The sequence below is a fragment of the Solirubrobacter phytolaccae genome, assembly GCF_027587195.1.
Taxonomy (GTDB): Bacteria; Actinomycetota; Thermoleophilia; order Solirubrobacterales; family Solirubrobacteraceae; genus Solirubrobacter; species Solirubrobacter phytolaccae.
Window position 1 is genome coordinate 1 of record NZ_JAPDDP010000015.1, and the last position, 55,410, is coordinate 55,410.

The following is a 55,410-nucleotide window of genomic DNA, read 5'->3' on the forward strand; positions in this document are numbered from 1 at the left end:
CCGCGGGCGGCCACGCCGCGAGTCGCGGCGGCGCGCCGCGCCGCCGCGTCGGGGCGCGCTCCTCCCCTGGGCGGTGTCCGTGACCCTTCGCGCCCGCGTCGCCGCGGCCGCGGCGGCCGCGATCGCCCTTGCCGTCCTGCTGCTCGTCGTGGCGGTCCCGAAGCTCCTCTCGGACGACCTGCGCGGCGAGCTCGACGGGAGCCTGCGGCGCCAGGCGGCGGAGGTCGCCCGCCTGAACGCGACCGTCCCCGGGCAGCTCACCGAGGCCGGCGCGATCGAGGGCAGCGGACTGCTCGTGCAGGTCGTCGATCGCAGCGGCCGGATCGTGGCGAGGTCCTCCGCGCTCGGTGGGCGCGTGCTTCCCATCGATCAGGCCGTTCTTCGCGATCGCCAGCCGCGGCTCGCCGACGGGCGGCTCGGCACCGACCCGGTCCGGGTCTACACCGCCCCGTTGGGTGAGCTCGGAGCGGGCGAGGCGTCCGGTGGCGCGGTCGTGGTCGCGTCCGATCTCGCCACCGTGGACAGCACGGTCGACCGGGCGCGCGTGCTGATCGCGATCTGCGCGCTCGTCGCCGCGCTGCTCGCCGCCGCCTTCGCGACCTGGATCACCCGCCGTGCCCTGCTGCCACTGACCCGCCTGTCGGCCGGCGCCCGCGCGATCGGCCGTTCGGGCGACGCGTCCCAGCGGCTCCCGGAGCCACCGATCGCGGACGAGATCGGCGAGCTGGCGCACACGCTCAACGCCATGCTCGCTTCGCTCGAACGTGCGCAGGAGGCCGAGCACCGCTTCGTCGGCGACGCCTCGCACGAGCTGCGCACGCCGCTCACCGCGCTGCGCGGCAACGCCGCCTACCTCGCTAAGCATGGCCCCGACGAGGCGGTCGTCCAGGACATCGCCGACGGCGCCGAGCGCCTGACCGTCCTCCTCGACGACCTGCTCGCGCTGGCCCGCGAGGACGCCGCCGCGCCGCTCCAGGCCGAGCGCGTGCGCCTCGCGGACCTGGCGCCGGACGCGATCATCGAACAGGACGCCTGGGTCGAGGGCGAGCGCGACGCGCTCCAGCGCGCCGTCGACAACCTCGTCCGCAACGCCCACAAGCACGGCGCCGGGGCGGTCACGGTGACCGTCGGCGGCGACGGCACGCACGCGTTCGTGGCCGTCGAGGACGAGGGCGACGGTCCGTCCGATCCCGACCGCGTCTTTGAGCGCTTCCACCGTGGCCCGCAGGCCCAGGGCGAAGGCTCGGGCCTCGGCCTGGCGATCGTCAAGGCGATCGCGGAGCGCCACGGCGGCCGCGTCACCGTCGACGGCGCCCGATTCACGCTCGTGCTGGACGAGCGCTAGATCAGCGGCACGCCGAAGACGCGGCGGATGCCGTCCTCCTCGGAGACCTCGTCGTCGTCCAGCTCGTCGTAGTCGTCCGGGTGGACGAGGATCTCGACCGCGCGCTCGGTCATCTGCGCGTCGAGGTCCAGCGCCTCGGCGCGTTCGGGCGACAGGGAGACCGCGGCCACCGCGCCGGGCAGGGCGCTCTCGGTCACGCGGACGGACGCCACCGGCCGCTCGGCACGGCGCGCTTCATCGAGTTCGCGCCGGATGGCGTCGGCAACCTGGGTCATCGGGTGACATCCTGGTTCGTTGTCAAAGAACTCTCAAGGTCCGCCCGTAGAACTGGCCCACGATGAGACGACTCCGCACCGCATCCACCCGCCGCCTGCTGACGATCGTCGCTGTCCTCGTCGCCGCCGTCACCGGCGCCGGGATCGCCCAGGCCGCGCTCACCACGGGTGAGAAGCCCGCTCCCAAGCCGCTGGACCGCGCGCTCTTCGACGCCGCCAACGCCAAGCCCGTCGAGGGCGTGACCGCGCGCATCAAGTTCTCCAACAACCTGCTCCCGTCCGGGTCGCTGCCGCAGGGCACCGCCTCCCCGGTGCTCACGGGCGCGACCGGCCGTCTGTGGCTGTCCGACGACGGCAAGCTGCGGCTCGAGCTGCAGTCGGAGAACGGCGACGCGCAGATCGTCGCCGACGGCAAGCGCTACCTGATCTACGACGCGGCCACGAAGACCGCGATCACGGGCAAGCTGCACACCGCTGACAAGACGCCGCAGACCCAGAAGCAGCCAGGCCTGTCGGGCATCCAGGCCGCGCTCGACCAGCTCGGCCAGGCGTGGACGTTCTCCGGCGCGCAGCCGTCGAACACCGCCGGGCAGCCGAGCTACACCGTGCGGATCGCCCCCAAGGACGACGGCGGCCTCCTTGGCGCTGCCGAGCTGGCCTGGGACGCGGCCCGCGGGGTCCCGCTGCGCGCCGCGATCTACGCGCAGGGCGACGCGAACCCCGTGCTCGAGCTCGAGGCGACCGACGTCAGCTACGGCGAGATCCCGGCCGCCAAGGTCTCCACCACGCCGCCCGCCGGCGCGCGCGTGACGGAGATCGACCCGGCGCTGCGGATGGACGCGCAGGGCAAGCCGACCGCCGTCGAGGGCGTCGAGGCCGTGCAGCGGGAGCTGGACTTCCCGCTCGCCGCGCCCGCCGAGCTGGCCGGCCTGCCGCGCCGGGCCGTGCGGTTGATCAAGTCGGGCGACCAGACCGGCGCGATCAGCACCTACGGCCAGGGCCTGGGCCAGATCCTGGTGTTCCAGTCCAAGGCCCAGCCGGGCAAGAACTCGGCGCTGGCGCCCGGTGGGCTCACGCTCCCGCAGGTCAACATCGACGGCGCGACGGGCTCCGAGCTCGCGACCGCCCTCGGCACGCTGCTGACCTTCACGCGCGAAGGCGTGCAGTACATCGTGCTCGGCTCGGTGCCGCCGATCGCGGCCGAGAACGCCGCACGGGACCTGAAGTGACCGCAGCGATCGAGGCTCGCGGCCTCGTCAAGCGCTACGGCGAGCTGACGGCAGTCGACCACGTCGACCTGACCGTCCGCTCCGGCGACGTCTACGGCTACCTCGGGCCGAACGGCGCCGGGAAGACGACGTCGCTGCGGATGCTGCTCGGCCTGATCCGGCCGGATGAGGGCAGCGCGAAGCTGTTCGGCCATGACCCGCTCGTCGAGGGCGCCCGCGCCCTCGACGGCGTGGCCGGGTTCGTGGAGGCGCCGCGCTTCTACCCGTACCTGTCCGCGCGCAAGAACCTCGAGCTCGTCGCCGCCCTCGACGGCGGCGACGCGAAGGACCGCATCGAGGACGCGCTCGAGACGGTCGACCTGACCGGCCGCCAGCACGACAAGGTCCGCGGCTATTCGCACGGCATGAAGCAGCGCCTCGGGATCGCCGGGGCGCTGCTGCGCGACCCGAGGCTGCTGCTGCTCGACGAGCCGACCACCGGCCTCGACCCCGCGGGCATGCGCGACATGCGCGCGCTCGTGCACCGCCTCGCCGAGGACGGCCTGACGGTCCTGCTCTCCAGCCACCTGATGAGCGAGGTCGAGGACCTGTGCGACCGGGTCGCGATCGTCACCCGCGGGCGCGTCGTCTACGAGGGCGCGCTGGACGAGCTAATCGCCACGACCGCCGGCCGCTACGACGTCCGCACCACCGACGACGCCGAGGCGGCGCTGATCGCCCGCCGCGCGCGCGGCATCCGCGGCGTGACCGTCTCCCGCGCCGGCCTCTCGCTCGAGGGCGACGAGACCGCCGTCGCGCACCTGACGCTGGACCTCGCCCAGGCCGGCATCGGCCTGCGCGCGCTCGTCCCCCGCACCGCCACGCTCGAGGAGCTGTTCTTCCGCATGACCGAAGGCTCGGCGGACGCCGAGGCCCCCGCGCTGGTGCCTGCATGAGTGCCGCGGCGGTCCACACGCGCACGATCTACACGTGGGAGGTCCGCAAGCTCGCGGCCCAGAAGCGCACCTACATCGGGCTGGCCTGCGCGCTGCTCGTCCCGCTGATCTTCATCGTCTCGCTGCTCGCCGACGATGGGAGCCCAGAAGGCGTCCCGTTCGCCGACACCGTGCGCGAGACCGGCCTCACGATCCCGCTCGTCGGCCTGTTCTTCGGCGCGTTCTGGTTCTTCCCGCTCGTCACCGCGCTCGTCGCGGGCGACATCGTCGCGGCCGAGGACGGCCACGGCACGCTGAAGACGATCCTCACCCGCTCCGCCGACCGCTGGCAGATCTTCGTCGCCAAAGTCCTCGCGGCGCTCACGTACTCGTTCGGCGCCCTCGTGCTGTTCGTGCTCGTCAGCACGGTGCTCGGCGGGATCTTCTGGGGCTTCGACCCGCTCGTCTCGCTGTCCGGCACCGAGATCTCGATGGGCCGCTCGCTGCTGCTCGTCGGCGGAGCGACGCTCGCCTACGCCCTCCCCATCTTCGCCGTCACCTCGATCGCGATCCTGCTGTCCACTACGACCAAGAACAGCGCCGCGGCCGTCGTCACGACCCTGATGCTGTCGCTGATCATGCAGCTGCTCGGGATCGTCTCGGCGCTGGACTTCCTCCGCCCCTACCTCCTCCCCCAGCAGTTCAACGCCTGGCAAGGCCTGCTGCGCGAGCCGATCGACTGGGGCCCGATCGTCCGCGCCGCCTGGGTTTCCGCCCTCTACGGCATCCCGTGCCTGGCCTGGGCGTTCGCGCACTTCCTCCGCCGCGACGTGACGGGTGGGTGAGCCGCAGCGGTAAGCGTCCGCCCCGCTATACACGAAGCCCTGAGCGCTGTGCTCAGAATAGCGCCATGAAACTTCCTGCGTTGAACTGGCTCGCGCGGCTCATCTGCTCCCTCCGGTTGACGCGCCTCGCGAGCTTTGGCCTCGTAGGCGCGATCCTCATCGCTGGACTCGGGCACGCCGGCGTCGACGAGGGCTGGGGCGTTCGCAGTCCGTGGGTCGGGATCGCGATCACGGTCACCGGCCTGTCGGCTGCAGCTGCGGCCGGTTCGCGAAACCGCGGGACTGTTGACCGCGACCGGCGCGACGAGGCGTTCGCGACCCTTGTTCTGGTGGTTCTCGCCTTGGCGGCGGTGTGCGTGAGCCGAGAGCAACTTCCGCCTCGTCCCATCATCTTCCTGGTCCTTGGCGTGCTCGCCGTGGCGGGCGCGATCATCGGGTGCAACCAGCGCACACCGGCCGCGTGCAAGCGCGAGGAGAACTCGACCCTGAGCCACTGGGCGGCGTCGTGGGAAGTCGTCAAACGCCCGCTGGTGTGGCGCGGGCTCACGCTGCTCGGCGTGATGCTCGCGGCGTCCGCCCAGATCTTCGAGAGCAGTGACCGCGACAGCGCGCGGCAAGCGATTGCGAACGTGTGCGAAGGACTCGACACGCGCCCGAGTGGCGGATGCGACGCGCTCGCGCTCCGTGCGCTCCCGAAGGCACCGGGTGAACAATGATCGGTGAGCGGCTCTGAAACCGCTGATCGCGGGTATATCCTCGCCCCATGAGTTTCATCGAGGCCTCATCTACCGGCGTCCGCGAGCGCAGCGTCGCCACGATCATGGGTCAGGTCCTGACCCTCGTCGCCGCCGCGATCGGCCTGTTCGCGTTCGCGACCTACCTCGGCCGTGACCTGACGTTCGAGACGGCGCGGATCTTCTCCATCGTCGGCCTGGTCATGCTCGTCGCGACCTGGTTCGTCTCCGCCCTGCGCGTCGGCTCGCTGGGCATCTTCTGGCTGATGGCGATCGCGTCCGCGATCGGCTTCGGGTTCGCTCCCGTGCTGGCCTTCTACGCGGAGGCCAACCCGAGCTCGGTGACGAGCGCCGCCGCCATCACCACGCTCACCGTGCTCGGCATGGCCGCCGCGGGCTTCGTCACGAGCAAGGACCTCGTCGGCTGGATGAAGCCGCTGTCGTTCATCGTGCTCGGCGCGGTCGTCGTCTCCCTCGGCGCGCTGATCTTCGGCGGCCTGGGCACGCTGTCGCCGTTCATCTCGATCGTGATCCTGCTCGCCTCGGCGCTGCTGATCCTGGTCGACTTCAACTACGTGCGCAAGCACGCCACCGAGGACGACGTCGTGTGGCTCGCGACGGGCATCTTCGTCTCGATCATCAACATCTTCATGAGCCTGTTGAACCTGTTCAACCGGTGACGTTGATCCGCCGCGTGACGACCCTCGGCGAGGTGTCGGTGGTCGTGGCGGTGACCTGAACGTCCGCGGTCAGCGCGCGCTTGCCCTTGAGCGCGCGCGCCAGCGACCGCACGCCGGCCTGGCTCAGCCGCGGCCGCACCGTCACCGTGTTGCCCGCCGGCAGCGTCTGCGGCGTGAAGGCGAGCTTGACGGCCGGCTTCTTCTTGCCCCGAGGTGTGAGCGTGACCACCGCGGTGATGCGGCAGCGCACGTCGCAACGCACCCGCAGCGGGAACTGGCGGACGCCGAGGATGCCGCTCGTGCGCGTCGGCTCGAGGAAGACCTCCGGCGGGACCGGGTCCGGCTGGGTCGCGAGGATCGGGTTCGGCGGCGGCGTGATCGCCGGCAGCGAGGCGCACGCGCCCGTCGGCGGGACCTGGAACTGCTGCAGGCGGTTGTTGTCGGCCTCGGCCACGGTCACGGTCCCGTTGCAGGAGACGGAGATGCCGGTCGGCTCGATGAACTGGCCCGGGCCGGTGCCGCGCGTGCCGAACGCGGCCAGCGCCACGCCGTCGGGCGAGTAGGAGACCACGCGGTCGTTGCCGCGGTCGGCCACCCACACGTTGCCCGCGCCGTCGAGCGTGACTTCCGCCGGGGACTTGAGCTCGCCGACGCCGATCTCGGCCAGGTCGCCGCCCGAACCCGTCATCACGGAGATGCGATTCGTGCCGGCGTCGCTGGCGTAGACGCGGCTGCCGTCAGCGGATACGGCGACACCCCGGAGGGCGCGGAAGCGGCCGATCGAGCCGATGTGCGTGCCGCTCGTCCGGAAGCGCACGATCCGCCCGTTGCCGGTGTCGGCGACGTAGACGACGCCCTGCGGGGAGACGGCGACCGCGCTCGGCGCGAGCAGCTGCCCGGCCTTGGTGCCGCGTGAGCCGATCGTGCGGATGATCTTGCCCCCGCGGTCGAAGACGAGCACGCGCGAGCGCTGCTGATCGAGCACGTACAGCATTCCGCTCGCGTCAAAAGCGACGGACACCGGATCCGGGAGCAGCGTCGGCCCGGGTGCCGGCGCGCCGAACGCGGCGACGACGCCGCCGTCCGGGCGCAGCAGCTGGACGCGGCCGTTGACCGAGTCGGCGACGGCCCGCACACCGCTCGCGTCGGCCGCGACCCCGAGCGGGCGGATGAACTGCCCGGTCACGCGGCCGCTCGAGCCGAGCCAGCCCTTCGGCGCGCCACCCACGTCGAAGACGTCGATCCGGTTGCCGCCCGGGTCGGCCACGTACGTGTTGCCGGTGTTGTCGACGCTCAGCCCGCGCGGGTACTGCAGCTGCCCGAGCTTGGAGCCGTAGGAGCCCCAGCGGCCGCGGTAGGTGTAGTTCGGCGCGGGGCCGTAGCGGACGACGCGGTGGTTGATGTTGTCGGCCACGAAGACGCGCCCGAGCGGGTCGATCGCGACGTCGTACGGGAAGCTCAGCTGCTCGGGCTTGGGGCCGGGCCCGGAGCCGAACGTCGTGAGCTGGTTGCCGTTGTAGTCGAAGACCACCATCCGGTGGCCGTTGTCGTCGGCCACGATCAGCCGTCCGCCGCGCGCGGCCAGCCCCTGCGGGCGCTTGACCGTGCCCTTCGGGACGATCACGCTCGGGTTGCTGCCGTCCAGCGCCATCCGCTGGATCCGGTCGTTGCGCGTGTCGGCGACGAAGAGGTAGCCGTCCGCGATCGCGAGCCCGCCGCCCGCGCCGGAGTCGTTGCCACCGCCGGCCCCGAACCGGAACGAGATCGGCGAGTCCGGGCCGCCCCACTCCCCCAGGAGCGTCCCGTCGGCGGCGAAGCGCACGATCCGGTCGTTGCCGTCCGCGATGTAGACCGAGCTGTCCGGGCCGACGACGACCGCGCCGACCGAGCTCAGCTGGTCCGGGCCGCCCAGCTCACGCGCGAACTTGCCGTCCGGGCCGAAGACCTGGATGGCGTGCGAGTACTGGTCGGCGACGTACACCGAGCCGTCGGGGCCGACGGCGGACGCCTGCGGGAAGCGCAGGACGCCACCCGTGCGGTTGCCGACGACCGAGGACGCGGAGTACGGGCAGGGATCGGCGCCCGGGCAGGGCGCGGCGGTGGCGGTCGCGGGCACGACCATGAGCGCAGCGAGAATCACGACGACGAGTCGAAGCATCAAGGGCTCCCAACCCGAGGAAGGCGTGGAAGTCGCGCTTGCCGCGCTTATTGCTTCAAACGGCGCAGCGAAGCCGCGATCTCGATCATGCGCGTGTTCGAGACCTTGCGCCCGATCGTGTTCGCGATCCAGTACGCGGCACGCGGCGTGCGCCAGGCCACCATGCGGATCTTCGAGCCGTCGTAGTAGACCATCAGCTCGCGCCCGCTCGCCGTCTTGCGGATGCGATCCGGGTTCTCGAGGATCGGCGGGTTGCGCCAGGTCATGCCCTGGACGCCCCAGTACTCGCCGGACTCGCCGATCGAGGCGACCATCCGGTAGGCGCGGTGCAGCTTGCCCTCCTCGTCGCGCAGCGAGTAGATCCGCGGCGTCTCATTGACGTACTGCGAGCGGTTCGTGATCTTGCCGGGGAAGTAGAACGGCAGCTTCTTCAGACGCGGCGCGGCGACCACGGCGAGGTCCTCGCCGAGGCGCTTGGCGTCGACGAGCCCACTGGTCGTCGCGACCTTGCCCTTCTTCTTGGGCGCCTTCGACGGCTGGTCGTCGCGCTCGGGGTTCTTCGCGCCGCCCTCGCCCGTCATGAAGGACTCGTACGCCTTCGTGATGTTGTCGTTGGACAGGTACAGGCGCGTGTCGGCCGTCGGGTCCTCGGACTCCATGACGCCGGTCAGCGCGACCTGGTTGACGACGGTGTCGTTCATCGCGAGGTTGACCGCGGTCTTGATCAAGCCCGCGAGGTTCTTACGGCCGAGGAACTTCTTGTCGAACCGGAAGTACTCCTGGAGGATCGCGAACAGGTCGTTGGCCTCGCCGATGCTCTTCATCTCGCGCACGCTCTTCTGCGCGGTCGCCATGCGGAGGAAGTCCTGCTGGCGGGCGTTGCGGAACAGATCGGAGTCCGTGTGGCGGTAGCGCACGTAGTCGAGCGCGTCCGAGCCGACGAGCCGCTGGTAGCCGGCCTCGATGTCGATCGAGGCGAAGCCCGTGCCCTCGGGGTTGTAGTACTTGCGGTCGACGTCGACGTAGACGCCGCCGACGTGGTTGACAGCGCGCTGGAAGCCGTCGAAGTTGACGTCGATGACGCCGTTGATGTTGAACTTCTTGGCCGTCGCCGTCTCGAAGAAGGCCTTGACCGTCTTCGTCGTGAGCCCGGCGCCGCCCTCGTCGTAGGCCTGGTTGATCTTCGTGTTGTCGGCGTATCCGGGGATCGTCACCGCGAGATCGCGCGGGAGCGACAGCACCGCGACGCGATGGCGCTTCGGGTCGAGGCGGATCAGCACGATCGTGTCCGAGTGCGGAGTCTCGCGCTGGCCCAGCTGGGCGTCCTTGGACAGCTTCGAGCGGCGGTCGGAGCCGAGCACGAGGATCGTGCGCGGACCGCCGGGCTCGGGCGGCACGATGATCTCCGCGAGCTCGGGATCCTTCTCGTCGATCGGCGGCTGGACCGGTCCGATGGGCTTCGGCGGCGCGATCATCAGGTAGCCCGCGATCGCCACCCCCGCGCCGGTCGACAGGAACACGAGGAACACGCCGATGAAGGCCTTCGCCAACACGGCCGAGCCCACGCGCGGCGGGCGCTCCTCGTTCCTATAACGCCGGCGCATGAGTCGGAAAGCGTAACCATCGCACCGGAACTTCCGACCGCCACTGCGGTTTGGTGCCGGTGATGAGAGGACGTTGCGTGCTGTCCCTTACGGCCTGCATGGCCGGACTCCTGGTTCCTGCGAGCGCTGATGCAGCGCGCAAACGGCCCCCTGAGCTGACGCGGATCCGGTGCGTCCCGGCCGCGTCGGCGACCTGCAAGGCGGGCATCAAGGTCACCGTGGGCCGTCAGCTGCAGCTCAGCGGCAAGCGGGTCACGAAGGGCATGCGGGTCTCGTTCCGCTGGACGGGCGGCGCGCTGGCCACCAAGCTGGACCGCTCGCGCGTCGGCTACGTCGCCCGGGTTCCCGCCGGCACGCGCGCCGGCGCCGTGAACGTGACCGTGTCCGACCGTGCGGGCCGGCGCTCGAACGCGATCAAGATCACCGTCACCGCGCCGCCGCGGGTCGCCCCCACGCCCGCCCCGCAGCCCGGCGCGCTGCCCGAGATCTTCCGTGGCAACGGGATGTGGATCTGGGAGCTCAACCGCTCCGATGGCGGTGACCTCAACGCGATCGTCGCGCGCGCCCGCGCCGCCGGCATCTCCACCGTCTTCGTCAAGAGCTCCGACGGCGCCGGCAGCCGCTGGGCGCAGTTCTCGCCCGAGCTCGTGACCGCGCTCAAGGCCCAGGGTCTGCGCGTGTGCGCGTGGCAGTTCGTGTACGGCAACGACCCGGCCGGCGAGGCCGCGCTCGGCGCCGACGCGGTCGCCGCCGGCGCCGACTGCCTGGTCGTGGACGCCGAGAGCGCGTACGAGAACAAGTACTCGCAGGCCACGCAGTACATGGGCGCGCTCCGTGCCGCGGTCGGCCCGACGTACCCGATCGGCTTCACGAGCTTCCCGTACGTCGATTACCACAGCCGGATCCCGTACTCGGTGTTCCTCGCCCCGGGCGCGGCCAACGCGAACCTCCCGCAGATCTACTGGAAGGACATCGGCGGGACGGTCGACGCGGTCTCCGGCCGCACGCTCGCCCACAACCGCATCTACGGCACGCCGATCGCGCCGATCGGGCAGACCTACGGCAGCGTCCCGCCTGAGGACATCGGCCGCTTCCGCGCGCTGTGGGCGGCGTACGGCAGCGCCGGCCTGTCCTGGTGGTCGTGGCAGGCGACGACCGAGCCGGGCTGGGCGGCGCTCGCGCAGCCGGTCGGCGGCCTCGCACTCCCGCCCTCGGACCCGGGCTGGCCCGCGTTGGCCAAGGGCAACAAGGGCGACCAGGTGCTGTGGCTCCAGCGCCACCTGCAGTCCGCGTACCCGAGCGTGTCCCCCACGAGCACGTTCGACGCCGCCACCGACGCCGCCCTGCGTGAGCTCCAGACTGCCCGCTCGCTCCCGGTCACGGGCACCACGGACGCGCTGACGTGGCAAGCCGTGCTCGCGCTTCCCCTCGCTCCGGCGTAGGACTTTATGTCAATCTCGAATTGATCGGAACGGGCCTCGAGCCCGCCCCGACAGCACGGCCAGCGCGCGGCCACGCACCCACGGCAGCCGCGCGACCGGGCCCATCAGCGCGTCGCGCGGCCACGCCATCACGTCCCAGTCGCTCTGGAAGACCGCGTTCAGCCCGCGGGCGCTGAACGCGTAGAAGCGCGCCTGCGCCCGCCGGGCGGCCTCGAACGCCTCCAGCGACGACGCGTCGGCCAGCGCCGCCGCGTCCATCAGCGCGAGGTTCGCGCCCTGCCCCAGCTGTGGGCTGAGCGCGTGCGCGGCGTCCCCGAGCAGCACGAGCCGACCCGAGTGCCAGCGCGGCAGCGACACCTGGCGGTACGAGGCGGGCAGCAGCGTGTCCATCGACTCGATCCGCAGCCGCGCGGCGGGCGGCGCCAGCGCACAGAGCTCACGCCGGAACGCGTCGATCCCCGCGGCCCGCACGGCCGGGATCCGGTCCAGCCGGACCGACCAGAACAGCGACACCGCGCCGCTGCCCGTCGGCAGGAAGCCCGCCATTCGCGACGCGCCGTCGAAGTACTGGTCGAGCACGCCGCCGAAGGCGCCGTCCGGGTCGTCGAACACGCCCCACAGCGCGCCCCAGCGGTGCTCGTGGATGCGCGCCTTCACGTCCAGGAACCGGCGCAGCGTCGAGCGCGCGCCGTCCGCGCCGACGACGAGGTCGTACGGGCCGTAGGACGCGCCGCCCGCGTCGGTCAGCACGCCGTCGCGGTAGTCGACGATCTCCGCGCCCGGCCGCAGCACCGCGCCGGCCTCCACCGCCGCGTCGCGCAGCGCCGCGAAGAGCGCCCCGCGGTGCACGCCGAGCCCGTGCTCCCCCGCGTAGCCGAGATCCATGAACCGCTTGCCGCCCACGGTCGTGCCGACCACCCGCGCGATCGGCGAGGCGCCCGCCTCCACCCGCTCGAGCACGCCCAACCGACGCAGCACGGCCATTCCCGTCGGCTGGAGCAGCAGGCCCGCGCCGACCGGCCCGGGGTTCGGCGCGCGCTCGAGGACATCGACCTTCGCGCCTGCGCGAGCGAAGAAGGCAGCGGCTGCGAGCCCGGCGGTCCCCGCCCCGACCACGCCCACCCTGGGCAAAGTTGACAAACCGGACGACAAACCTCACGTCGCCTTTATGAGAGGACGATGTAAGCCGACGGACAAGGGTATGACCGCGATCCGCAATCTGCCACTCGCCGCGCGCCTCGGAGGCGCCTTCGGCGTCCTGTGCCTGGCGTTGGCAATTGTCGCCTTCGCGGGCATCAACTCAATGAACAACCTGCGCGACAAGGCCGACGAGCTCGGCGAGCGCCATATCGAAGCCGCGCAGCATCTGGGCTACATGCAGGAGCGCGCGAAGGACAACGTCTCACTCATCACCCAGCATCTTTACGTGCGTGACGGCGACCTCGCCGCCGAGGACAAGATCCTCAAGGAGATCGAGGCCAACTGGGCCGCCAGCAAGAAGGACGGCGCCGTCATCGCCAAGCTCTTCGAGGGCACGCCCGCGCAGGAGGAGCTCGACACGTTCGTCAACGTCCGCGCCGAGATCCTCGAGGTGCAGAAGTCGGTGCTCTCGAGCTCGCGCGACGAGACCGCCCGCAACGCCGAGGACCGCAGCGGCTCGCGCACCGAGTTCGAGACGAAGCTGCTCGCGCTCGACGCCGAGCTCGAGGCGGCCGGCGACGGCCTCGCCGAGGCCACCAACACGTTCGCCGCGGAGGGCGTCGAGGCCGCGCACGCCGCCGACACCACCGGCAAGCGCTTCATCCTCCTGGTCGCGATCTTCGCCATCCTCGCGGCGATCGGCCTGGCCGTCTGGGTCACGCGCTCGGTCGTCCGCCCCGTCCGTCAGCTCAGCGACCGCCTCACCAGCCTCAACGACCACTGCCTCAACGACCTCTCGATCGCGATGGAGCGTATGTCGGAGGGCGACCTGACGTTCCCGATCGAGCCGGTCACCACCCCGATCGAGGTCACCGCGACCGACGAGCTCGGCCGCCTCTCCACCACCTTCAACACGATGCTCGGCAAGGCCCAGCACTCGATCGCCGGCTACGAGGCGATGCGCAGCTCGCTCGGCGAGGTCATCGCCGAGGTCGCCGCGGGCGCCGGCACCGTCGCCTCCGCTTCGCAGGAGATGGCCGCCACGTCCGACGAGGCCGGCCGCGCCGTCGGTGAGATCGCCGCCGCCGTGACCGACGTCGCCCAGGGCGCCGAGCGCCAGGTGCGCATGGTCGAGTCCACCCGTGAGGCCGTCCAGGAGGCCGCCCGCGCCGCGACGGCCAGCGCCGAGACCGCCACGGCCACGGCCGACGCCGCCAAGGAGGCCCGCACGGTCGCCGAGCAGGGCGTCGCCTCCGCGGCGCACGCCACGGACGCGATCCGCCAGGTCGCCGAGTCCTCCGCCAACGTCGGCACCGCGATGGAGGGTCTCGCCGAGAAGTCCGCGCAGATCGGCGGGATCGTGACCACGATCACCGGCCTGGCCGAGCAGACCAACCTGCTCGCGCTCAACGCCGCGATCGAGGCCGCCCGCGCCGGCGAGCAGGGCAAGGGCTTCGCCGTCGTCGCCGAGGAAGTGCGCAAGCTCGCCGAGGAGTCCCAGACCGCCGCGGGCCAGATCTCGTCGCTGATCGGTGAGATCCAGTCCGAGACGCAGAACGTCGTCGGCGTGGTCGCCGAGGGCGGCCGTCGCACGGCGGACGGCGTCGCGACCGTCGAGCAGACCCGTGAGGCCTTCGAGGCCATCGGGCACGCCGTCGAGGACGTCACCGGCCGCGTGAGCGAGATCGCCACGGCCGTGCACCAGATCTCCGCCGAGGCGACGCGCGCCGAGACGGACATCGCCGAGGTCGCCGCGGTGGCCGAGCAGTCGTCCGCGTCCGCCGAGCAGGTGTCGGCGTCCACGCAGCAGACGAGCGCCTCCACGCAGGAGATCGCCGCGTCCGCCCAGACGCTCGCCGCCACGGCCGAGACGCTCAACGGCCTGGTTGGCCGATTCAAGCTGACCGTGTAGCCTCTGTCGGGATGAAGCCGTTCGCCACACCTCGCGTGACGAACGGCTTCGCCTGCATCGCCATCATTATTCGCTAGGCCCGCGGCCGTCATACCGCGGGCCTTTGTCGTTCCTTGGGGAACGTCTGGCGAATCGGCGGGCGCGCAAACCGGGGAACGAGAAAGGTCTGAGTTCCCCCATGCTGCTCCTTCCCCCCGGCGTCGCCCCTTCGTCCGTCACCCGGCTCTCCGTCCAGGTGCTCGACCAGCCCGGCGTGCTGCTGCGCGTGCTCGGCATCTGCCAGCGGCGCGGCGCACGAGTCCTTGCAATGACGTATGCGGCGGACCGGATCGAGCTCGCCGTGAGCGCCGACGAGCGTCATCTGAACCTGCTCCGAGGCCGTTTGGAGGGCGCAGTCGACGTCCTCGGGGTGGTGGCCCGTTGAGAGGTCTCCGCGACTTCTCACTTGGCGCGGCGGCGTGAACGGGTTACGAATGCGGTGTGTTGGTCGCGGAAGGGGCCAGGCCACGCTGCGTGCGGGTCCTGGTGGTCGAAGGTCATGAGGTGCTGGGCAACGGGTTGCGCTGGCTGCTGACGCGCGTGCCGTGGATCGAGCGATGCACGCTCGCCCACGAGCCGCAGGGCGGTTACGACCTGGCGCTGGTCGACGTCGGTCTCGGCTTGCCGATGTGCGAGCGCGTGGCCGCGACGGGCGCCCGCACCGCGCTGCTCACGTCCCGCTGGGACGACGTCTCGCTGCGCACCGCCCGGTCCGCCGGCGCGTTCGGCGTGATCTCCCGCGACCTCCCGGCCCGCGACCTCCTCGCCGCCGTGCGCACGCTCGCCCGCGGCGGGATGCCCGAGCCGCGCCCCGTCGCCGCCGGCGGCGGCACCCGCTTCACGCCACGCGAGCGCGAGATCCTGCGCCTGGTCGGCGCCGGCCTGACCAACGCCGAGATCGGCGCGGAGATGTTCCTCGCGCCCGGCACCGTCAAGCACCACATGCTCGGCATCTACGACAAGCTCGGCGCCCGCAACCGCGCCGGCGCCGTCCACGCCGCGCGCCGCCTGGGCATCGTCGCCGACCGCCGCGAGCCGTTCACGCCGCCCCTGGACCCCTTGCGAGTACTCGTCGCCGACCCGGTGGACGTGCGCCGCGCCGGCGTCCTGCTCGCGCTGCACGGCCGCCCGTGGGTCGAGGCCTGCGCGGGCGCGCGGACCCTCGAAGACGCGCGTGCCATGGCCGAGCGTCTTGATCCGCAGCTGGTCCTGGCCGGCACCCCTGACCTGCGCCTGCCCGGCATCCCGACGCTCGCCCTGCGTGAGGACGGGACGATTGAGCAGCGCGTCGAGAGCGACACGGGCTCGGTCTCCCCGCGTGAACGGGACGTGCTGTTCGCGTTCGCGGCGGGCGCGACGAACCCGGTCATCGCCACGCAGCTGGGCCTCTCACCGAACACGGTGAAGCAGCACGCTTCCTCGATCTTCCGCAAGCTCGGTGTGCGGAATCGCGCTGAAGCGGTGCGCCGGGCCGATGAGCTCGGCCTTTTGGCCGCGTAGTTCGCACGAACAACGGCCATCGAGGGGGAAGGGAGCTGCAGCGCCGCCCGCGCTGGCTTCGGTGGGCGCTCGCTCGGGCTCCGCGCGGTTCTTCCCTCGTGCCCGCGTGCCGGGATACCGTCAAGTTACGGGCACCGGAGATCGCGAGGAGCGGTTGTGGTTGCTTTCGTCCGCTACACGTCCGGTCGACCAAGGTCGCGCACGACCGCGCTCCGAACAAAGGGGTGTGGTCACAAACTCCCGCATAGCGGGAGTTTCCGACCACACCCCCTCCCCGCGCCCGTTCGTCGACCGGAAATCGATCACGCCGAGCCCAAGCGGGACGGCCGAGGGACGATCTTCGATGACCGTAACTTGACGGTAGGCCTGCACGGCGATTCTTCCCCGCCGCGCGGAGCCCGAGGGGCGATGTTCACCGCAGCGCGAGTGGCGCTGCCGCTCCCTTCCCCCCTCGATGGCCGTTGTTCGTCCCTTAGAAGCGAACCCTAGTTGTCCGTTCGCACCGGCAGCTCGATCGCGTCCTGACCGATGCCGCCGAACGAGCCCACGGCGTGCGCGAGCACGTCCGCGAAGTTGTCCATGCCGAACTCGCTCAGGTTGAAGATCGTGTCGCACCACTCGTGGTAGCAAGGATCGGCCTGGATGCCGACCTGGCCGCCGTACTTGGCGACGTGGTCCGCGGTCTTGACCGTCTCGGCGCCCGTGTAGAGGCCGGTCGCCGGGATGCCGCGGGTGCGGAAGCCCGCGTAGTCGGAGCGGTTGTCGAAGATGTACGGCGTCGAGTCGATGCCGAACTTCTGCTTGAGGTAGTCGATGTGGAGGCCGCCGAGGATGGTCTCGGCGCTGGGCACCGTGGCGCCGTCGGTGTAGACGAACGGGATGTAGTTCGTCGAGGCGATCATGTCGTAGTCGAGCATGCCCGCGAACTTGGACGTCTCCAGCGTGTTGAGCTGGTTGGCGTAGAACTGGGAGCCGTAGAGGCCCTGCTCCTCGCCGGAGAACCAGCCGAAGCGGATCCGGTACTTGGTCTGGATTCCGAGCTTCTTGAGCTGGCTGGCGATCGTGAGGTTCATCGCCGTGCCGGAGCCGTCGTCGTTGATGCCCGGGCCGGCGGCGACGCCGTCGATGTGGGCGCCGACCATCAGGATCCGGTTCGGGTCACCGGTGGTGGTCTCGGTGATGATGTCGTAGTCGATCCGCTGGTTGATGTTGTTGTCGGTCTTGAAGTGGACCGTCAGCGGGGTGCCGGCCTGGGCGGCGTCGTAGAACTCCTTGCCGGTGGCGTAGGAGAGCGTCGCGGCCATCAGGCCCGGGTAGGTCTGGCCGACGACGCGCGTGAACGTCGTGCCGTTGGTGGTCGTGCCCGGCGCGGTGCGCAGCGGGGCCTGGCCCTCGTTCATGATGAAGACGGCCTTGGCGCCGTTGGCGCGGGCGTTGATCGCCTTCTCCAGGAACGTGCAGCCGCCGCGCTGGACCAGCGCGATGTTGTCCTTCACAGCCGCCGGGAAGTCGCTCATCGCGCAGCCGGCGCGGGTGCCGTCAGCCGTGCCGACCGGCGGGACCGTGATCCGGTTGGCCGGGATCACCTGGGCGGTGAGGTCACCGGTGTGGCCCCAGGTCATCTGGGAGAAGTCGCCCGTCAGGTTGAGGGCGTTCACGTAGGTCTTGGTGGTGCCGTCGGCCAGGGTCCGCTCGAGCACCGGCGGGGTGCGCTCGGCCCAGGTGTTCGGCGACGCCGTGTTCGCATAGGGCGTCAGCGTCGGGTTGTAGCCGAGGTCGCGCAGCTCGGAGATGACGTAGTCGATGCTCTCGAGGTTGCCGGCCGAAGCGGTCAGGCGATTGTTCTCGTTCGCCAGGCCGATCGACTGCAGGCGCTGCGCGTAACGGAGGATCTCGCCACGCGTGACGCCGTCTCTCAGCGCCGTGGTGTCCGGGTCTGCCGCGTGCGCCGTGGCTGGGGCTGTGGCCCCGAGCACGGCGACGGCGAGCACCGCAAGGGTGGTCTTTCGCACGTTCCTGTGTCTTTCATCCGATGTGAACTGGATGCGAGCTCGACGGGACGGGCGGTGCTCACAGACGACCCACGCTACCTACGCCCTGGCTCTCATGTGGTTCTCCAGACCGTTCGGGTTCCCCCGATGGTCCAGTTCTACGACGCTGCGTAGTACTAGACGCCATAGTTGGCGTGGGGACGGGCTGATCGGTCAGTGAATCAGCCCAAGAGAGGGATTCGGAGTGTTGAACACAAGACGACGGCGCGCGTTTGCCAGCGCCGGCGCAGCGGCTGCTGTGAGCGCGATGCTCGCGCCGGCAGCCTTCGCGGGAACCCTCGCCACCGGTGGGCCCGTGGACCTGCTCACCGAGGCGAACCTGCGCGTGGACGGCCTGGCCGCCAACGCCAAGCTGGGCGACAAGATCGCCTCCGCGGGAGACTTCAACGGCGACGGCATCAACGACGTCGCGCTGGCCGTGTGGATGGTCAACGGCGACAGCCCGACCCGCACGCAGGGCGGCGCCGTGTACGTGGTGTACGGCAAGGCCTCCCCCACCAACGTGAACCTCGGCGCGCTCGGCGCCAACGGCGTCCGCATCGAGGGTGCGCTCGCCGGTGACCACCTCGGCTGGTCACTCGCGCCCGCGGGTGACGTCAACAACGACGGCAAGGGCGACCTGCTGCTCGGCACGCCGTGGAGCGACCCCTCCTCGCGCATCAGCGCGGGCGGCGCGCACGTCGTCTACGGCCGCGCCTCCACGACCGAGATCGACCTCGCCAGCAACACGGCGGGCTTCCGGATCGACGGCGCCGCCGCGGGCGACCGCACGGGCTACTCCGTCGCCACCGGCGACGTCAACGGCGACGGCCGCCGCGACTACATCCTCGGCGCGATCGGCGCCCAGCCGGGCGCCAAGAAGGACGCGGGCGCGGCCTACGTCGTCTACGGCAAGGCCGACCAGGCCAACACCGACCTCGGCGGCAGCTACGACGGCTTCCGCCTCGACGGCGAGTCGGCCGGCGCGCGCACGGGCTGGTCGGTCGCCGCGGGCGACTTCGACGGCGACGGCAAGAGCGACGTCGCGGTCGGCGCGATCGGCGCCAAGGACGCCGCGGGCTCGACGTTCGTCGTCAAGGGCGGCACGACCGGCATCGCGTACCGCTTCGACGGTGACGCCGACGACCAGTCCGGCTGGTCGCTGGCCGCCGGCGACGTCGACGGCGACAAGAAGGCCGAGCTCGTGATCGGCGTCCCGTTCCACAACCCCGCGAGCGGCCTGATGGCCGGCTCGGCGTACGTGCTCAAGCCCGCCGCGAGCCACACGCTGGCCGCGCTGCCCGCCGGCTCGTACCGGATCGACGGCGCCAAGTCCCAGGACGGCGCCGGCTGGGCGGTCGCCACGAGCGGCGACCTCAACGGTGACGGCCTCGGCGAGATCATCCTCGGCGCGCCGGGCGCGGACCGCCCGGCGATCCCGCAGGAGTCGATCGGCGCGGCCTACGCCGTGTACGGCTCCAAGACGCCCGCCAACGTCGCGCTGGCCACGCTCGGCACGAAGGGCGCGACCATCAACGGCGGCGGCAGCTTCAAGTGGGGCGACCAGGCCGGCTGGAGCGTCGCCGGCCTCGGTGACATCACCGGCACGGGCGTGAACGTCGTCGCCGTCGGCGTCCCGGGGCTCGACACGGGCCCGACCACGGCCAACCGTGACCGCGGCGCGGGTCTCCTGCTCAACGGCGTCGTCGACCCGAACGCGCCGACGATCACGATCTCCACGCCGCTCGACGGCGCGAAGATCCCGGTCGGCACGCCGGCCACGGTCGCGTTCAGCTGCGACGACGACAACACGCTCGTCTCGTGCTTCGCGTCCGACAGCGGGCGTCCGATCCTCAATGGCGAGGCGCTGACGACCGGCCCCGACGCCATCGGCCCGCACACCATCGTCGTCACGGCGAAGGACGCGGCCGGCAACACGACCACGAAGTCGGTCACCTACAACGTGGTCGTCGTCGCGACCACCCCGGTCGGCGGCACCGTGCCGGCCGTGCTGTCGCTCTCGCTCGGCGCTCCCGCGACGTTCCCGACGTTCGTCCCGGGCGTGGCGCGCGAGTACTCGGCGATCACGAAGGCGACCGTGCTCACCACCGCCGGTGACGCCACGCTCTCCTACAGCGATCCCGGCCACCTGACCAACGGCGCGTTCTCCCTCGCGGAGCCGCTGCGCATCGAGCTGGCCAAGAGCGTGTGGACCGGCCCCGCCTCCAACGAGGACGTGAACATCACGTTCAAGCAGCTGATCAAGGCGACCGACCCGCTCCGGACCGGCACCTACAGCAAGACGGTGACGTTCACGCTGGCGACGAACAACCCGTAGTCAACCCAACCACACGAGCATGCTGATCACGATCGCGCCGAGCCCGAGCAGGGCTCCCGCGATCGCCAGCTGCTCGCCGTGGTAGCCGTGCAGGCGCGTGTCGTGCCAGGCCTGTCCGCCCATCAGCGCGGCGGACAGGCCCGCGGCGAGGACGAGCGCCGGGCCGAGGAAGATCGCCAGCGCCAGCGCGAGCACGCCCGCGACCAGCGCCGGGATGGCCAGCGGCGCGCGCTGCTCCGGCATGCCGAGAACCGTAGTCAGTTGCGGCTGAAGAACTCGAGCGCCTGGCGCGTCTTGGTCTGCTGCTCGCCCGAGGTGTCGATCCCGCAGCCGGCCAGGAACGCCCGCGTCTCCGCTACGACCGTGAACGCTTCTGGCGGTGCGCATTTGGTCGAGAGCTCGAGGATCCGCGTGCCGTCGGGGTAGAACCACACCTCGGTCACGAGCCGGCGGGCGAACTCGGGCGGCGTCATCCGCAGCTTGAGGACGAACACCGGGCCCATCATCGTCAGGTCGTCGAGCTCGAGCCCGTCGGGCGCGTGGTCGGCGAAGAACGCGCGCTGCTCCTTCGAAAACAGCTTGCGCGTGGCGCGCGCGCCGGCCTGCACGTCGCGGACGCACGCGCGGGGGATCGCGCGCTTCATCGTGCCCGAGCAGACGAACCCGCCCGGCATCGCGTCGACCTCGACGACGAAGCTCGGTGACTCGCGGACCTTGCGCGGCAGCTCGTCCGGCACGACCGGACGCAGCTTGACGACGCTGTCGTCGCCCTTGCCCTGCACGCGCCGGGCGCGCACCACCAGTCCCGCCTGGCTGAGCGCGAGGTCGGGGGTTTCGAAGAAGAAGACCTGGCGGATCTGCGCGTCGAGCGGGTCCAGGCGCAGGCCGTGGAGCGCCGACTGCTGGTGCGGCTCGTCGATCGTGAGCTTGAGCTCGACGCTGTCCGCCTGCTTGATCAGGTCGAGCAGCGTCGACAGCTGCTCGTCCGAGAGACGCGGCGCGATCGTGGACATGCCGCAGTGTCGGCACGAGACGGGTGAGCCCGCCTCATGCCGATCGGGTGAAGCGTCAGAGGTTGATCGCGACCATGCCGAGGATGCCGAGCGCCACCGCGCAGGCGCCGAGGATGATGCCCGCGACCGCGAACCCGTGGCCCTGGTAGCCGTGGCTCCTGGTGTCCGACCAGGCGATCCCGCCCATCATCGCGGCGCCGATCCCGGCGAGCATGCCGAACAGCGCGGAGAAGGTGAAGAGCAGCAGGATGGCGACGATCCCGACGACCAGCGACGGCAGGGCCAGCGGCGCGCGCGTCGTGATCTGCATTCGCATCGGAGGAGTGCTCATGACAGGTGAGTGCCCCGAAAGTGGTGTGTTCATTCCGCGTCCGGGTCGTCCGTCTCGGCCGCTTCGCGGTCGTCCTCGGACGGCTCCACCGGGTCGTCGTCGACGCGGTCGTCGTGGTCGCGCATGGCTTCTCGGACGCGGTTCATGTCGGGACGTGGGCGCTCCATGCCCTGTCCCTACCCCCGGCAGGCCGCTCCGAGACGGGCGGCGCCCTCGCGCAGCTCGTCCGGCGTGGCGGTGGCGAAGGAGACGCGCAACGTCCCGCGCGGCGCCTCGCCCGCGTAGAAGTACTTGCCGGGGACGAACGCCACGCCGCGGTCCAGCGCGCGCGGGAGGATCGCCTCGGCGTCGTGGCCGTCCGGCAGCTCGACCCAGATGAACAGGCCGCCCTCGGGCTCGGTCAGCTTCGAACCTTCCGGGAGGTGCGTGCGCAGCCCTTCCAGGAGCGCGTCGCGGCGCGGGCGGTAATGCGCGGCGAGCGCGGCGATGTGGTCGCTCAGGTCGTGGGTCGCCAGCCAGCGCTCCGCGGCGAGCTGATTGACCGTCGACGTGTGCAGGTCCGCCGCCTGCTTGGCCACGGCCAGCGGCCCGCGCAGCGCCCGGGGCGCCCGCACGTAGCCGATCCGCAGGCCCGGCGAGAGCACCTTCGACAGCGTCTGGATGACGATCGTGCGCTCCGGCGCGTGGGCGGCGAGCAGGTCCTGGTGCTCGCCCTCCAGGCGCAGCGCGCTGTACGGGTCGTCCTCCACCAGCCACAGCCCGGCCTGCGCGGCGGCCTCCGCGATCGCGGCGCGGCGCTCGGCGGGCATCGTCCGGCCGGTCGGGTTCTGGAAGGTCGGGATCAGGTAGGCGACCTTCGCGCCCTCGCGGCGCGCGATCTCCAGCAGCGCCTCCGGGTCCGGGCCATGCTCGTCCGACGGCACGGCGACCGCGCGTAAGTCGGCGAGCTGGAACGCCTGCAGCGCGGCCAGGTAGGTCGGGTCCTCGACGAGCACGACGTCGCCCTGGTTGAGCAGCGCGCTCGCGATCAGGCCGAGCGCCTGCTGGGAGCCGGTCGTGATCAGCAGGTCGTCGCCGGCGACCGGGAGCCCGCGCTTGGACATGAACGCCGCCAGGCGGTCGCGTAAGCCCGGGTCGCCCTCGGTGGTCGAGTACTGCAGCGCGCGGATCGCGTCCGGGCCGGAAAGAACCTCGTCGAACGCGGCGCGCAGGCCGGGCACGTCGAACGTGTCCGGCGCGGGCAGGCCGCCGGCGAGCGAGATGATCTCCGGCCGCATCGCGATCTGCAGCAGCTCGCGCACGGGCGAGGACTGCGTGGCGGCGAGACGGTCCGACAGGGGGGCGCCGACGAGCGGCGCGGGAGGCGAGATGGCCATGGTTCGTAGAGCTCCGGGAACGTGCTTGACGGGGACACCCGCCGCCCTCCCGGCATGTATGGCCAGGTCTTACAGGGCGACGGAGCGGGCTACTCGCCTCATCTGGATCAATGGTACGCGGTCCGTCAATCGGACTTCCACGTATGTGCCGCCCGGCGCTGGAGTCCGAGCCGCCAGGCGAGAACTCCTCACGAACGCGAGCCGCTAGGCGAGGGTTCGTCGTCCAATCCGAAGTACGTGAAGAGGTCTTCGTCCAGGAAGGCCACGGCGTCCGTGATGTGGCCGCGGGAGTCCAGCGTGATCACGTGGATCGCGTTGCGCTGCCACTCGCCGTCGATCAGCTTGTAGGTGCCGAACGCGGGCTGGCCGTTCGCGCGCGTCGGGACGAAGATGCGTGGGATCGACAGCGGGCCGGTCGGCAGGAACGCGCGGATAGGCTCGTGGCCGCGGAACCACTGGGTGAGCGGCGGCATGCTGAACGTGGCGTCCTCGGCGAGCATCGCGACGACGGCGTCGACGTCGCCGCGGTTCCAGGCCTCGACGTAGCGCTCGACGATGGCCGTGATCGCGTCGTCGCCCAGGGCCTGGAGCGTCGCCTGCTGGGATTGGCTCGGGAGCCGCTCGTCGACGGCCGCCCGCGCCCGCTGCATCGCGCTGTTCACGGACGCCGGCGTGGTGTCGCAGATCTCCGCGACCTCCTTCGCGCTGAAGCCGAGCACCTCGCGCAGGATCAGCACGGCGCGCTGCGTGGCCGGGAGGTGCTGGAGCGCGGCGATGAAGGCGAGCTCGACGCTCTCTCGTTGCTCGTAGGTCGCGTCCGGGGCGTCCGGGTACGGCTCGAGCCAGACCGTCTCGGTCAGCGGCGGCTCGTCCGGCCCGCGGTCGATCGGCAGCTCGCGCTTGCCCTTGCGGCGGGCGATCGCATCGAGGCACGTGTTGGTCGCGATCCGGTACAGCCACGTCTTCGGCTGCGCGCGACCCTCGAAGCGATCGAAGGCCTTCCAGGCGCGCAGCAACGCTTCTTGCAGCGCGTCCTCCGCGTCCTGCACGGAGCCCAGCATCCGGTAGCAGTGCGCGTGAAGCTCCCGCCGGTGCGGCTCGACGAGGCGCTGATACTCGGCCTCGTAGGCGGCGGTGCTCATCCGCTGAGGGTAAACGGTCCGGCCGACCCGCTAGAAAGGGACATGGTGGCCCGCCGTCGTCGACGTCGTTCAGGGGGACTCGGGTACTCGCCCCGAGCCGGTTCCCTGTTCCTGTCGCCGCCCAAGAGTGCCCGCCGCCGGCGCCGCCGCGGGCCGTCCTTGAGCATCCTCTTCGTGGCGCTGGTTGCAGTCGCCGCGGTCGGGTTCGGCGGGTACGCGCTGGTCCGCGCGCAGCTGGACAACGACGAGCGCCGGCCCGCGGTCGTCGCGTACGTGGAGGCGTGGAAGCGCGGCGACTACGAGGCGATGTACCGGCTCGTGGACGCCAAGAGCCAGGCCGCCAACCCGCGGATCTCGTTCCTCGCCGACTACAAGCGCGCCAACGAGGCCGCGACGACCGAGAAGATCGCCCCCGGCCGTGTCGGGCCGCTGCTCAGCGGCGGCAAGGTCCGGGTGCCGGTGACGGTGCAGACCGACGACTTCGGGCCGATCCGGGGCGAGATCGAGTTCTCCGCCTCCGAGGACAAGGAGGGCGTCGGCCACGTGGCCTGGACGCCCGCTTTGAGACTCCCCGGCCTGAAGGAGGGCGAGGACGTGACCCGCAAGTCCGGCGCCGCGCCGACCCGCGGGAACATCTACGCCGCGGGCGGCAAGCTGCTGGACTCGGATCCTCTGGGCGCCTCGATCGCGGGCACCGTGGGCGAGAAGCCGACCGGCCTGAACCGGATCTACGACGAGCGGCTGTCCGGCAAGCGCTCCTCGACGCTGCGCTTCGGCGACCGTGTGATCTCGCGCGTGAAGGGCACGAAGGGCAAGTCGGTCACCACGACGATCCGGCTCGGCCTGCAGCGGACCGCGAACGACGCGTTGGGCGAGTCGCTCGGCGGCATCGCCGTCATCAAGCCGTCCGACGGCTCGGTCCTGGCGCTGGCGGGGCTCGCGGTGTCCGCGCCCCAGCCGCCCGGTTCGTCCTTCAAGATCATCACCGCCGCCGCCGCGCTGCAGTACAAGAAGGCGACGATGGGGTCGAGCTACCCCGAGCGCACCTACGCGACCTTGAGCGGCGCCAAGCTCCGCAACGCGAGCGACGAGGTCTGCGGCGGCTCGCTCACCAACTCCTTCGCGCACTCCTGCAACAGCGTCTTCGGGCCTTTGGGCGCGAAGGTCGGCGCGAAGCGGATGTACGACATCGCCAAGAAGTTCGGCTTCATGGAGCAGCCCGACATCCCCGCCGCGAAGGTCTCCACGATCCCGACGGTCAAGGAGTTGAAGGACGCGATCGCCGTCGGCTCGGCCGCCATCGGCCAGAACACCGACAACGCGACGCCGCTCCAGATGGCCTCGGTCGCCGCCACGATCGCCAACAAGGGCGTCCGCGTGAAGCCCCACCTCTCCGGCACCAAGCGCGTCCGCAAGCGCGTCGTGAGCGCCAAGGTCGCCGGCCAGGTCCGCGACATGATGGTCGCCGTCGTCCAGTCCGGCACCGGCCGCGCCGCCGCCATCCCGGGCGTCACCGTCGCCGGCAAGACCGGCACGGCCGAGCTCGTCTCCACGGCCGACATCGCCCAGAACGCCGCCAACACCACGGCCTGGTTCGTCGCCTTCGCCCCGGCCTCGAACCCCAAGGTCGCGGTCGCCGTGATGCTCCCCAAGGCGGGCCAGGGCGGCACTTCAGCCGCCCCGATCGCCAAGCGCGTCCTGCAGGCCGCGCTCTAACAGGCCGTCTTCACGCCGGCCCGCGCGGCCTGGCTGCTTGCGCGCGTTCGCCCGCGTGCGCACCGCGGTCTTGTAGCTTTGCCGATAGGTCTTCGGCTTGCGCTTGACGAGCTTGCGGAAGCGCTTGACGGCCGCGTCGGCGAGCCTCATCGTCTTCTGGGCTTTCGCGAGTGTCGACTTCGCGGCCACGCACGGGTCGGGCCCGACGATGAACGTCGCCGAGGCCGTCGCCTCGGGTTCGAGGTCGTCCGAGTTCTCCTGCACGTACGCGCATAGGAGATAGCTGCCGGAAGTCGTCGTCGCGGTGCGCTCGACGGCAATGGTCCGGGTGCCTTGGACGTCGTCCCAGAAGACGTCGTCCGAGTTCGGAGCGTCGAGCGAGTACGCCGGTTCACAGCCGCGTCCGCCGGCCGGTTTGACCGTCAAGTAGACGCGTCTCGCGAGCTCAGCGGTGACCGGAAGGTTGATCCCGAATCGTTGGCCCGCCGAGACGTGTGGCGGCGTCGCGATGCCGACGCTCGCGTGCGCCTGCCGGATGTTGAGCGTCACCGGACCCGAGGCCGCAGAGGCCGACGGCGCGTCGTAGCGGGTCTGCAGATAGGCGCACAACGTGTGCGTTCCGGGCTCCTTGAACGTCTCTTCCTCGGTCGCTGTCCCGGTCGCGGCACCGTTGCCGGCGGTGAACATGATCCAGGTGCTCCCGGAGATCTCGAGGTCGTCGAGGAACGTCGCCCCGCACCCCATCGAGCCGGGCTTGATCGTCATCGAAACAGTTGTTCGGGCGCTCCGGCCCAGCTCACGGAGATCGTGACGGGAACCTCCTCCGTCGGGTCCGGTGCTGACACCGTGATCGTGTCGGCGGAGGCGGTGGCCTCGCCCGTCGTCGCCAGCGCCAACGCGAGCGCCGCCATCTTGATCGACTTCCTCATGTCGACCAATAGGCGGCGCGGGCGGAAACTCTCCCCCTAGAGCAGCTCGATCGGGAAGATCGCCTCCGGCAGGACGGCGGACACGACGAACTGGCCCGCGTCGACGATCTCGGAGATCTTCAGGTCGACGACCAGCGAGCACAGCAGGTAGGCGTCCTCGCGGGAGAGGTCCTTTTCGGTCACGAGGTAGTCGATCATCGCGCGGGTCGCGTTCTGGGCGTTCGCGTAGAGGTCCGGGCCGACGCCGGTGGTCGCGAAGAACGTGCCCTCGTCGACGGCGGGCGTGAGCGGGCCCGGGGCCGTGCGCCACTGGGGCGCCGGGATCGAGCGCTTCTGGACGGCGAAGCGCATGGTCGCGTACATCGGGGCTTCGAGGCCGGTGACGCAGATCTCGCCGTCGCCCTGGCAGCCGTGGGCGTCGCCGGTGGAGAAGAGGGCGCCGCGCTCCTGGATCGGCAGGTAGAGCGTCGTGCCGCGGACGAGCTGGCGGGTGTCCATGTTCCCGCCGAACACGCCGGGCGGCATGATCGGGGTGCCGCTCGCGCCGGCCGGGCAGACGCCCATCGTGCCCATGAAGGGGTCCAGCGGGACGGTGATGTCGTCGCGGAAGTGGGTGACGTCGCCCTCGGTGAGGTCGAAGATGCGCAGGTAGGGCTCGGTGAAGTCGTCGGCCAGCAGCCCGAGGCCGGGCAGGATCGCGGTCCAGCCCCAGCCCTTGGTGTGGATGTCGAGGATCTCGATCGCGAGCGTGTCCCCCGGCTCGGCGCCCTCCACGTAGACCGGGCCGGCGAGCGGGTAGACGCGGTCCCAGTCGAGCGTCGCGATCACGCTCACGTCCGAGTCCGGGCCGATCTGGTTGTCGGACACGTCACGGGTCTCGAAGACGACGGTGTCGCCGTCGGCGATCGTCAGGATCGGCTCATTGCTCGCGTCCCACGTGTAATGGACCTGATCCGTGGGGAAGTAGTGCGTGGCCATGACCGCACGATATTCGTCGCGCCGTTCCCACACGTACGCCGCGGCGCTCTGCGCGCTGCTGGTCCTCGCCGCCGCACCGCGAGCGGGGGCTGCGGCGATCCCGGTTCGCGACGACGTCGACGCCGCCGGCCTCGCGTTCGCCGGGCCGGAGCTGATCACGCTCCGCGAGCGCGACGACGGGTTGCAGCTGGTCGCGCAGCCGCGCAACGGCGGACCGGCACGGTCGCTGCTGACCGTGCGCCGCGGGCAGCTGGCGTCCGACCCCGCCCGGGAGATGACGGCCTCCGCGGAACGCGTGGCGCTGATCGCCGAGATCGAGGACGGGCCCTACCGGGTCTACGCCGGCCCGCCCGCGGGCCCGCTCGCGGTCGTCCGCTCACTGCCCGAGCGCGAGGAGTGGGAGCCGCTGCTCGTCGACGCCGACGGCGACCGGGTCCTGATCCTCGAAGCCAAGCCGACCGCGACCGGCGACGGCGAAGGCAGCGACGACGAGGACCAGGACGAGGCCCGCGCGTTCCTGCTCCACCCAACGTTCGGCCTGGTCCCGATCGCGTGGGCGAACGGCACGCGCGCCCCGCTCGCGCTCGCGGGTGAACGGGCACTCGCCTACCTGCAGGCCCCCACCCGGCTCGCGGTCGTCGACCTCGCCACCGGCACCGAGCAGGTCGCGATCCCGCTCGACTCCGACTGGGAGCTGGACGCCGACCTCGCCCCGGACGGTCGCGTGCTCGTCTCCACCGGTGCCGGCGTCACCCTCGCCGCGCCTGGCGTGGCGCCGCAGCTCATCCCCAACTCGCGTGGGCTCACCCGCGCCCGGTTCGCGGGAAACGCCATCACCGCGATCGAGGGCAATCCGGTCCGGCAGCCGGTCCTCCTCGGCGCCGACGGCGCACGGACGCCGCTCGGCCTGCCGACACGCATCCTGCCCGGCTTCGCGGCCGACCCGGCCGGGTTCGCGTGGATCGCCAACGGCTGCATCCGCTCCGCCGCAATCCCGCTCACCCCCGCCGCTCCCGGCGGCAAGAACCCCTGCCCGACGACCGAGGCGTGGCTCTACGGCATCCCGGGCCCCAGCAAGCTCCGCGGACGCACGATCCAGGCCCCGGTCGGATGCGTGACCGCGCCGCGCGACGTCTGCCGCGGCACCCTCGTCGCCCGCGTCTTCGAGGGCGGCCCCAAGATCATCGCCCGCGGGCGCTTCAGCGTCCCGGCCGGAAAGGAGCGCACCGTCAAGATGCGCGTCACCCGGGCCGCCGCCGCCCAGTTCCGGCGCAAGGGCTACGGCCAGCTCCTGCTCGACGCGCAGATCCGCAACGGGCGGGTCGGCTCCGGCGGCAACGGGGCCGCCGAGCTCACCGTGGAGATCGACTAGCGGTCGAGTGCGGTTTGGACCGCGAGACCATGTTGGTTCGGAGAACGTTCCCCCACAATGCTTCCTATGCGGGAACCCCTGATCACCGCGACGTTGTTCTCGATCTACGTCGGCACCACGGGAACGGCGAAGGCTCTAGGCGCGCTACAGCGCCTTTATCCCTAGACCAGCCCAACGCGGTGGGCGACCGCCGCGGCCTCCGTGCGTGAGCGCACGTCGAGCTTCGAAAGGATCCGCGAGACGTGGACGCTCGCGGTCTTCTCGGCCATATACAGCGCGTTGCCGATCTCTCGGTTCGTGCGTCCGTCGGCGAGCAGGGCGAGTACCTGCCGCTCTCGCGGTGTGAGCCCGAACGGGTCTTCGCCGTCATCCGTGGCAGTCGGCGCGGATGGCGGCGAAGGCTCGTCCGGGTCATCCATCCGCAGGCGGGCGCGCAGCGCGAAGCCCTCGATCTCCGAGGACAGCCACGCGGCGCCGATCGCCGAAGCCGAGGCCAGGGCTTCGGCGGCGGCCGCCGTGGCGGCTTCGCGTTCGCCGGCGGCGAGCAGCGCCTCCGCACGGCGGCGCCGGGCCTGCGCGGCACGGTAAGGCCGACCCAGCGCGACCCACGCCTCGGTGGCCGCGGTCCACAGCTCCGGGTCCTCGTCCCCACGGGCGCGAGCGAGCTCCGCCTCCGCCAGCAGCAGGAACGCCGCCTCGACGGGCCGTTCGCCCTCAGCGCACGCCTCGACCCGCGCGAGCAGGCCTTCCGCCATCGCGATCGCGAGCGACGGATCCTCGCCGAGATCCCGTGCGCGCACGGCGGCGTCGGCGTGCACGCGCACGCCGGACGCGGCCACGCGCGCCATCCGGGGCACGTCCTGGGAGCAGAAGTCGAGCCGGTCGAGCGCGTTGTCGATCGCGGCCACGGCGGCGTCGAGGTCACCCGCGCGGCGTTCCAGCTCCGCCCGCAGCGCGCCGAGCGGCCCGATCCACTGCGGCTCGCGCGTGTCCGCGGCCACGTCCTCGGCCTGGTCGAGCAGCGTGCGCGCCGTCTCGTGGTCGCCGCGCCCGAGCGCCAGCTCGATCCGCCGCAGCGCGTCGTTGATGAAGGTCGTGCCCATCGCGGGCCGAGCGGGGGTCGGCAGGGCGGCCTCGGCCACCGCCCACTCCCCCGCCTCGAACGCGAGCTCCGCCCGCAGCAGCGCGAGCCATCGGCGCGGCACGCCGCGCTTGGCGGCCAGCTCGTGGCCCTCGTCGGCGACCGCACGCGCCTCGCCCAGCCGGCCGGCGACGGTCAGCGAGTCGGCCAGGTTGACGTGGACGCTCAGCTTGTAGAGCAGGTCGGCGTTGCGCGCTCGTTCCAGCGCCTCGCGCAGCGACACCTCGCCCTCCTCGAACCGCCCGAGGCCGAACAGCGCGACGCCCTTGGCGTCCAGCGCCCGCAGCTCCGACACGAGCTCGCCCGCCGCGCGGGCGACCTCGATCGCGCAGTCGGCGGCCTCGACCGCTTCCTCGTGGCGGGACTCGAGCATCAGCTCCTTGGCCGTGCTGGCGAGCAGCGTGGCGCGCATCGGCGACGGCGCGTCGGGCAGCAGGTCGAGCGCGGTGCGGCGCGTCTCCGCGGCCGCGGCGGAGCGGCCCTGGTTGAACTGCTCGCGCGCGACCAGCTCGAGCAGGTCGGCGGTGCGCTCGGGGTCGGAGTCGCCGAGCTCGTTCAGCGCGGCGCGCAGGTAGGACTCCGCGCGGCCCGGCTCGTGCTCGCGCCCGGTCGACCACGCGGCGTTGCGGAGCAGCTGCACGTGATCGAGGCCGGCGAGCGACTCCGCGTCCGCCACCCGGTCCCACAGCTGGAGCGCGCGCGAGTAGAGCGCGGCCGCCTCGCCGTTCGCGTGGACCGCCTCGGCGGCCTGCGCGGCCCGGACCGAGGCGACCAACGCCGCGGGCTGGTCGCCCGACTGCAGGTAGTGGTGCGCGATGCCCGCCGCGAGGTGCGCGCCCGGCAGCCCTTCGGCGCGCTTCTCCATCGCCCGCGCGAGCGCGAGGTGCAGCGCGGCGCGCTCGCCCGGCAGCAGGTCGTCGACGACCACTTCCCGCAGCAGCGCGTGCCGGAAGCTGTAGAAGCCCTCCTCGTCCGCCACCACGAGCTGCGCCGCGACCGCTTCACGCACGGGCACGCGGGGATCGACCCCGGAGGCCTCGACGAGCAGCTCGTGGTCCAGTCGCCGCCCGGCCGCGATCACCCGCAGCAGCTCCTGCGCGTCCGGCGAGAGCCGCTCGATCCGCAGCATCAGCGCGTCGCGCAGCGTCGGCGGGAGCGAGCCACGCCCGTCGATCCCGGCGGCGAGCAGCTCCTCGGCGAACAGCGGGTTGCCCTCCGAGCGGGCGAACAGGCGCTCGAGCAGGTCGGCGCGCGGCGCGGCGCCGAGGATGTCGCTCAGCTGCGCGGCCAGCTCCTCGCGCGTCAGCGGCCGCAGCTCGACGCGGCGGGCGCGCGAGTCACGCTCCAGCTCGGCCAGCAGCGGCCGCAGCGGGTGCCGGCGATGCAGCTCGTCCGGGCGGTACGTGGTGACGACGAGCACCTTCTCGCGGCACAGCGACGAGGCCAGGTAGACCAGGAACGCCCGCGTGGAGCGGTCGGCCCAGTGCAGGTCCTCGATCGTCAGCAGCAGACCTTCGTCGCCCGCGAGCAGCTCCAGCAGCTCGAGCAGGCCGTCGAACAGGCGTGCCTGGGCGGTCGCCTCGTCGTCGACGCGGCCCTCCGCGCGGCCGAGCCCGGGGAGGATCTGGGCGAGCGCGGCGCGGGCAGGCTCCGAGAGCTGCCCGAACGCCTCGTGCCCGGAGCGCGCGAGTGGCCGCAACGCGCCGACGAGCGGCGCGTAGGGCAGCTCGCCCTCGCCCAGCTCCACGCAGTCGCCGCCGATCACGCGCACGCCGTCCTCGCGCGCGACCCGCTCGAGCTCGCTCAGCAGGCGCGTCTTGCCGAGGCCCGACTCGCCCGCGACGAACGCGAGCCCGGGCCGGCCGTTGAGCGCTTCGGTGAGGCCCGCCCGCAGCTCGGTGAGCTCCGGCGCGCGGCCGACGAACGTCGTGCTGGTCACTCGGGAAGCCACGACGGCAGTATCGCGCGCGCCGCCGCCGGACCGCGCGGGGCGCGGGGAAACGCCTAGGAGCGGCGACGGTCCGGCGGCGGCGATGGAGGGGGACACGCCGCCCATCCTGGCCGGCCTGGCGCGCGCCTGCATCAGGCGGACGGATCGAGTTCGAACCCGTTCGAACTTACGCGCGCCGACCGGACCCCTTACGGTGGGCCGCATGGAAGCTCCGTACGGCTCCTGGCCTTCTCCCATCAGCGGCGAGGTCGTCGCTCGCGACCCCGGCTGGCCCTACTCGGGCCTGGTCGCCGACCACGGCGCGCTCTACTGGATCGAAGCCCGCTCGCACGAGGACGGCCGCGACGTGGTCGTCGCCGACGGCGTCGACGCGATCCCCGCCGGCGCGAGCGCCCGCACCCGGGTCCACGAGTACGGCGGCGGCGCCTACACCGTCCACGCCGGCACGGTGTACTTCTGCGACGACGCCGACCAGCGCGTCTACGCGACGCGCGACGGCGTGCCGGTCCCGCTCACGCCCGCACCGCCGCACAAGCACGGTGTGCGCTACGCCGACCTGCAGGTCACGCCGGACGGCCGCACGCTGATCTGCGTGCGTGAGCGCGACGGCGACCCGGAGCACATCAACGACCTCGTCGCGTTCCCGACCGACGGGTCGGCGCCGCCGGTCGTGCTCGCCGAGGGCCACGACTTCTACTCCTCGCCCCGCATCTCACCCGACGGGTCTCGCTTGGCCTGGCTCGTCTGGGACCACCCCCGGATGCCGTGGGAGGGCACCGAGCTCCACGTCGCCGAACTTAAAGAGGGACTGTCCCTCTTTAAGAAGCGGCTCGTCGCCGGCGGGGCCGATGAGGCCATCGTGCAACCGGCCTGGAGCCCTGACGGAGTGCTCCACTACAGCTCCGACCGCACGGGCTGGTGGAACCTCTACCGCGAAAGTGGCACGGTCGTCACCGCCCTGGAGGCCGAGGTCGGCGGGCCACTTTGGGTGTTCGGCGAGTCCTACTACGACTTCCTCGACGACGGCCGGATCGTGCTGACCTACTTCAGCGCCGGCGCGGATCACCTCGCGGTGGTCGAGCGCGACGGCACGCTGCGGGACATCGCGCTCGACTGCACGCGGATCGTCGACCTCACCGCGGACGGGCGGCGCGCGCTGTTCGTCGGCGCCTCCCCCACTCGCTCCCTGCGCGTCTACGCGCTCGACGTGGACGACGGCGGGCTGGAGACGCTGAGCCCGGACGCCGACGAGCTCGTCCCGGAGCCGTACGTGTCCGTGCCGCGCGCGCTCGAGTTCCCGACCACCGGCGGCAAGACCGCGCACGCGATCTTCTATCCCCCGCACCACCCCGAGTACGAGGGCCCGCCGGACGAGCGCCCGCCGCTCGTCGTCCGCATCCACGGCGGGCCGACCGCGCACGTCTCCTCGATCCTGCGCCCGGAGATCCAGTTCTTCACGAGCCGCGGGATCGCGGTCGTCGACGTCAACTACGGCGGCAGCACGGGCTACGGGCGCGAGTACCGCGACCGCCTGCGCGGGACGTGGGGCATCGTCGACACCGACGACGCGGTCAACTGCGCCCGCCACCTCGCGCAGTCCGGCGAGGTCGACGGCGCCCGCATGACGATCACCGGCGGAAGCGCGGGCGGCTGGACCGTCCTGTGCGCGCTGACGCAGTACCCGGACGTGTTCGCCTGCGGCGCCGACTACTACGGCGTGGCCGAGCTGACCGCGTTCGTCGACGACACGCACAAGTTCGAGTCGCGCTACTTCGACTACCTGATCGGCCCGTTCGATGAGGCCGCCTGGACCGAGCGCTCGCCGCTCACGCACGCCGACAAGATCCGCGTGCCGGTGATCGTGCTCCAGGGCGACGAGGACAAGGTCGTCCCGCCCGCCCAGTCGGAGGTGATCGTCGCCGCGCTCGAGCGCAACGGCATCGACCACGAGTACATCGTCTTCTCGGGCGAGCAGCACGGCTTCCGCAAGGCCGACAGCCTCCGCCGCGCCGCCGAAGCGGAGCTCGCGTTCTACGGCCGCGTCCTCGGATTCGACGTCCACCGATGAGTTGCTGACCCGAGGATCGTTCTAGCCACCATGACCAAGATCACCACCGGCGCCAGCGTCTCGCTCGACGGCTTCATCGCCGGCCCCGCCGAGTCCGGCTTCGAGCACCTCTTCCAGTGGTACGAGAACGGCGACGTCGAGTTCAAGACGACGAGCTCGAGCATCGCGATCAACGTGACCGAGGCGAGCGCGGAGATCATGCGCGAGATCGTCGCGACCACCGGCTGCTTCGTCGTCGGCCGGCACCTGTTCGACATCACCAACGGCTGGGGTGGCAAGCACACGCTCGGCATCCCGTGCGTCGTCCTCACCCACTCCGTGCCGGACGGCTGGGAGCAGGACGGCGAGTGGATGTCCTTCTGCACCGGCACCCTCGAGGACGCGATCGAGCTCGCCAAGACCAAGGCGAACGGCAAGAACGTCGGCCTCAACGGCGGCACGATCGCCTCTCAAGCCCTCGACCTCGGCCTGCTGGACGAGGTCGAGCTGGACCTCGTCCCGGTCATCCTCGGCGGCGGCACGCCGTTCTTCGGCCGGCTCGGCAACGGCCCGTTCGTCCTGGAGGGACCGATCAAGTCGATCCAGGGCGACCGCGTCACCCACCTGCGCTACCGCGTGGTCAAGGCCTGATCCGCGGTCGGCAGGGAGGCGGAGGCGAGCAGCGCCAGCTTGTCTGCGGCACTGGAGCCGGCGTCCGGGTGATAGACGACGAGCATCTGGCCCTCGGCGCCGCTGATCGCCAGGCGCTCCCGGTTGAGCGTCAGCTCGCCCACCTGCGGGTGGTCGAGCCGGATCGGCGAGCCGAACTGCCCGCGGACCTCGTGCCGCGCCCAGAGCTGGCGGAAGCGCGGGCTGCCGAGGGACAGCTCGCCGGTGAGCTCGATGAAGCGCGGGTCGTCGATGTCGTTGCCGACGGCCTGGCGCAGGTTCGCGACGAAGCACTCGGTGACGCGCTCCCACTCCGGGTGCAGCGCCTGTTCGGCGGGGTCCAAGAAGAGGCTCCGCAGCTGGTTGCCACCCGCGGCCAGCGCCGGGGAGAGCACCCGCGCGGCGTGGTTGGCGGCGAGGATGTCGAAGTAGCGGCCCTCTATGAACGCGGGCTGCTCGAGGGACTCCATGAACTTGCGCGCGCCGGCCGGCACGGTTTCCTTACGCGGGCGGCGCTTGCGCGGACGCGGCACCCCGGCGACCAGCGTCAGCAGGTGCGCGAGGTGCTCGTCGTCGAGCTGCAGGACGCGCGCGATCGACTCCAGCACCTGCACGGACGGGTTGCGATCGCGGCCCCGTTCCAGCCGCAGGTAGTAGTCGGCGCTGATGCCGGCGAGCATCGCGACCTCCTCGCGCCGCAGGCCGGGCACGCGCCGCACGCCGCCGTCGGGGATCCCGGCCTGCTGCGGCGTGACCAGCTCGCGCCGGGCGCGCAGGAACTCCCCGAGGACATTCGCTGACTGGCTCACGAAATCCAGGATAGGTCGCTTACGACGGATTAGAGGGGGTCCTGTCACACCCCAGGCTGAACGGGGCTCTGGCTACGCGCCACCACCGTTCTTAGCGTGTCCCGATATGACCGTGACCCTGATCACCGGTGCCAACAAGGGCATCGGCTACGAGACCGCCTCCCAGCTCCTGGAGCTGGGACACACCGTCTACATCGGCGCGCGTGACGTCGAACGCGGGGAGACCGCCGCCGCCGCGCTCGACGGAGCGCGCTTCGTGCAGCTCGACGTGACCGACGAGGACTCGGTGACCCGCGCGCTGAGCACGATCGAAGCCGCCGAGGGCCGCCTCGACGTGCTCGTCCACAACGCGGGCGTCCTGCACACCGAGCTGAGCGGCGCCGCGGCGCAGCAGGCGTTCGACACCAACGCGGTCGGCATCGTCCGCGTCACCGAGGCCGCGCTGCCGCTGCTGCGGCGCTCCGCGCACCCCAACGTCGTCACGATCTCCAGCAGCATGGGGTCGTTCTGGGCGGTGAACAACCCCGAGCGACCGGAGTCGGGCATGCCGCTGGCGCTCTACGCGGCGTCCAAGGCGGCGGCCACGATGCTCACGATTCAGTACGCCAAGGCGCACCCTGACATCAAGTTCAACGCGCTGGAGCCGGGCACGACCGCCACCGACATGACCGCCGCGTTCGGCATCGGCCGGCCGGTCGAGGAGAGCGCGCGCGTCGTCGTGCGCCTGGCGACGCTCAACGGCGACGGTCCAACCGGCACGCTCCAGGACGAGGACGGCATCCTGGCGTTCTGAATCAGCCGATCGCCGCGCGGACCACGTCCTCGTCCTGCTGGCCGGTGCCGCCGCTCGCGCCGATCGCCCCGATGACCGAGCCGCCGTCGGTGATCGGCAGCCCGCCGATCTGCGGCGTGTAGCGGCCACCGGTGGCGACGGAGATCGAGGCCGAGAACGCGTGCAGCGAGGCCATCTTCTCGCCCTGGGCGGCGCTCGGAGCGCCATAGGCGGCGGCGGTCCAGGCCTTGCCCAGCGCCACTTCCGGAGCGATCCAGGGCGCGCCGTCCATGCGGGCGGAGGCGACCAGATGGCCGGCCGGGTCGACGACCGCGAAGGCCAGGTTCAACCCCTGGCTGCGGGCCTCTTCGATGCCGGCGGTGATGAGCGCCTGGGCGCGGTCAAGCGTGAGCATGAGCGGAAACCTCCACGGTGGTGGTGAGCAGGACGGCCTCGCGGGCGTCACGACGGCTGACTTCGAGGAAGTCGGGCGCGGCGCACAGCAGCAGCTCGCGGCCGTCGTGGCCGCCGAGCTGGCAGGCGAACACGGCAAGGCCTTCGGGCAGCTCGATCTCGTCGACGATGTCGCCGCCGGGCGCGATCCGGCACGTCGGGCCGCCGAGCCCGTCCGCGGCCCAGATGTGGCCGGCGGCGTCCAGGGTGCAGCCGTCGGGCGCGTAGCCGAGGTTCGGGAGCATCTCCTCGACGCTGCCGGGCGCCACGCGCGGGGCGACCTGGCCCCAGATGCGCTGGTCGATGAGGGACCCGTCGGGCTCGATCGTGAACTCGGTGAAGCCGCCGCCGAACGTCTCGGCGACGATCAGCAGGTTCCCGGAGATCATCATCGCGTTCGGGAACCACAGGTGCTCGCCCTCGCGGTGCACCGTGCCGTCGGGGTCGACGCGCACGAGCGACGTCGGCTCGGGGTGGGCCATGTTCATCAGGTCGAAGCCGAAGTTGCCGGCATAGGCCCGGCCTTCCCCGTCGACGATCAGGTCATTCAGGTGCCCGCCGCAGTACTCGGTGACGTCGGCGTGGACGGACACCGCGCCGTCGACGGTCCGCCGCAGCAGCCGGTGGTCGGTCATCGAGTTGACGATCAGCGACCCGTCGGGCAGCCAGCCGAGCCCGGACGGCTGGCCGGGCACCTCGAGGATCACCTCCTCCGCCCCGGTCTCCGGGTCGATCGCCCGCACCGTGTGGGTGTAGAAGTCCGACACCCACCAGCGTCCTTCGTGCCAGCGCGGGCCCTCGAAGAAGGACCCGCCCTCGACCAGCGTGCGCAGCTCTCTCGCTCCCATGCGGCCGGACCCTATCCTGGATCGCATGCTGCTCAGCGTCCTCGATCAATCGCCGATCGCGGAAGGGACGACCGGGTCGCAGGCGCTGCAGAACACGCTCGACCTCGCGCGCCTGACCGATCAGCTCGGCTATCACCGCTACTGGGTCGCCGAGCATCACGGCGGCCCGATGCTCGCCGGCCCGAGTCCTGAAGCGCTGATCGGCCCGATCGCCGCGGCCACGGAGAGCATCCGCGTCGGCAGCGGCGGCGTGATGCTCCCGCACTACAGCCCGTTCAAGGTCGCGGAGACGTTCAGCGTCCTCGCGGGCCTGTACCCCGGCCGGATCGACCTCGGGCTCGGCCGCGCCGCCGGGACCGACCCGATGACCACGCACGCGCTCCAGCGCGACCGCACCCATGCGCTCCCCGACGACTTCCCGCAGCAGCTGGACGAGCTGCTCGCCTACTTCGAGGGGACCGTCAAGGTCTCGAGCCCGCTCGCGCGCCTGCAGAAGGTCCTGCCCGGCCGGCCCGAACGGCCCGAGCCGTGGCTGCTCGGCTCCTCACCGCAGTCCGCCGTGTGGGCGGCGGACCTGGGCCTCCCCTACGCGTTCGCGGACTTCATCAACCCCAAGGGCGCCGACATCGCCCAGCTGTACGCGAAGCAGTTCAAGGAGGGCGTGCGGCTCGACGCTCCGCGCACCGCCGTCGCCGTGTGGGCGCTGGCCGCCGACACCGAGGAAGAGGCCGTCCACCTCGCCACCTCGAGCAAGATGGCGTTCGCGATGCTCCGCAAGGGCCGGCTGATCGAGGTCCCGCCGCCGGAGACCGCCACCCGCTTCCTCGAGCAGCTGGATGAAGCCGACAAGCGCAAGACGCAGGGCCGCCGCGCGCTCGTCGGCACGCCCGATCAGGTCAAGGCGGGCATCGAGGCGGTCGCCGCCGAGTACGGCGCGCAGGAGGTGATCGTGGTCACGATCACCTATGACCACGAGGCCCGGCGCCGTTCCTATGCCCATCTGGCCGAGGCGTTCGCTCTGCGCCCTGCGGCCGTGGCTTCCCGCTCCGGCAGCTGACGTTCGCGCAGCGCGCCGCGCGGTTCTCGCCGCCGCCGACCACCGTTCCCGGCTCGGCGAAGATCTCGAACGGCCCCGCCGACCGCGTGACCAGGTTCGCCTTGACCACGTTGCCCGTGCCCGCCGTGACGCCGATCCCGTAGCCGAAGCAGCCCTCGCAGCCGCCGACCGAGCGGTCGATCACGTTGCCGGCGACGACGTTGCCGGCCCCGGCCACGAGCACGCCGTCACCGCCGCCGGAGACCTTGTTGAGCGTGAGCAGGTTGCGGTCGGACGTGTCGATCCACAGGCTCGTGACCGACCCCTGGACGACGTTCGCGGACGCCTCGTTGCCGGTCGAGCCCTCGACGAACGCGATCCCGTTGCCCGCGTTGTTCACCACGCGGTTGCCCTGGACCTTCGTCTTCGCGGAGCCGAACACGAGCACGCCGGTGACCGCGTTGTCGCTGAGGTTGCTGAGCCGGAGCCGGTTGCCCGTCGAGGCGGTGACCGCGAACCCGGTGCGGTTGCCGGTCGAGCTCACGGCGGTGAAGTCGTTGCCGTCGCTGCCGTTCACCAGATCGATCCCGCGCCCGGCGATCCCGGTCACGGTCACCCCGCTCACGCGGTTGCCGTCGGCGCCGTCGAGCGCGAGGCCGACGCCGAACTCGCGCACGGTCCCGCCCTTGATCTTCACGCCGCGATGCCCGGCGAGCCTGATGCCGACGCCCGCGCCGGTGCCGTCGACCGTGCGCCGGCCGAGGTCGAGCGTGACGTTGTCCGCGCCGATCACGAGCCCGTCGGCCGGGCAGTCGACGAGGTCGCCGCGCAGGCGCGTGTCCGACGTGATCGTGGCGCCGCAGGCCGGGCCTGTGGCCTGCGCGGCCGCGGGAGCGGCGAGCGCGAGCAGCCCGGCGGCCGCGACGTACCTGAATCCGGTCATCGGCTTCAGGTACCCGGCCGGTTCAGACGATCAACAGCACCTTGCCGCTTTCGGGTGTCTCGCGGCCCCGCGCGGCGTCGCGCAGCGGCACGCGTTCCAGGATCTCCGGCTCGACCCGCTCGAGCACGAACCGCAGCGCCATCGCCCGTGCGGCGGGCGTCGCGAGGTAGTGCGCGGTGTCCACCCAGTGGACGCTGAGCTGGCGCTCGGCGAGCCGCTCGACGTCGATCCGCCCGTGCGGGTTGCCGCCGTGCAGGATGAGCGTGCCGCGCGAGGCGAGCTGCTCGAGCCCACCGCCGTAGGCGATCTTCGCGTTCTCGGTGACCAGCTCGGCGCCGGCCAGCTCGGCCAGCTGCGCGACCAGCCCGGTCGCCGCCACGCGATCTCCCGCCCGTAGCCGGAAGCCGACGTGGGTGAGCACGTACGCGGCCGTGCCGTCGAACGCGAGCGCCGCCGCCACGTCCAGCGGCGTGCCCGGCTCCAGCGGGACGAGCTCCTCGACGGGCACCGCCGCGTACTCCGCGTAGCGGCCGCCACCGGGGAAGTACACGACGGCCTGCCCGATGAGCGCGGGGTCGGCCGCCGCAACGACCTCCCCGGCGGCCTCACCACCGGGCGTCCCGATGAAGCGGTTGCGGACCAGCACCTCGCCGACCCCGGGCCGCGGCTCGGGACGCTGGACGGCCTCGCTCTCCTCGATGGCCAGCATTGCGGCTCGACGCTACTCCTCGATCCGGCGGCTCCTCACGCAAATGACACGTTCGCAGTCGATCGCGTCGATCATCGGACGGTCATGGGTCGCGACGACCAGCGTCCCGCGGTAGCCGCGCAGCGCCGCCTCGATCACCTCGAGCGTGTCGAAGTCGAGGTGGTTGGTCGGCTCGTCGAGCAGGATCAGCTCCGCGCCGCCGCCGACGATCGCCGCCACGTGGACACGCGCCCGCTCACCCGGGGAGAGCCGCGCGAGCGGCCGGTCGATCGCGTCGCTGCCGAGCCGATAGTGGGCGAGGAGCGTCCGCGCCTCGGCCTCGGGGAGCGAGGTCTGCGCGCGGAACCAGGCGAGCAGGCCGAGCTCGGCGCCGTCCGCGACCGGGGCGCCGCCGAGCGTCCCCGCCGGCACCTCGGCCACGCCGACCTGCGGCAACAGCCGCGTCTCCCCGCGCACGTCCACGTCGCCGTCCGCCGGCACGACGCGCCCGCTCAGCAGGTGCAGGAGCGTCGACTTGCCCGAGCCGTTCGGCCCGACGAGCGCCACGCGGTCGCCCGCGTGGAGCGTCAGGTCGACGCCCTCGAGCACACCCGGGACCGTGACGCCACGCAGCGCCGCCACGAGCCGCTTGCCACCGCCGTCGCTCTCCAGCTGCACCTTGAACGCGGCCGGCTCACGCGGCGCGCGCACCCACGTCTCCGCCTGCATCTCACGTTGGAGCCGGTGCTCACGCGCCTTGGACTTCTTCGCCACCTTCTTCGCGTAGCGCTTGAACTTCGGGGCGATCGCGCGCGGGATCGTCCGCTCGGTGTACTGCGCCTGGCGAGCGGTCATCGCGATGTCGGCCTCGAGCCGCTTGCGCTTCTTCTCCTGCGCCTCGACGACCAGCGCCAGCCGCTCCCGGCGCCGCGCCCGCTCCTCCCGGTACGCCGTGTAGCCGCCCTCGTACGCCTCGAGGCCCTCCGGGGAGAGCTCGTAGATGCGATCGACGGTCGCGTCGAGGAAGTCGCGGTCGTGGGAGACGGTCAGCAGCGTGCCGTCGAAGCCCTCCAGCCACTCGGCGAGCCACGCGCGGCCGTCGGCGTCGAGGTGGTTGGTCGGCTCGTCGAGCAGCAGCACGGTCGGGTCGCCGAGCAGCACGGACGCGAGCAGGCAACGCGCCGCCTCGCCGCCGCTCAGCTCGCCCAGGCGCGCGCCGCGGTCGAGATGCTCGATCGCCAGCCGCCGTCGGGCCTCGTCCAGCCGGGCCTCCAGCGCCCAGCCGCCGAGCGCCTCGAAGCGCGCCTGGGCGTCGCCGTAGGCGTCGAAGTCGGTCAGGTCGTGTTCATGGGCGTCGAGCTCGAGCCGGACCTCCCACACCTCCCCGAGCGCTCGTCGCAACAGGTCGTCGATCGTCGCCCGTGGGTCGAGCACGTCCTGCGGCAGGTAGCTCGCGCGGTCGCCGACGCCGAGCGCGACCGCACCGCGCTCGGGAGCATCAACGCCGGCGAGCAGGCGCAGGAGCGTCGTCTTGCCGACGCCGTTCGGGCCGACGAGCGCGGCCCGCGCGCCGTCGTCCAGGGTCAGCGAGAGGCCGTCGAACAGCGGCGCCCCGTCGTGGGACTGCATGAGGTCGGTGCCCTTGAGCATGTGGTGGTCCTTTCGAACGAGGACCGGACCTACGGGCGTGCGCGGACGAACGAAGAGGTCGGTCGAAGCCGCCTACGCCACCGCACGCCCGGCCCAGAGGGTCGGATTGGTCAAACAAGGTGCGGTGGCTGGCTACTCCACGGCTTACGAGACTAGCGCGGGCACGGCACCCCGGGAAGGCACACGTACGCAGAGAAGTCCCCGTAGTGCCGCGTGCCGGCCTGGTCGCGCCAGGTCAACAGCCGTGGGAGCAGGCGCGTCGTGCGCTGGAGGCCGTTGTCGGGCGTGGCGAGCGTGCGCCAGCGGCCGCCGTGGTCGAGCAGTCGGACCTCGGTCACGCCGTCGGCGACCGTCCCCCACGTGGCCACGCCGCCGGGGACGCGCGTCACGGCGGCCTGGACGCCGATCATGCGGTCGGCGTCGGTGCACGCGACCACCGCCGCGGTCGTGATCTCCAGCCCCGTGCAGAGCCCGGTCCGGTTGCGGAACGCCCACATCCCGTCGCCGACCCGGCGCGTGTTCTCGGCGTCGAGCCCGCTTCCCTGCGTGTTCTCGTAGGCGATCAGCGAGCGCACCCGCGCGGCGGGGACGTCGGCGTCGACCTTCGCGCGATCGAAGACGGCGAAGTGCGCCGCGACCGGGCGGATGCGAGCGAGCTTCGTCCGCTGCAGCCGCTTCCCGGCTCCCGCGTTGAACTGGCTCGCGATCCCCACCTCGCAGCGGGTCTCCTGCCGCAGCTCGTGGCTGAGGGCCTTGAAGGCGCGGCGCAGCACCGTGCGTGGGTAACGGCGGGTGAGCGCGCCGCCGTGGACGAGGCAGTCGTCGACGATGCCCGCCGCGCGGCCGGGGCGGCGCGCGAGCCGGCTCGCGATCGCCTTCGCGCAGTCCGTGTTCTGCCGCTGCGCTGCCCGCAGGCGGGCAGCCTCGCGCTCGAGCGCCGCGTCCGTGTGGGTGTCCGCGAGCACCCCGCGATGACGCTCGCAGTCCCGTTGCGGGGTCGCGGCCTGGGCCGACGCAGCCGGAAGCAGTAGTGCGAGCACGCACACCAAGAAGCCATTCCTCATCGCCACCGTCAACGCGGGCCGCCCACCGGGGTTGCGAGGATGCGGGTGTGCCCATCACCGAACACCCGCTCGGCCTGACCTGGGTCGCCGACGACGCACTCCAACGCGCTGCGCACGCGCTCGCCCACGACGGCAAGGTCTGGCTCGTCGACCCGTTCGAACAGGGCGACGCGATCGAGCGCGCCGCCGCGCTCGGCGAGGTCGCGGGCGTGCTGCAGCTGTTCGTCGCCCACGAGCGCGACGGCAAGGCGATCGCCGACCGGCTCGACGCGCCGTTCTTCTCCCTGCCGAGCAACGTCCCCGACGCGCCGTTCGACGTCGTCGACGTGAGCCTGCTGGTCTGGAAGGAGCGCGCGCTGTGGTGGCCCGAGCGGCGTGGCCTGGTCGTCGCGGAGTCGATCGGCACCGCGCCACACCTCGCGGTCGGCCCCGGGCCAGCGGGCGTGCACCCGCTCCGCCGTGGCTTCCCGCCGGCCGGGCCGCTGAAGGCGCTCGCCCCGGAGCACCTGCTCGTCGGCCACGGCCACCCGGTCCACGGCCCGGACGCCACGACCGCGCTCCAGGAGGCGCTTCACCGTTCGAGACGTGACATACCGACGCTCGTCGTGAAGCTCCCGGGCATCTTCCGGAGCATGCAAGGCCGACGCTGAGGTAGGTTGCGACCCATGTTCACCCTCGACCACGACCCCGTCGACGGCAGCCACCTGATCGTCGCCGGCGGCGAACTCGACCTCGGCGCCACTTCGGAGATGAGCGCGATCTTCGCGATGGCGGCCGCCGGCCCGCAGGACGCGGTGGTCCTCGACCTCTCAGCGGTGGACTTCATCGACTCGAGCGCGCTCGGCACGATCCTCCGCGCCGCGCAGTCCCTTGAAGCGTCCGGCAAGCGCCTGCACGTCGTCGTACCGGACGGTCCGGTGCGCCGCCTGCTGGAGATCACGGGCACCGCCTCGCGCTTCTCCCTGCACGGGACGCGCGACGACGCGTTCGCGGCTGCTTAGAGCCGTTCCTGCTCCGCACGGACGCGCTCGAGCCCGCTCAGCGCGTCGGTGTTCCCCTCGGCCGCCGCTTGCTCGTACAGCAACGCGGCGTCGTCCAACCGGTCCTGGTTCTCGCGCACGAGGCCCAGCCAATACAGCGCGTCGGCGTCGCCCCGGGCGACCGCCGGCGCGAGCACCGACGCCGCCTCGGCCTCGCGGCCGTGACCGATCAGGAAGCGGCCCAGGCCGGTGTCGGCCTCGCTCGAGCCGGCCGCCAGCGCCGTGCGCCACGCCGCCTCGGCCTCTTCCTCACGGCCTTCGATCTCCTCGAGCAGGTCGGCGAGCAGCCACCAACCGTCGGGGTCGCCGGCCTCCGCCGCGGCGCGGCACGCGTCCTCGGCGTCTTCCTCACGCCCCGGGAGCCGTGTGAGCAGCTCGGCGAGGTTGTAGGCCGCGGTGACGTGCCCGGACTCGGCCGCCTCGCGGTAGAGCTCCTCCGCCTCTTCGACCTGCCCCGCCTGGACCGCGATGTAGGCGCGGGCGAAGAGCCCGTCAGCCTCTGAGGACCACATCGCGCGTGAGGGCGTCGAGGTCCGGCAGCGTCACGTCCGCGAGCGCCAGCGCTGCGTCGGACGGCGGGAAGTGCGGGTTCGGGATCGCGATCACGTACAGGCCCGCGGCGTGTGCGGAGCGCAGGCCGGCGTCGGAGTCCTCGATCGCGGTCGCGGTGTCGGCGCCGAGGCGGCGCAGCGCCTCCTGGTAGACGTCGGGCGCCGGCTTGCCGCGCGCGACCTCCTCGGAGGAGACCGTGGCCTTGAAGCGGTCGGCGACGCCCATCTCGCTGAGCACGAGGTCGATGATCGGGCGGTTGGAGGACGACGCGAGCCCGAGCGTGAACGCGTCGGCCATCCGCTCGACGGCCTCACGCGCGCCGGGCAGCAGCGGCAGCTCGGCCTGGTACTCGCGCAGCATCGCGGCCACGACCGCCTCGTTGATCTCGTCGACCGTGAGCTGCACGTGGAGTTGCTCGATCAGGTAGACCGGCCACTCCTTCGAGCTCATCCCGAGCATGTCCGTGGTGGCGCTGTCGGTCCACTCGCCGCCATGCTCGGCGACGACGTCCTTGCGCGACTGGTCCCAGACCTGCTCGGAGTCCACGAGCACGCCGTCGAGGTCGAAGATGACGGTGGTCATGCCACCACTCCGGCGACGGCGTCGAGCACGGCGCGGACCGCGGGGTTGGACTCGGCGCCGCCACGGCAGGCGGCGAAGACGTGGCGCTTGGGCGGTTCTCCGGTCAAGGGGATGATGGTGACACCCGGCGGGGTCACCGAGTGCGCGAGCCGGGGCACGAGCGAGACGCCGAGCTCGGCGGCGACGAGCCCCATCACGGCCTGCCAGTCGCCCGAGCGGTGCACGATCCGCGGCGTGTAGCCCGCGCGCTGGCAGCCGGCCATGAACACCTCGTCGCACGACCAGCCGACCGGCGGCGCGACCCACTCCGCGTCCTGCAGCTCGGCGAGGTCGAGCGTCTCGCGGCCGGCGAGCGGATGGTCGACCCCGAGCACCGCGTCCAGCACGTCGCCGAGCAGCTCCTCGCGGTGAAAGCGCGGATCGTCGCGGCGCGGCGCGGAGCGGCACTCCATGCTGAGGATCACGTCCACGTCGCGGTTGCTGAGCAGCACCATCGACTCGTCCGTCTCGGCCTCGTGGACGCACAGCTTCACGTTCGGCGCGGCCTCGCGGAGCGAGCGGACGGCGGGCGCGAGCAGGCCCGCGAGCGCGGTCGGGAAGCCGCTGACGCGCACCTCCCCGCGCGGCGTCTGGTCCTGTGCCGCGAGCTCGCCCTCCATCTGCTCGACGCGGGCGAACAACGCGTCGGCGTGGCCGAGCAGCACGTGGGCGGCGCCGGTGAGCCGGACGGTGCGGCCGTTCGGCTCGAGCACGGCGTGCCCGACCTCACGTTCGAGCGCGGAGAGCTGTTGGGAGACCGCGCTTGACGTCAAGTGCAACGCGTCAGCGGCCTTGGCGAGCGTTCCGTGGTCGGCCACGGCGCGCAGCGCGCGGAGCTTGCGGAGATCGACCATCAAGGCGATCTTACGGGTTCCGTTCAGAAAGTCCACTCGCTCTTGCCGGTTGGAGCCGTCACCGTCTGGTCCATGCCCCGCCGTCATGTCGCCATCGCCGTCCTCGTCGCGCTGACCTGGGGCGTGAACTTCGTCGTGCTCCACGTGGGTCTGGAGTCCTTCCCTCCCCTGCTCTTCACCGCCCTGCGCTTCACCCTCGTGGCGCTGCTGATCCCGTTCGTGCCGCGACCGGGCGTCTCCATTCCAGCCGTGATCGCCGTGGGCCTATTGATGTCCGCCGGGCACCACGGGCTCGTCACGCTGGGCATGCACGAGGGCATGCCGGCGGGCCTGGCCTCGCTGGTGCTGCAGCTGCAGGCGGCGTTCACGATCGGCTTCGCCGTGCTGCTGCTCGGCGAGCGGCCGCGGCGCACGCAGCTGCTGGGCGGCGTGATCGCGTTCGCCGGGATCGCGATCATCGCCGCGGGGCGCGGCTCCCACGTCCCGCTCGGCGCGGTCCTGCTGACGATCGGCGCGGCGTGCTCGTGGGGCATGGGCAACGTCGCGGCGCGCAAGGCGGCCTCCCCCAACCCGCTCGGCCTGCTGGTGTGGTCGAGCCTGGTGCCGCCGATCCCGCTCTTCTCGCTGTCGGCGATCTTCGAGCGCGGCGAAGTGGTGTCGATGGACGCGTCGGGCGTCGCGGCGCTCGCGTACGTCGTGATCCTCTCCACGCTCGGCGGGTTCGGCGCGTGGGTGTGGCTGCTCAAGCAGCACCCGGCCTCGACGGTCGCGCCGTTCACGCTGCTCGTGCCGGTGTTCGGGATCGCCTCCGCGTGGCTGTTCCTGAGCGAGGTGCCGACGGTGACGGAGCTGCTCGGCGCGGGGGTCGTATTGGTCGGGCTTTCCTTCACGGTGGGGTTGACAGCGCCGCGACGCAAGCGCGAGGCTGAGCCATGCGCCTCTCCCGTTGCGTCGCCCTTGCCGCAGCCGTCGTCGCCCTGATCGCCGCTCCATCGGCCCAGGCGGCCGTCTCCAGCTACCGCGTCGACGGGGTACGCACGCAGGCGCAGCGGGCGGCGGTCGCGCGGACGGGTGCCGCGATCGTGGCCGTCGACCACGGCTCGGTGACCGTGACGGCGTCGCGTTCTGACCGGCGCGCACTCCGACGCGCCGGGTTCAAGGTGGTGTCTCGCGCCCGGGCGAGCGACTTCCCGGCCGCCGACGCGGCGTACCACAACTACGCGGAGGTCTCGTCCGAGACCGCGGCGTTGATGACCAACTACCCGACGCTGGTCTCGCGCTTCAGCCTCGGGACGACGTACGAGGGGCGCGAGATCTGGGCGCTGAAGATCTCCGACAACGTCGGGCTGGACGAGAGCGAGCCCGAGGTCCTGTTCACCGCCAACCAGCATGCGCGGGAGCACCTGACGGTCGAGATGGCGCTCTATCAGGCCAACGAGCTGACGTCCAAGTACGCGACCGACGCGCAGATCCGGGCGCTGGTGGACTCGCGGGAGATCTGGATCGTGCCGTCGGTGAACCCTGACGGCGCCGAGTACGACGTCGCCACCGGGTCCTACCGCTCGTGGCGCAAGAACCGGCAGCCCAACGCGGGCTCGAGCGCGGTCGGCACGGACCTGAACCGCAACTGGGCGTTTCAGTGGGGCTGCTGCGGCGGGTCTTCAGGGACGACGTCGTCGGAGACCTACCGCGGGCCGTCCGCGTTCTCGGCGCCCGAGACGCAGCGGGTGCGGGACTTCGTGAACTCGCGCGTGGTCGGCGGCGCGCAGCAGATCAAAGCCCACATCGACTGGCACACCTACTCCGAGCTGATCCTGTGGCCGTACGGCTACACGACCGCCAACACGACCTCGACGCTGACCGCCAACGACCAGGCGGCGCTGTCCCGGCTCGGTCAGAACATGGCCGCCACCAACGGCTACACGCCCGAGCAGTCCAGCGACCTCTACATCGCCGACGGCACGATCAACGACTGGCTCTGGGGCCAGTACAAGATCTTCAGCTACACGTTCGAGATGTACCCGCGCACCTCGAACCCGGGCTTCTATCCGCCCGGCTCGGTGATCGGGCGCGAGACGACCCGCAACCGCGCGGCGTTCATCCAGCTGCTCGACGCCGCCGACTGCCCGTACGAGGTCCTGAGCCAGACGTGCGGGACCACTCCGCCGCCGACGACGGTCTACAGCGACACGTTCGAGTCGGCCACGGGCTGGACCGTGCTGAGCGACACCGCCACGACCGGGCGCTGGGAGCGGGCGAACCCGGCTGACACGAACTCCTCGGGCGCGAAGCAGCTCGGCACGACGGTCAGCGGCTCGTTCGACCTCGTGACGGGGCCGCTGGCGGGCTCCGACGCGGGAACGTACGACGTCGACGGCGGCCAGACGTCGATCCGCTCCCCGCAGATCACGCTGCCCGCCGGCAACCGGACGCTGACCTTCAGCTGGTACCTCGCGCACGGCTCGAACGCTTCCTCGGCGGACTACTTCCGCGTGCGGGTGAACGGCACGGTCGTCTTCCAGCAGCTCGGCGCCGCCGTGAACCGCAACGGCGCGTGGGCGACGGCGAGCGTCCCGCTGACCGGCGGCCAAACGGTCACGATCACCTTCGAGGCCGCCGACGCCGGCGCTGCCTCGCTCGTAGAGGCCGGCGTCGACGACGTGAGGATCAGCTAGTTCGGCGCGTGGACCCCCGGCGCGTCGTAGCTGTGGTTGCGCCCGAAGACCTGGATCCGGGCGTCGCCCTGGCCGGGGGTGGCGCCGGCGGACACGAGCTGGCAGACGCCGCCGGGAAACGGGGTCGGTGAGGCGTTGCGGCCGTACGGGTCGGTCCACCATAGGCGCGTGCCGCCGGGGTTCTCGACCTTCGTGCCCGCCAGGTAGACGTCGCGGCGCGTGCCGTCGAAGGGCGAGCGGGCGTCGTCGAACGGGGTGCCGGTGATGGCGTTCGCGCAGTCGACGCCGTTGGCCTTGTCGCCGTCCGCCGCCGTCTCCCAGCACAGCGGGAGCGTGCGGCCGATCGTCGTCCCGGTCGACGCGTAGCGGCTCGGGTTGAAGACGCCGAAGCTCGTCTCGAAGCGCGCGAGCGGTGCGCCACCGGGCAGCTCGAGGGCATTGATCGACGTCCACTTCTCGTACAGCGCCCAGACGGAGGTGGTGCGGCCGGACGGGACGAGCACGTTGCGCTCGACGCACTCGCGGTCCGGGATGAGCCGCGCGCCCGGGCCGGCCGGATAGCCGTTGTCGACCGTCGTGATGCGCGTCTCGGGCTCGCAGCCGCGTCCGTACACGCCCGGCTCGCCGAAGCGGGAGACGGTGGTCGAGATGACCTCGGTGCCGTCGCTGCAGCGGACCGCGTACACGAGCTCGTGCGCGTTGTTGGAGAGCGCGTCGGGCGAGTGACTGCCCTGGTGGACCGACGTCAGGTAGTCGCACGTCGTCCCGAGCGCGGCGCCGTCGGGCCCGAGCAGCGCGACGTCGTTCGCGACCGACACCTTGTAGCCGACGTGATCCTCGCTGCGCTTGGCCGTGCCGGGGTTGGCCGCGGCGAACGCGTCCAGCGCCTCGGTCGAGGTGCCGAACGGCAGCCCGGCGTACTGCTCGTAGCCGGGAGCTTGGAGATGGTCGGCGACCCAGGCCTCGATGTCCGACGTCTTCGGGTCGTCGCCGTGCTCATGGCCGAACGTGCAGGCGCGGCCGGTGCCGGGATCGATCGTGGTCGGCGGGTGCCACGTCGGGTAGCGACGCCCGTCGGGCCCGACGACCGAGTAGCGGTCGTGCACGGCGGCCGGGCACGTGTCCGCGGCCGCCGCGACCCATGCGCGCGTGCTCGACGCGACCGACGCGGGCACGGCCGGCAGCGGCTCCGGCAGCCCGTCGCCGGGCGTCGGCGTCGGCGTCGGCGTGACCACCGGGTCCGGCGTCGCCGTCGCGTTCGGAACCGGAGCGGGCAGCGTCACGCTCGGCGTGATCGCCGGCACGGGCGCGAGCGGCCGCGCGGCGATCCGCAGCACGATCGCGCCTTGGTAGCTGCGAGTGCGGGACCGAACCCGGAAGCGCACGACGTCACGCCCGGCCACGCGCGCCGTGTACGCGATGCGCCCGGTCCGCTTGGTGAGCGCCCCGAGCTTGCCGAGCTTCGGCTTGACCACGACCGTCGTCTGCACGCGCCCGCGGCTGCCCAGAACCGCGTTGGTCCGCCCGACCCGGCAATCGAGCTTCAGCGTGACCTTCGCGCCGGCCGTCGTGCTCACCGTGGTCGTCCGGCACGTCCCGGTGGCCGCGCCGGCCGTGTCCGGCGAGAGCGCGGCGACGCCCGCGAGCGCGAGCGCAACGAGCCCGGCGCGCGCCGGGCTGCGACGAGCGCAGCCGCCGGCGGCATCGCCGCGCCAGGTCACGGCGCGGCGTGCGTTGTTCGTGCGCGTCATCGGGCGCGGCCTCGGACCGTGATCGTCACGGTCCGCGTCGTCGTCGTGCCGTCCGGGTTCGTCACCGCGAGCGTGGCCTTGCCGGACACGCGCTTGTGGCGGCCCAGCGAGCGGCGCTGCGCCGCGGTCAGCGCGACCGTGACGCGCATCGTCTTGCCCGGCTGCGCGGTGAAGCGCACGCTGCGGGAGACGCCCGCGAGCTTGACCGTCGCGCGGCCCGTGCAGGCGCCGCCCGTCGCGGCGCAGCGCAGCGACAGCGCGACGCGGCCCCGCGCGTCAGGCGTGAGTGACCGGGCCGCGAGCGAGACCGAGGCGCGTTTCGGGGCCGGCGCGACGGGGGTCGGCGTGGGCGTCGGGACTGCCGGGATCGGCGTCGCCGTGACCGTCGGCTCCACCGTCGGCGTGGCCGTGGGGGTCGCGGTCGGCGTCGGGGCCGGCGGCGCGGCGCCCGGGACGAGCGCGACCGTGACCTCGCCCGCGCGGGTGCGGTTCTGGCGGTAGGCCATGTCGGCCCCGAACGCGAAGTCCGCGGCGCCGTTGCCGTCGATGTCGCCGACGTTGGCGACCTGGCGGCCGAACCGCTCGCCGCCGCTCACGCCGGCCAGCGGCGCGAGGTCGGCGAGCGCGACGTAGCGGGTCGCGTCGTTCAGGTTGGCCGGGACGATCGCCGACACGCCGGCCGCGTTGTTGGTCTTCAGGGTGCTCACGTCCGCGACGCCCGGGACGAGATAGGCGCTGCCGGCCGTGCCCGCGCCGTACGCCCCGACCAACACGTCGTCGCGGCCGTCGTGGTCGACGTCGCCGGCGGGCGCGATCGAGTAGCCCGCCGAGGAGCCCGGCGCGCCGAGGATGCGGAAGCCGCGCGTGCCGAGGTCCGCCGTGTCCAGCGTCCCGGTCGCGCCGCCGAAGATCACGTACGCGGCGTCGCTGTTGGCGGCCGCGGTCGAGTCGGCGCCGAGCAGCACGTCCGCGCGCCCGTCGTCGTTGACGTCGCCGGCCGCGGCGACGCCGATCCCCAGCCGGTGGCCCGCGAACGCGCCGCCGACGCTGAACAGCGCGTTCTCCTCGACCGCCAGATCCACGACCCCGCGCTTCGCACCGCTGATCGCGAAGGCCCGGCCCGACGCGGTGGAGCGGCCCGAGAAGACCCCGGTGTACGCGCCGACCACGAGGTCGCCGACCCCGTCGGCGTTCAGGTCGCCGACCGGCGCGACCGCGGACAGCTGCCCCGGCGTGACGCCGATCAGCGTCAGGAGCGAGCTCGCGGACGCGTCGACCGTGCCCGTCCCCGCCTGCCCGCGCACCACGTAGATGCGGCCGTTGCTGGTGCGTGCCGGCGTCGTGTCCGAGCTGTCGGCGGTGTTCGCCATCAGCGCGACCTCGCCGCGGCCGTCGCCGTCGAGGTCGCCGACGCCAGTCACCACGTAGCCGAGGTGGTCGTACTCGAACGCGTTCGGCGCCACGATCCGGAACCCGCGGGCGCCGAGCAGCCCAAGATCGAGCGGCCCGGCCGAAGCGAGATCACGCGCGCCGAAGACCACGTACGCGGCGCCGCGCGGCGCGCCCGTGCCGGCCGGACGGCCGTCGTACTCGTACGCCCAGGCGCCGATCGCCAGGTCCTCGATCCCGTCGCCGTTCACGTCACCCGCGCACGCCGCGCTGGTGCCGGTCTGGGCGCGCACCTTCTCGCCCTCGATCCGGATCGTGCGCCCGGCCACCGTCGCCGCCAGGTCGGAGCTGCCGAACCGCGGCCCGCCGAAGGTCACGTAGGTCGCGCCCTCCCAGGAGGACTCGGCCGGCGACACCGACCACAGCGAAGCGCCCGTGATCACGTCGTCGAAGCCGTCGCCGTTGACGTCGCAGCCGCCCGACAGCGCGGCTCCGAGGTTGTCGCCACCGTCACCGACGAGCCGGGCCACCGGCTGCTGCGCGAGCACGAACGGCCCGAACGGGTCAGCGTCGAGGCCGCCGATGCCGACCCGCCCGCTGACCCGCGCCAGCACCGGCGCCAGCCCGGGCACCGGCAGCTCGAGCCGCGCGGTCCGCCAACCGGGGTCACCCGCCGTCAACGCCACCGTCAGAGCACAGCTCCCACCCGGCGCGACCGTCTGCCCGGAGCACCCGTCCGCAGACGCGACGAACCCGGCCGCCGAGAACTTCGCCGCGCCCAGCACCAGCGCCTCGTTGCCCGTGTTGCGCACGGTGAACGTCTCGCCACCCGCCACGTCGGCACTCGCGGGTGAGATCGCGGCGATCGGCTCCGTGCCCTCGCCGGCCAGCGCGACCAGGTGCGGCTTGTGGCCGGCGATCATCACGAAGCCGGACTTCACGCCCGCCGTCGTCGGCGCGAACGACACCTCGACGTCGCACGACGCGCCCGCCTCCAGCGTCTTGGAGCCGCAGCCGTCGGTGCCCTTGACCCACTGCGACGAGAGCGTGACCGCGCCCAGCGGGTACGGCTCGGCGCCGTCGTTCGTGATCCGCACGACGCGCTTGACCGACGTCCCCACGCGCTGGCCCGCGAAGTCGACCGGCTGCGCCGACAGATGCCGCCCGAAGCCGGTGATCGCCCCCGTGACGAACGTCGGCCCATTGGTGACCGTGGTCAGCGTCGTGGACTTCGACCCCGTCGACGTCGGCTTGAACGCGACGATCACCGTGCAGGTCTGGCCCGCGGCGAGCGGGTTCCCGGCGCCACGGTCCGCGCAGGTCCCGGCGAGCGAGAACTGGTCGGTCTGCGCTCCGCCGAGCGTGCTCGAGATCACCCAGACGGGGTCGGTGCCCGTGTTCGTCACCACGTACGACCGGCTCGCCGGTGCGGTGGCCGTGTTGATCTGCGCGTCGCCGAACGCCTGCGTGCCCGTCGGCCCGGTGGCCGTCGGATCGGCGAGCGCCGGTGGAGCGAACAGCAAGAGACCAGCGAGTGCGAGTGTCAATCCACGCATGGAAGCCTTTCCACGCGTCCGTGTCAGGTGACCTGGACGAAAGAAGTTAGGGTACCCTTACAAGGCTACCCAAGCTCGCAAATCACGCCACAGCGCGCAAACGGCGCAACGGCTTCCCGCGCAGCGCCCGGACCACCGACTGCAGCACGGCCTCGGACTCGTCCGCGCGGCCGTCGGTGATCGCGCCGACGATCCCGCGCTTGCGCGCCAGCACCTCGGACATCTGCTCGTCGATCGTCTCGGCGGCGAGCAGGTACCAGGCCGTGACGGCGTCGCGCTGGCCGATCCGGTGCAGGCGATCCTCGGCCTGGTCGTGCATGGCCGGCGACCACTCCAAGTCCAGGAAGGCGACGTTCGACGCGCGGGTCAGCGTGATGCCCTGCCCCGCGACGCGCGTGGAGCAGACGATCAGGTTCGGCCCGTCGGGGTCCTGGAAGGCCTGCACGGCCGCGTCGCGCTCGGTCACCTTGTCCGCGCCGACCACGTGCAGCGCGTCCGGGAAGCGCGCGACCACGCGCTCCTGCAGCTCCCGGTGCGACGCGAACACCACCAAGGGCTCCTCGGACTGCATGAAGTCGTCGATCCACGCCAGCGCCGCGCCCAGCTTCCCGCGCCCCGCGAGCTGGCGCAGCGTGTTGAGCTGCGCGAGCCGCTCCGCGCGCAGCGTGGCCGCAACCTTCGCCTCCAGCTCCCCGAGCTCGATCGGCTGCTCCTGCAGCCACGCGACCACGTCCTTCTCGGCGAGCCGGTACTCCTTCTCGTTCTCGAGCGCGACCGGGACGATCACCTGGCGCTTCTCGGGCAGCTGCGGGAGCACTTCCTTCTTGAGCCGGCGCACGAAGCACGTGCGGCGCAGGTGCCAGTGGATGCGCTCCTCGGCGCCCGCGCCCTGGAAGCGCCGCTTGAAGCGCGCCCCGCTGCCGAACTCCTCCAGCCGGCCGAGGATCCGCAGCTGCGCGATCAGCTCGTCCGGGTGGTTCATCACCGGCGTGCCCGTCAGGCACAGCTTCAGCGCGCCCTCGGGCAGCGACTCGGCCAGCCGCCGGACCGCGCGCGTGCGCTTGGCGGCCGGGTTCTTGACGTAGTGGGACTCGTCGAGGATGAGCGCCTTCGGCCGCGCGACCGCCAGCCGCTCGCGGTGCGCGTGGACGATCTCGTAGTTCAGGACCGTGATCTCGGCCTTCGGGATCGCCTTGCCGGTGCCCGACACCACGTGCAGCGTCCGGTGCGGCAGCCACGTCGCGGCCTCGCGCTCCCAGTTGAGCTTCAGCGAGGCCGGGCAGATGACGACGGCGGGATACGCGTCGTCCTCCTCCAGCGTCGCCAGCGCCTCGACCGTCTTGCCCAGGCCCTGCTCGTCGGCGATGAACAGCCGTCGCGACTGGAGCGCGTACCGCACGCCCGCGCGCTGGAACGGCCGCAACTCGCCGCCCAGACGGGGCTCGCAGCTCAGCACCTCGCCGTCGGCGGCGCGGGAGCGGCGGACGTCGTCGATCGCCGCGTCGTGCTCCGTGCGCAGCCGGCCGAGCGCCTCGCGGGCGTTGGAGCCGACGTCGATGTCGTGCAGGCGGATGAAGTGCTCGAGCGGCTCGAGCAGGTACGGGTCGATCGGCAGCGTGCGGCCGTGCGCCTCGGCGGCGGGCAGCTTGACGAACGCCCCGACCGTGTCGGGGTCCCAGTTGACCTCGAGCTTGAAGCGCGACTCGCCGTAGCTCTCGACGAGCATCAGCGTCGCGGGCGCGGGGTCCAGCCCGACCTGCAGCTTGGTTGCGCATCGCAGCGCGCGCTGGTCCATCCGCGCGCCCGGCAGGTCCAGCAGCTGCTCGGCGACCTCCTGCGTGAACGGCAGCCAGCGCCGG

At 72.1% G+C, this 55,410-nt stretch carries 49 protein-coding genes (1 of these 49 only partly in view); 21 read left to right on the plus strand and 28 right to left on the minus strand.

Annotated features, from left to right (window positions below; genetic code table 11):
* A partial coding sequence (locus OJ997_RS10215; RefSeq protein ID WP_270024985.1) for a sensor histidine kinase occupies positions 1 to 1,345 on the plus strand: 1,345 nt, incomplete at its 5' end.
* Here OJ997_RS10215 and OJ997_RS10220 read toward each other — a convergent pair.
* Positions 1,342 to 1,620, minus strand: coding sequence for a hypothetical protein (locus OJ997_RS10220; RefSeq protein WP_270024986.1), 279 nt, complete (start codon positions 1,618 to 1,620; stop codon positions 1,342 to 1,344). The genes OJ997_RS10215 and OJ997_RS10220 overlap by 4 nt on opposite strands.
* 62 nt (positions 1,621 to 1,682) lie before the next feature.
* Here OJ997_RS10220 and OJ997_RS10225 point away from each other — a divergent pair, with 62 nt between their 5' ends.
* From OJ997_RS10225 to OJ997_RS10245, 5 genes are all read left to right on the plus strand, one after another.
* Positions 1,683 to 2,849 carry a LolA family protein gene (locus tag OJ997_RS10225; protein WP_270024987.1) on the plus strand — a complete coding sequence of 389 codons (1,167 nt, stop codon included), beginning with the start codon at positions 1,683 to 1,685 and terminating at the stop codon, positions 2,847 to 2,849.
* Positions 2,846 to 3,784: an ABC transporter ATP-binding protein gene (locus OJ997_RS10230; protein ID WP_270024988.1), complete on the plus strand. Its 939-nt coding sequence runs from the start codon at positions 2,846 to 2,848 to the stop codon at positions 3,782 to 3,784. The genes OJ997_RS10225 and OJ997_RS10230 overlap by 4 nt, the downstream gene beginning before the upstream one ends.
* The gene (locus tag OJ997_RS10235; protein ID WP_270024989.1) at positions 3,781 to 4,608 is read left to right on the plus strand and encodes an ABC transporter permease; all 828 of its coding nucleotides are present in this window, start codon (positions 3,781 to 3,783) and stop codon (positions 4,606 to 4,608) included. Before OJ997_RS10230 ends, OJ997_RS10235 begins: the two co-directional genes overlap by 4 nt.
* A 65-nt stretch (positions 4,609 to 4,673) precedes the next feature.
* On the plus strand, positions 4,674 to 5,324 hold the full coding sequence (locus OJ997_RS10240) for a hypothetical protein (RefSeq protein WP_270024990.1): 651 nt from the start codon (positions 4,674 to 4,676) through the stop codon (positions 5,322 to 5,324).
* 47 nt (positions 5,325 to 5,371) lie between these two features.
* Positions 5,372 to 6,022 (plus strand): Bax inhibitor-1/YccA family protein, encoded by a 651-nt coding sequence (locus OJ997_RS10245; protein WP_270024991.1) that lies wholly within the window; start codon positions 5,372 to 5,374, stop codon positions 6,020 to 6,022.
* Here the strand turns inward: OJ997_RS10245 and OJ997_RS10250 are convergent.
* The gene (locus OJ997_RS10250) at positions 6,012 to 8,180 is read right to left on the minus strand and encodes an NHL repeat-containing protein (protein ID WP_270024992.1); all 2,169 of its coding nucleotides are present in this window, start codon (positions 8,178 to 8,180) and stop codon (positions 6,012 to 6,014) included. The genes OJ997_RS10245 and OJ997_RS10250 overlap by 11 nt on opposite strands.
* A 47-nt stretch (positions 8,181 to 8,227) precedes the next feature.
* On the minus strand, positions 8,228 to 9,784 hold the full coding sequence (locus tag OJ997_RS10255) for an LCP family protein (RefSeq protein WP_270024993.1): 1,557 nt from the start codon (positions 9,782 to 9,784) through the stop codon (positions 8,228 to 8,230).
* A 98-nt stretch (positions 9,785 to 9,882) separates the two neighbouring features.
* Here OJ997_RS10255 and OJ997_RS10260 point away from each other — a divergent pair, with 98 nt between their 5' ends.
* On the plus strand, positions 9,883 to 11,226 hold the full coding sequence (locus OJ997_RS10260) for a peptidoglycan-binding domain-containing protein (RefSeq protein ID WP_270024994.1): 1,344 nt from the start codon (positions 9,883 to 9,885) through the stop codon (positions 11,224 to 11,226).
* Positions 11,227 to 11,235: 9 nt separating this feature from the next.
* Here OJ997_RS10260 and OJ997_RS10265 read toward each other — a convergent pair whose 3' ends face one another.
* Complete coding sequence (locus tag OJ997_RS10265; RefSeq protein WP_270024995.1) at positions 11,236 to 12,348, minus strand: FAD-dependent oxidoreductase; 1,113 nt, start codon at positions 12,346 to 12,348, stop codon at positions 11,236 to 11,238.
* Positions 12,349 to 12,427: 79 nt separating this feature from the next.
* Between OJ997_RS10265 and OJ997_RS10270 the strand changes: the two genes are divergently transcribed.
* From OJ997_RS10270 to OJ997_RS10280, 3 genes are all read left to right on the plus strand, one after another.
* A complete protein-coding gene (locus OJ997_RS10270; RefSeq protein ID WP_270024996.1) occupies positions 12,428 to 14,278 on the plus strand; it encodes a methyl-accepting chemotaxis protein in 1,851 nt (616 codons plus the stop codon).
* A gap of 178 nt (positions 14,279 to 14,456) precedes the next feature.
* Positions 14,457 to 14,702: an ACT domain-containing protein gene (locus tag OJ997_RS10275; protein WP_270024997.1), complete on the plus strand. Its 246-nt coding sequence runs from the start codon at positions 14,457 to 14,459 to the stop codon at positions 14,700 to 14,702.
* A gap of 89 nt (positions 14,703 to 14,791) precedes the next feature.
* Positions 14,792 to 15,817, plus strand: coding sequence for a response regulator transcription factor (locus OJ997_RS10280; RefSeq protein ID WP_270024998.1), 1,026 nt, complete (start codon positions 14,792 to 14,794; stop codon positions 15,815 to 15,817).
* 485 nt (positions 15,818 to 16,302) lie between these two features.
* On the opposite strand, the gene OJ997_RS10285 is transcribed toward OJ997_RS10280, so the two are convergent.
* On the minus strand, positions 16,303 to 17,829 hold the full coding sequence (locus OJ997_RS10285; RefSeq protein WP_270024999.1) for a M28 family peptidase: 1,527 nt from the start codon (positions 17,827 to 17,829) through the stop codon (positions 16,303 to 16,305).
* 286 nt (positions 17,830 to 18,115) lie between these two features.
* Here OJ997_RS10285 and OJ997_RS10290 point away from each other — a divergent pair, with 286 nt between their 5' ends.
* On the plus strand, positions 18,116 to 20,185 hold the full coding sequence (locus tag OJ997_RS10290) for an FG-GAP-like repeat-containing protein (protein ID WP_270025000.1): 2,070 nt from the start codon (positions 18,116 to 18,118) through the stop codon (positions 20,183 to 20,185).
* Here the strand turns inward: OJ997_RS10290 and OJ997_RS10295 are convergent, their stop codons facing one another.
* The 6 genes from OJ997_RS10295 to OJ997_RS10320 all read right to left on the minus strand — a co-directional run bounded on the left by OJ997_RS10295 (position 20,186) and on the right by OJ997_RS10320 (position 24,047).
* Positions 20,186 to 20,428, minus strand: coding sequence for a hypothetical protein (locus OJ997_RS10295; RefSeq protein WP_270025001.1), 243 nt, complete (start codon positions 20,426 to 20,428; stop codon positions 20,186 to 20,188).
* Between the two features lie 14 nt (positions 20,429 to 20,442).
* Entirely contained in the window at positions 20,443 to 21,198 is a 756-nt protein-coding gene (locus OJ997_RS10300; RefSeq protein ID WP_270025002.1) for a hypothetical protein, read from the minus strand.
* A gap of 55 nt (positions 21,199 to 21,253) precedes the next feature.
* Positions 21,254 to 21,514, minus strand: a complete 261-nt coding sequence (locus OJ997_RS10305) for a hypothetical protein (RefSeq protein WP_270025003.1) — start codon at positions 21,512 to 21,514, stop codon at positions 21,254 to 21,256.
* A gap of 44 nt (positions 21,515 to 21,558) precedes the next feature.
* On the minus strand, positions 21,559 to 21,696 hold the full coding sequence (locus OJ997_RS10310) for a hypothetical protein (protein WP_270025004.1): 138 nt from the start codon (positions 21,694 to 21,696) through the stop codon (positions 21,559 to 21,561).
* Between the two features lie 9 nt (positions 21,697 to 21,705).
* Positions 21,706 to 22,905 carry an aminotransferase-like domain-containing protein gene (locus OJ997_RS10315; protein WP_270025005.1) on the minus strand — a complete coding sequence of 400 codons (1,200 nt, stop codon included), beginning with the start codon at positions 22,903 to 22,905 and terminating at the stop codon, positions 21,706 to 21,708.
* 188 nt (positions 22,906 to 23,093) lie between these two features.
* Positions 23,094 to 24,047 (minus strand): sigma-70 family RNA polymerase sigma factor, encoded by a 954-nt coding sequence (locus tag OJ997_RS10320; RefSeq protein ID WP_270025006.1) that lies wholly within the window; start codon positions 24,045 to 24,047, stop codon positions 23,094 to 23,096.
* Between the two features lie 174 nt (positions 24,048 to 24,221).
* Here OJ997_RS10320 and OJ997_RS10325 point away from each other — a divergent pair, with 174 nt between their 5' ends.
* Positions 24,222 to 25,763: a peptidoglycan D,D-transpeptidase FtsI family protein gene (locus tag OJ997_RS10325; protein WP_270025007.1), complete on the plus strand. Its 1,542-nt coding sequence runs from the start codon at positions 24,222 to 24,224 to the stop codon at positions 25,761 to 25,763.
* Here the strand turns inward: OJ997_RS10325 and OJ997_RS10330 are convergent.
* The 3 genes from OJ997_RS10330 to OJ997_RS10340 are packed head-to-tail and all read right to left on the minus strand — an operon-like array spanning position 25,719 to position 27,670.
* The gene (locus tag OJ997_RS10330) at positions 25,719 to 26,528 is read right to left on the minus strand and encodes a hypothetical protein (RefSeq protein WP_270025008.1); all 810 of its coding nucleotides are present in this window, start codon (positions 26,526 to 26,528) and stop codon (positions 25,719 to 25,721) included. The two genes, OJ997_RS10325 and OJ997_RS10330, sit on opposite strands and share 45 nt — an antisense overlap.
* On the minus strand, positions 26,525 to 26,692 hold the full coding sequence (locus OJ997_RS10335) for a hypothetical protein (protein ID WP_270025009.1): 168 nt from the start codon (positions 26,690 to 26,692) through the stop codon (positions 26,525 to 26,527). The genes OJ997_RS10330 and OJ997_RS10335 overlap by 4 nt, the downstream gene beginning before the upstream one ends.
* A 36-nt stretch (positions 26,693 to 26,728) precedes the next feature.
* Positions 26,729 to 27,670 (minus strand): acetamidase/formamidase family protein, encoded by a 942-nt coding sequence (locus tag OJ997_RS10340; protein ID WP_270025010.1) that lies wholly within the window; start codon positions 27,668 to 27,670, stop codon positions 26,729 to 26,731.
* Between OJ997_RS10340 and OJ997_RS10345 the strand changes: the two genes are divergently transcribed.
* Positions 27,669 to 29,042, plus strand: a complete 1,374-nt coding sequence (locus OJ997_RS10345) for a hypothetical protein (protein ID WP_270025011.1) — start codon at positions 27,669 to 27,671, stop codon at positions 29,040 to 29,042. The two genes, OJ997_RS10340 and OJ997_RS10345, sit on opposite strands and share 2 nt — an antisense overlap.
* Positions 29,043 to 29,203: 161 nt before the next feature.
* On the opposite strand, the gene OJ997_RS10350 is transcribed toward OJ997_RS10345, so the two are convergent.
* The gene (locus OJ997_RS10350; protein ID WP_270025012.1) at positions 29,204 to 32,134 is read right to left on the minus strand and encodes a helix-turn-helix transcriptional regulator; all 2,931 of its coding nucleotides are present in this window, start codon (positions 32,132 to 32,134) and stop codon (positions 29,204 to 29,206) included.
* 202 nt (positions 32,135 to 32,336) lie between these two features.
* Between OJ997_RS10350 and OJ997_RS10355 the strand changes: the two genes are divergently transcribed.
* A complete protein-coding gene (locus OJ997_RS10355) occupies positions 32,337 to 34,202 on the plus strand; it encodes a S9 family peptidase (protein ID WP_270025013.1) in 1,866 nt (621 codons plus the stop codon).
* 30 nt (positions 34,203 to 34,232) lie between these two features.
* On the plus strand, positions 34,233 to 34,832 hold the full coding sequence (locus OJ997_RS10360; protein WP_270025014.1) for a dihydrofolate reductase family protein: 600 nt from the start codon (positions 34,233 to 34,235) through the stop codon (positions 34,830 to 34,832).
* On the opposite strand, the gene OJ997_RS10365 is transcribed toward OJ997_RS10360, so the two are convergent.
* Positions 34,811 to 35,659 carry a helix-turn-helix domain-containing protein gene (locus OJ997_RS10365; protein ID WP_270025015.1) on the minus strand — a complete coding sequence of 283 codons (849 nt, stop codon included), beginning with the start codon at positions 35,657 to 35,659 and terminating at the stop codon, positions 34,811 to 34,813. The genes OJ997_RS10360 and OJ997_RS10365 overlap by 22 nt on opposite strands.
* A gap of 106 nt (positions 35,660 to 35,765) precedes the next feature.
* Here OJ997_RS10365 and OJ997_RS10370 point away from each other — a divergent pair, with 106 nt between their 5' ends.
* Positions 35,766 to 36,452 (plus strand): SDR family NAD(P)-dependent oxidoreductase, encoded by a 687-nt coding sequence (locus tag OJ997_RS10370; protein WP_270025016.1) that lies wholly within the window; start codon positions 35,766 to 35,768, stop codon positions 36,450 to 36,452.
* Between the two features lies 1 nt (position 36,453).
* Here the strand turns inward: OJ997_RS10370 and OJ997_RS10375 are convergent, their stop codons facing one another.
* Positions 36,454 to 36,846 (minus strand): GlcG/HbpS family heme-binding protein, encoded by a 393-nt coding sequence (locus OJ997_RS10375; RefSeq protein ID WP_270025017.1) that lies wholly within the window; start codon positions 36,844 to 36,846, stop codon positions 36,454 to 36,456.
* On the minus strand, positions 36,833 to 37,732 hold the full coding sequence (locus OJ997_RS10380) for an SMP-30/gluconolactonase/LRE family protein (protein ID WP_270025018.1): 900 nt from the start codon (positions 37,730 to 37,732) through the stop codon (positions 36,833 to 36,835). Before OJ997_RS10380 ends, OJ997_RS10375 begins: the two co-directional genes overlap by 14 nt.
* 25 nt (positions 37,733 to 37,757) lie before the next feature.
* Between OJ997_RS10380 and OJ997_RS10385 the strand changes: the two genes are divergently transcribed.
* Entirely contained in the window at positions 37,758 to 38,789 is a 1,032-nt protein-coding gene (locus tag OJ997_RS10385) for an LLM class flavin-dependent oxidoreductase (protein WP_270025019.1), read from the plus strand.
* On the opposite strand, the gene OJ997_RS10390 is transcribed toward OJ997_RS10385, so the two are convergent.
* The 4 genes from OJ997_RS10390 to OJ997_RS10405 form a co-directional block, all read right to left on the minus strand.
* The gene (locus OJ997_RS10390) at positions 38,692 to 39,711 is read right to left on the minus strand and encodes a NosD domain-containing protein (RefSeq protein ID WP_270025020.1); all 1,020 of its coding nucleotides are present in this window, start codon (positions 39,709 to 39,711) and stop codon (positions 38,692 to 38,694) included. The genes OJ997_RS10385 and OJ997_RS10390 overlap by 98 nt on opposite strands.
* A 22-nt stretch (positions 39,712 to 39,733) precedes the next feature.
* Complete coding sequence (locus tag OJ997_RS10395; protein WP_270025021.1) at positions 39,734 to 40,420, minus strand: MDR/zinc-dependent alcohol dehydrogenase-like family protein; 687 nt, start codon at positions 40,418 to 40,420, stop codon at positions 39,734 to 39,736.
* Between the two features lie 12 nt (positions 40,421 to 40,432).
* Positions 40,433 to 42,049, minus strand: a complete 1,617-nt coding sequence (locus OJ997_RS10400) for an ABC-F family ATP-binding cassette domain-containing protein (RefSeq protein ID WP_270025022.1) — start codon at positions 42,047 to 42,049, stop codon at positions 40,433 to 40,435.
* 152 nt (positions 42,050 to 42,201) lie between these two features.
* The gene (locus OJ997_RS10405; protein ID WP_270025023.1) at positions 42,202 to 43,014 is read right to left on the minus strand and encodes a hypothetical protein; all 813 of its coding nucleotides are present in this window, start codon (positions 43,012 to 43,014) and stop codon (positions 42,202 to 42,204) included.
* Positions 43,015 to 43,160: 146 nt separating this feature from the next.
* Between OJ997_RS10405 and OJ997_RS10410 the strand changes: the two genes are divergently transcribed.
* Positions 43,161 to 43,763 (plus strand): hypothetical protein, encoded by a 603-nt coding sequence (locus tag OJ997_RS10410; protein ID WP_270025024.1) that lies wholly within the window; start codon positions 43,161 to 43,163, stop codon positions 43,761 to 43,763.
* A 15-nt stretch (positions 43,764 to 43,778) separates the two neighbouring features.
* A complete protein-coding gene (locus OJ997_RS10415) occupies positions 43,779 to 44,114 on the plus strand; it encodes an STAS domain-containing protein (RefSeq protein WP_270025025.1) in 336 nt (111 codons plus the stop codon).
* On the opposite strand, the gene OJ997_RS10420 is transcribed toward OJ997_RS10415, so the two are convergent.
* Genes OJ997_RS10420 through OJ997_RS10430 form a run of 3 tightly spaced genes read right to left on the minus strand, consistent with a single transcriptional unit; the run spans position 44,111 to position 46,180 of the window.
* Positions 44,111 to 44,665: a tetratricopeptide repeat protein gene (locus OJ997_RS10420; protein ID WP_270025026.1), complete on the minus strand. Its 555-nt coding sequence runs from the start codon at positions 44,663 to 44,665 to the stop codon at positions 44,111 to 44,113. The two genes, OJ997_RS10415 and OJ997_RS10420, sit on opposite strands and share 4 nt — an antisense overlap.
* On the minus strand, positions 44,646 to 45,287 hold the full coding sequence (locus OJ997_RS10425; RefSeq protein ID WP_270025027.1) for an HAD family hydrolase: 642 nt from the start codon (positions 45,285 to 45,287) through the stop codon (positions 44,646 to 44,648). The genes OJ997_RS10420 and OJ997_RS10425 overlap by 20 nt, the downstream gene beginning before the upstream one ends.
* Positions 45,284 to 46,180, minus strand: coding sequence for a LysR family transcriptional regulator (locus OJ997_RS10430; protein WP_270025028.1), 897 nt, complete (start codon positions 46,178 to 46,180; stop codon positions 45,284 to 45,286). The genes OJ997_RS10425 and OJ997_RS10430 overlap by 4 nt, the downstream gene beginning before the upstream one ends.
* Before the next feature lie 72 nt (positions 46,181 to 46,252).
* Between OJ997_RS10430 and OJ997_RS10435 the strand changes: the two genes are divergently transcribed.
* Entirely contained in the window at positions 46,253 to 47,161 is a 909-nt protein-coding gene (locus tag OJ997_RS10435; protein ID WP_270025029.1) for an EamA family transporter, read from the plus strand.
* Positions 47,113 to 48,855: a M14 family metallopeptidase gene (locus OJ997_RS10440; protein ID WP_270025030.1), complete on the plus strand. Its 1,743-nt coding sequence runs from the start codon at positions 47,113 to 47,115 to the stop codon at positions 48,853 to 48,855. Before OJ997_RS10435 ends, OJ997_RS10440 begins: the two co-directional genes overlap by 49 nt.
* On the opposite strand, the gene OJ997_RS10445 is transcribed toward OJ997_RS10440, so the two are convergent.
* From OJ997_RS10445 to OJ997_RS10455, 3 genes are all read right to left on the minus strand, one after another.
* Positions 48,852 to 50,606 carry a hypothetical protein gene (locus OJ997_RS10445; RefSeq protein ID WP_270025031.1) on the minus strand — a complete coding sequence of 585 codons (1,755 nt, stop codon included), beginning with the start codon at positions 50,604 to 50,606 and terminating at the stop codon, positions 48,852 to 48,854. The two genes, OJ997_RS10440 and OJ997_RS10445, sit on opposite strands and share 4 nt — an antisense overlap.
* Positions 50,603 to 53,518, minus strand: a complete 2,916-nt coding sequence (locus OJ997_RS10450) for a choice-of-anchor D domain-containing protein (protein WP_270025032.1) — start codon at positions 53,516 to 53,518, stop codon at positions 50,603 to 50,605. Before OJ997_RS10450 ends, OJ997_RS10445 begins: the two co-directional genes overlap by 4 nt.
* Positions 53,519 to 53,633: 115 nt before the next feature.
* Positions 53,634 to 55,410, minus strand: partial view of a DEAD/DEAH box helicase gene (locus OJ997_RS10455; protein ID WP_270025033.1) — the 3' portion only. The gene runs 380 nt beyond the window's last position; only the last 1,777 of its 2,157 coding nucleotides appear in the window; its start codon lies off the right edge, out of view — the gene reads right to left on this strand; the stop codon is at positions 53,634 to 53,636.

Excerpts from the sequence above, each read along its gene's own strand:
- OJ997_RS10260 (WP_270024994.1), top strand. The coding sequence starts at position 9,883 with ATGGCCGGACTCCTGGTTCCTGCGAGCGCTGATGCAGCGCGCAAACGG.
- OJ997_RS10425 (WP_270025027.1), bottom strand. The coding sequence starts at position 45,287 with ATGACCACCGTCATCTTCGACCTCGACGGCGTGCTCGTGGACTCCGAG.
- OJ997_RS10275 (WP_270024997.1), top strand. The coding sequence starts at position 14,457 with ATGCTGCTCCTTCCCCCCGGCGTCGCCCCTTCGTCCGTCACCCGGCTC.
- OJ997_RS10370 (WP_270025016.1), top strand. The coding sequence starts at position 35,766 with ATGACCGTGACCCTGATCACCGGTGCCAACAAGGGCATCGGCTACGAG.
- OJ997_RS10420 (WP_270025026.1), bottom strand. The coding sequence starts at position 44,665 with ATGTGGTCCTCAGAGGCTGACGGGCTCTTCGCCCGCGCCTACATCGCG.
- OJ997_RS10345 (WP_270025011.1), top strand. The coding sequence starts at position 27,669 with ATGACCGCACGATATTCGTCGCGCCGTTCCCACACGTACGCCGCGGCG.
- OJ997_RS10440 (WP_270025030.1), top strand. The coding sequence starts at position 47,113 with ATGCGCCTCTCCCGTTGCGTCGCCCTTGCCGCAGCCGTCGTCGCCCTG.
- OJ997_RS10380 (WP_270025018.1), bottom strand. The coding sequence starts at position 37,732 with ATGGGAGCGAGAGAGCTGCGCACGCTGGTCGAGGGCGGGTCCTTCTTC.
- OJ997_RS10355 (WP_270025013.1), top strand. The coding sequence starts at position 32,337 with ATGGAAGCTCCGTACGGCTCCTGGCCTTCTCCCATCAGCGGCGAGGTC.
- OJ997_RS10330 (WP_270025008.1), bottom strand. The coding sequence starts at position 26,528 with ATGACGATCAAGCCCGGCTCGATGGGGTGCGGGGCGACGTTCCTCGAC.
- OJ997_RS10315 (WP_270025005.1), bottom strand. The coding sequence starts at position 22,905 with ATGGCCATCTCGCCTCCCGCGCCGCTCGTCGGCGCCCCCCTGTCGGAC.
- OJ997_RS10335 (WP_270025009.1), bottom strand. The coding sequence starts at position 26,692 with ATGAGGAAGTCGATCAAGATGGCGGCGCTCGCGTTGGCGCTGGCGACG.
- OJ997_RS10320 (WP_270025006.1), bottom strand. The coding sequence starts at position 24,047 with ATGAGCACCGCCGCCTACGAGGCCGAGTATCAGCGCCTCGTCGAGCCG.
- OJ997_RS10290 (WP_270025000.1), top strand. The coding sequence starts at position 18,116 with ATGCTCGCGCCGGCAGCCTTCGCGGGAACCCTCGCCACCGGTGGGCCC.
- OJ997_RS10300 (WP_270025002.1), bottom strand. The coding sequence starts at position 21,198 with ATGTCCACGATCGCGCCGCGTCTCTCGGACGAGCAGCTGTCGACGCTG.
- OJ997_RS10395 (WP_270025021.1), bottom strand. The coding sequence starts at position 40,420 with ATGCTGGCCATCGAGGAGAGCGAGGCCGTCCAGCGTCCCGAGCCGCGG.
- OJ997_RS10245 (WP_270024991.1), top strand. The coding sequence starts at position 5,372 with ATGAGTTTCATCGAGGCCTCATCTACCGGCGTCCGCGAGCGCAGCGTC.
- OJ997_RS10240 (WP_270024990.1), top strand. The coding sequence starts at position 4,674 with ATGAAACTTCCTGCGTTGAACTGGCTCGCGCGGCTCATCTGCTCCCTC.
- OJ997_RS10250 (WP_270024992.1), bottom strand. The coding sequence starts at position 8,180 with ATGCTTCGACTCGTCGTCGTGATTCTCGCTGCGCTCATGGTCGTGCCC.
- OJ997_RS10445 (WP_270025031.1), bottom strand. The coding sequence starts at position 50,606 with ATGACGCGCACGAACAACGCACGCCGCGCCGTGACCTGGCGCGGCGAT.
- OJ997_RS10225 (WP_270024987.1), top strand. The coding sequence starts at position 1,683 with ATGAGACGACTCCGCACCGCATCCACCCGCCGCCTGCTGACGATCGTC.
- OJ997_RS10430 (WP_270025028.1), bottom strand. The coding sequence starts at position 46,180 with ATGGTCGATCTCCGCAAGCTCCGCGCGCTGCGCGCCGTGGCCGACCAC.
- OJ997_RS10295 (WP_270025001.1), bottom strand. The coding sequence starts at position 20,428 with ATGCCGGAGCAGCGCGCGCCGCTGGCCATCCCGGCGCTGGTCGCGGGC.
- OJ997_RS10310 (WP_270025004.1), bottom strand. The coding sequence starts at position 21,696 with ATGGAGCGCCCACGTCCCGACATGAACCGCGTCCGAGAAGCCATGCGC.
- OJ997_RS10360 (WP_270025014.1), top strand. The coding sequence starts at position 34,233 with ATGACCAAGATCACCACCGGCGCCAGCGTCTCGCTCGACGGCTTCATC.
- OJ997_RS10255 (WP_270024993.1), bottom strand. The coding sequence starts at position 9,784 with ATGCGCCGGCGTTATAGGAACGAGGAGCGCCCGCCGCGCGTGGGCTCG.
- OJ997_RS10435 (WP_270025029.1), top strand. The coding sequence starts at position 46,253 with ATGCCCCGCCGTCATGTCGCCATCGCCGTCCTCGTCGCGCTGACCTGG.
- OJ997_RS10220 (WP_270024986.1), bottom strand. The coding sequence starts at position 1,620 with ATGACCCAGGTTGCCGACGCCATCCGGCGCGAACTCGATGAAGCGCGC.
- OJ997_RS10400 (WP_270025022.1), bottom strand. The coding sequence starts at position 42,049 with ATGCTCAAGGGCACCGACCTCATGCAGTCCCACGACGGGGCGCCGCTG.
- OJ997_RS10305 (WP_270025003.1), bottom strand. The coding sequence starts at position 21,514 with ATGCGAATGCAGATCACGACGCGCGCGCCGCTGGCCCTGCCGTCGCTG.
- OJ997_RS10340 (WP_270025010.1), bottom strand. The coding sequence starts at position 27,670 with ATGGCCACGCACTACTTCCCCACGGATCAGGTCCATTACACGTGGGAC.
- OJ997_RS10235 (WP_270024989.1), top strand. The coding sequence starts at position 3,781 with ATGAGTGCCGCGGCGGTCCACACGCGCACGATCTACACGTGGGAGGTC.
- OJ997_RS10375 (WP_270025017.1), bottom strand. The coding sequence starts at position 36,846 with ATGCTCACGCTTGACCGCGCCCAGGCGCTCATCACCGCCGGCATCGAA.
- OJ997_RS10270 (WP_270024996.1), top strand. The coding sequence starts at position 12,428 with ATGACCGCGATCCGCAATCTGCCACTCGCCGCGCGCCTCGGAGGCGCC.
- OJ997_RS10385 (WP_270025019.1), top strand. The coding sequence starts at position 37,758 with ATGCTGCTCAGCGTCCTCGATCAATCGCCGATCGCGGAAGGGACGACC.
- OJ997_RS10390 (WP_270025020.1), bottom strand. The coding sequence starts at position 39,711 with ATGACCGGATTCAGGTACGTCGCGGCCGCCGGGCTGCTCGCGCTCGCC.
- OJ997_RS10415 (WP_270025025.1), top strand. The coding sequence starts at position 43,779 with ATGTTCACCCTCGACCACGACCCCGTCGACGGCAGCCACCTGATCGTC.